Genomic DNA, 56,707 nt, shown 5'->3' on the forward strand with positions numbered 1-56,707 from the left:
TCGGTGCTTCCGCCGTCTGCGACGACGATGCGGGCGTTCAACTGATCAAGCGCCGGGCCAAGTTTTTCGATCAAGGGTTTGATGTGCCTTGCCTCGTTCAGGCAAGGAATGATGATAAGGCTGGCGACGCTGGAACAAGCATCAGTCTTCATTGCAGTCGACCCTTCTGGAACTGCGGTTGCGGGGTTAGAGTCATCGGCCGCTTGCGCTTCGGCGTCAAACGGTACAAGGCGGGACAGATTGTCGACCAGGGCGCGGCAATCGCTGCGGTCGGCGAGCCAGCTCTTCCGATCCTCGGCGGCGACTGCGGCAGCAAGTGTGGCGTAACGTTCACCGGCGAGGCCCTCGAAGAGGGCTTCGAGGCTTTCGACAGAGGCGTCGTGCAGCGTCAGGCCGATATCCTTGCGAGAGAGGAAACGCGCCGTCTCGGTGCCTGCAAGCGCAATGGGGACGCTGCCATGGAGGCAACCTTCATAGATCCGGTTGGGAAGCAGCCAGCTGGAATTGAGGCCCTCCTCGAAGAAGTCGATCGCCCAGGAGAAGTGAACGTCGCTGTAGATCGCCGGCAGGTCTTCCGGGTTCTTATATGGCCCCTCGAAGCTCAGGTAGGGTGCATTGGCGACGAAGGCGTCGAAATCCTCGAACTCGGAATAAGCCGGCCGGCCGCGCAGCACGATACGGACCCGACCGTTCATCCGGTTGGAGAAATCGGCAAGCAGTTGCAACGATTTGCGGCAGCGCAGCGCCCCGAACCAGCCAATCTTCCAGGGCTCGCCCTCGTTCGGCGGCAAGCGGAGCGGGGTTGCTTCCGGCATGCCGTTCAGCGCGAGCACCTTGTTCTCGACAAGCATGATAGGCGCCTTGAGAGCCGAGCGGGGAACGAAGTAGTTCGCGATGAAGGCGGGCGAACTCGTCAGGATCAGTTTCGCATCTCGCCCGAAATAGGCTTCGGCACGGCGCACTGCCCTGCCGGCTATGCCGTCATTCACGAGAAGGCGATGGATATCGAGGCATTCGTAGACGATCGGCACGCCTCCGAAGAGGTGGCTGGCTCGTTCGGCGACTGCCAGCGCTTCCAGATTGCGCCCGATGATCACGTCCGGCCGTTCGACACCATTCAGCAGGGCCCGCAGGCCGACGAGGGCCTTTGCGACAGCGCCCATGCGCTGGCCGAACTTGGCATCGACGGTCCGGCCAAGTTCGATCGGCGTGAGACCATTCACGGCGGCAAGCGCGTTCTCGCCGCGCCGGAATCCGGAAAGCGTCACCGAGGCGCCCCCTTCTGTCAACATCAGCACGCGGCGGCGCACGGCAGGATCGGCCAGATCATGCGCCAGATATAGGACTTTGAGCATCAATACTCCTTGCGCTTTCCCGGATGTCACCGGAGTCCGATTCGGGTGTGCTGTGTTTGCAATGTTTCGGCGGTTTCAGAACGTTCAATTGAGCGTGCAGGCGATCGAACCCTGGAACTGGCATTTGTCACCCGGCGCCGTGTAGGCCACCCGATCGATTTCCATCGTCGTGGGTTGGGTGTAGGCGAATTTACCCATCCAGTCCGAAAGTTTGTCCGTTCCCCAGAGACTGAAGAAGATCTTCTGCGGGTTCTGGGGAATCTTGGACGGGTCGGTGACGTCCTGGACAAGCTTGCCGTTCAGGTAATAGCGAAGCCTGCCCGCCTCCCAGACGAATGCATAGTCATTGAAGCCCTGATCCGCGCCTTGGCCGACGGGAACGAGCTTTTCGTTACCGCCCTTGGCCTTGATGTATTGGTTCACCTGGACAGTCGACGTGTCTTTGCCGAGCACCTCGAAGTCGATTTCGTCATGCTGCTGCTTATCGGCAGGCCCGATATAGGTGAAGAAGGCGGAGTTCAGGCCCTTGCCGGTTGCAGACTTGATCCGCGCTTCATAGGTGCCGTAGCTGAAGCGTTTTTTCGTCTGGATCTCGCCGCAGAGATAGTTGCGGTCCTTGGATTTACCCTCGGCGAAGGTCAGCTGCAGCATGCCGCCCTCAGCCTTCACCTGGTTCTTGGACCACGTGCAGTTCTGGTGGGCGCCGTTGTTCCAGCCGTCGGAAACGTACCAGACGCTGCGGTCGATCTTGTCGAAATCATCCACGAAGGATTTGCCCGTTGCCTGCTGGGCATGGGCGGGGAGGGCGCCAAGGATAAGGGTGCCGATCGTCAAACTCTGGCAAAGCAGTCGCGCATGGGCGATTTTGGCCGTCATGTCTCACCTTTGCTGTGTAACAAATTCTGCCGGGACATCCCGGCGGGAAGCGGATTGAGAGCTCTTTTTCGTCCGGCCGCCGGTCAAAACGGCGTAGAGGCGCGGCGCGTTGTTGCGGACGAAGCTGTTTGAAACCGCAAGCACTGGAAAGAGCACCAGAAGCGAGCCGCAGAAGAAGAGCGGGTAGAAGCCGATGCCCGTCTTTCCCCAAATCATGAAGAATAGGACGAGCAGCGGATAATGGGCGCAGAAGATCCAGAAGCTCAAGCTTCCGGTCTTTGCAAGACGCTGGCCGAGAGGGGTCTTGATCAGCGGCGCCGAGAGCATCCAGAAGCCGGCAGCCCCGCCGATTGCCAGCGCATTGCGGCCTAGTTCCACCCAGTCCGGCATCGATGGGCCGGTCATGTAGATCGCGGTTGCAAGCAGCGCCGAAGCGGCAAGCAGCAGACCCACGCCAAGTGGTGCAAAGCGGTCGAGCGCCTTGATGTCGATCCTGTAGAGGCTCGCATAGATGCCGAAAGCGAAGCTGAAGAGGATCGAGCGCTTGATCACGATATAGAGCGACATTTCAGGAATGAGCGCGAGCAGCAACAATGTCGACAATGTCAGCAGGGGGATGCGCCGGATGAGCCAGGCGAGCAGCGGCGAAAGCAGGATACAGACGAAGAGGTCGCGCAGGAAGTAAAGCGGGATGTTGGTGGGAAATTCCTCCGCCGCAAAGAGCTGACTGAGAAGGCCACGCACCGATGCGGTCCACGGGCTTACCACATAGCCGTCACCGATGCCCACGCTCAGCATCGCAAGCGCGGCGATGAAGAATGCCGTATTCCAAATGAGAAATGGTAGGAAAACGGTCTGCGCTTTCGTGCGCACCGTTTTCACATAGTTGAAGCCCTCCGTCCCGCCGCGAAACAGCAGGTAGCCGGAAATCGCGCTGAGGCAGGGAACCCCGACACGGAAGAGCGCTTCGCTCAGGAAGACCCGCAGCCAGTCGAAGAAACCATAGGTTCCGTTGAACGGCGTATTGGCAGGGTCAAACGGTATATGGACGAACACGATGCCCGAAATGAGCACGATTCGCATCAGGTTGATCCGCGAGGATACGTTGGCGTCAACGTTCACGTTATCAGTCACCCCTATTGGGTCGCACCCCCCTTGCGACCGTTTCAACGAGAGCAGACTCGAGCCCGCAGACCAAAAGCTAGAGCGTTTTTACGGAAGAAAATATGGCACTGCAGCAAAAATGATCGGCCATCCCGTTTCGGGACAGCTGATTCGAACGGCTCAGCGACGGCTCTTATCGTGCTTGGCTTTAAGAGAAGGAACTGAAACGCCCGATGGGGCAATGTATATCGGAAAGTCATCATAAATTCAAACTGAGGGGCGATGAAAGCCGTCGCGGCGGAAAAGTTTTGTCGTTTGGTGAAGGAGACCATCCGTTTTCACGCGAAGCCGGGTGCCTGAATGTGGCTGAAATGTGGCCATCGCTCCCCAAATGGGTTTATTCGGCACATGGCTCTTTGACAACGCGATGGTAGGCTTTGACAAATTTCGGCCGGAATGACCTACATCATTTCGCAGTGCAGCAACTTGCTCGGGTGCAGTCTCGACCCTATGTGCCCATCACCGGACTCTTCAGGAGAAAGAATGGCGACCTTCACGATCATCATCCCTTTTTATCAGCGCGAGGACGGCATTTTGCGCCGCGCGCTGGCATCGGTCTTTGCCCAAAGCTTCCAGGACTTCGATGTGATCGTCGTCGATGACCAGTCGCCTTATCCCGCCGAAGACGAGCTGAAGCCGCTTGCCGAAGGCCAGCGATCGCGGATTGCGGTTGTCAAACAGGCGAATGCGGGACCGGGTGGGGCGCGTAATACAGGCCTCGACAATGTTCCGGCGGCAACGCGCTTCGCAGCCTTCCTCGATTCAGATGACCTGTGGACGCCCGAACACCTGCAAAATGCCCATGATGCGCTGCAGACGTTCGATGCCGACTGCTATTGGGCGTCGATCCACGGAGGTGAGGAATTCGATTATCATTTCAGCATCGCCGACCTGGAGGCCAGCGAAAAGGCGGTGCGCCTTTCCGAGCACCCGCTGTTGCTCGAGATTCCTGACATTGCCTGCGTGATGCTCAAGAACTGGGCCTTTCTCCACATGTCGTGCATGGTCATCGGCCGGCCGCTGATCGAGAAGGTCCGCTTCGACGCTGCGCTGCGGCTGGCGGCGGAGGACGTGCTGTTCTTTTGCGATTGCATGCTTGCGGCGCGGCGCGTGCTTCTTTGCGTGGAGGCAGGCGCCTTGCGCGGAGAGGGCATCAATATCTTCCATGGCGTGGACAACGATTCACCGCAGTTTCTCAAGCAGCAGTTCATCACCTGGATGGCGCTCGACCGGCTCGAAAGCCGTTTTTCGAAGCGTCCGCAGGAGATCGAGACCATCAAGGCCTACAAGAACCGCGCGCGGAAGCAGGCGCTCTGGAGCCAGGTGCGGCTGGTGCGCCGGCGACGCCTGCCGGACTTCCAAATGCTGGCGCGCTGGGCGTGGCGTGACCCGGCCCTGTTTGCGAGTGCTCTTCAGATCGCCGGCGGCAAGCTTTCGAAGTAGTGCTTGCTATTCGGCTGACGACGGCAGCAGATATCTGAGGCCGCCAGCACCTTTTGTGGCGATCTCGACGCCGCCGGGCCTGCGGAAACGTTCCGTCTTGTCCATGAAGATGCCACCGGCAATCGCCGGAACGGCAAAGGGGTGGGTGAGGGCGTAGCGCAAGGCTGCACCAGCGCCCGACTGCTTCTTGATATCAAGGAAATGGCGAAGTTCGTATTTGCCGCGAGCATGGCTCTCGTGGCGGCGCACGGCGGCGGCGGCTTCCGGCGTCAGGCTGCAGTTCGCCAGGATCGCCTGGTCGGCTTCGTAGAGCTTGCGGAGGTCCTCCGTCCGGTGGCTGCCGCTCAACGAATTGCCACGCACGACAGCACCGTAGCCGCAGCTATGGATTACCTTGTAGCGCGCGCCGTTGGCCAAGGCCCGGACGTAGAGGTCGTAGTCCTCCCCAAGACGCATCTCCTCACGATAGCGCAGTCTGTGAGCATCGAGAAACGCGCGCCGCATCACCGGCTTCAGGAAGCCGATTTCGCCGCGACGGACGCCGCGCTTCGAAATATTGCCGTCGACGAAGGCCACCAGGTCGAGAAATAGCGGACGGTCCAGGAAATGATCGAGTTGCTGGGGCGCACGCGTCACTGTCTCCGCCTCGACAAAAGCGATGTTGTCGGCGACGAAATCCCAGTCGTCGTCCGCAAGCATCCGGCTGAACCGGCCTTCGAAGAAGAAGTCGTCGGCATCGAGTATGCTGATCAGTGGGGCGGTGGAGATTTCGATCGCGTGATTGCGGGCGGCCGATGGCCCCCTGTTCTTTTCGAAGGAAACGACATTCAGGCGATTGCTGCCGTCATCGGCAGCTCGGGCAGCGCCGGCGGTTCCGTCGCCCGATCCGTCGTCGATGACAACGACTTCAGCCACCTCTTTTTCCCGTAAAGCCGAAGCGACAGCCATTCCGATCGTATCGGCCGCGTTCTTGGCGGCGATGATCACGCAAACGCTTGCCTTAGCCATTTCAACCACGTCGTACCCTCCGTTGTCTCGCGCAAGAGTTAGGACGTCGCCGCGTCTGCGGCAATGCAAAAGGCCTTCAAAAGATATTACGGGGTCGGCTGTCGGCGATCGGGTGCCCGCCTAACAAGCTTTGCTTTCAACGGTTGAAAGGCTCAGAACCATTGAAGGGCGAGACAGGAATCTTCTCCTTGTCGTCGCTGCGGGCCGGCGTATGGGATGCCGCCATCGTGCCCTGGCCGCTGCGCGCCTTTGCTTCCTTCCACACGAGGAATAGGACGCCGCCGAAATAGCCCAACTGCAGAAGAACGGCACAGATCACCGTGTCTATCAGTGTCGTTGTTAGTGAGCCGTTCAGCCAATAAGTCGCAACCGCAAAAACGGCCAAAGCGCCGATCATGCTAACGAAAACGCGAGGTGCATACATAACCGTGCCTCCCTTGGGGAGGTTCGTTCAATGAACAGTCATTGAATTCGGGCTTCCTCCCTAAGGACCCTTTACTTTGTATATTTTAGAAGGCCCTTTGTTTCAACCGAACGAGAGCATTCTTTTTCATCCGTCGTCTCTTTATCTACAGTATTCGGTTTAAGGTTTCCTTCCGGCTTTGGGTAAAATCGACGAACCCTCGTTAAGGAATGCCTGTGACGGGGATTCGGGGGCAAATGTGTCTATTTTACTTCAGGTTGTTCAAAATATGACATTGCACGCACTCCTTTACGTCACATTTGCCTCTCGAACCAACGCATGAGAGCCAAATGCGTTCAACTTTTATTACAAAGTTTTCATCTAAACCGATTTGAGTGTGCGGCGCAAAATCGATGGTGCGATGCAATAAATTTGACGATAAGACAATATAGTTGACCTACTCTCGGCAGTGCCCGCATGGCTTAGTCAAATGTCACCCGAAAGGCGTAGAAAGATTTATTCTTCAATCTTTTTGCGGCGCGAAGCAAACAGCAAGACCTTTAGTGCGTCGCACAGAGTCTATTCAAAAACATTGCATGCTTTGCATATGTAATTTAGATAACCCTTAAAAAAAGAAATGTGATAAAGACACGCCAGAAACGGGCCGTTACACAATCGCCATGAAATTGTGGCTTAAAAAAACAAATTCCGCCCATACACTCCTCATTCGTCAGCGCTAGCTTAGCGGCCTGGGCTTACCGACCAAACGGCAAACATAAGTGGAGTTAACTCTATGAAGTCTGCGACGAGATCGGACAGTACGCCATTTTTTGGCGTGGTTCATGCGAATGTGTTTCCGCCGACTGGCGGGATCATGAAGCGGGCATTCGATATCACGGCTGCCTCGCTCGGGCTCCTTTTCCTGAGCCCGATTTTTCTGATGGTGATGCTGCTTGTAAAGCTCTCCGACAAGGGGCCGGCTTTCTATGGGCATCGCCGTATCGGCCATAATGGCCAGGAGTTCCGTTGCCTGAAGTTCCGGACCATGGTCGTCAACGGCGACAAGGTCTTGCAGGAGCATCTGCGCAGCAATCCGAAGGCGATGGAAGAGTGGCGTGCTACGCGAAAACTGCAGGACGATCCGCGGGTCACCACGGTCGGAAGCGTGCTTCGCAAGCTCAGCCTTGATGAACTGCCACAGCTCATCAACATCCTTCGCGGCGAAATGAGTGTTGTCGGGCCGCGGCCCGTCGTTCTTGATGAACTGGAACTCTACGAGTCTTCGGCCGTCTACTATCTACAGGCGCGCCCGGGTCTTACCGGACTTTGGCAGATCAGCGGGCGCAACGATGTGTCCTATGCTGCCCGCGTGGCTTTCGACACCCACTACGTCGAAAACTGGTCGCTCATCCGCGATGTGAAGATCATTGCACAGACGATTCCCGCCGTCTGCATGCAGCGCGGCAGCTACTGAGAAGCCGCTTCCATATACGCCAAGTAACGTACGGTACTGCTTTTGGCTTGCCGTGCCGATTTACGAGGAAGACTGAATGAGAGAAATCCTGTTGCGCCGCAACCTGCTTGGAAATTCCTTTATGCACGGCCTCGCTTTCGTTGCGGGGCTTAGCATATTGATCGGGTCCTCCGGCTTTGCCCGGGCTGCCGACTACCAGCTCGGCACCATGGACAAGCTGCGCATCCGCGTTGCCGAATGGCAAACGGCGGAAGGCGCGATCCGCGACTGGTCAGTGGTGAGCGGCGATTACACGATCGGCCCCTCAGGCAGTCTTTCATTGCCCTTCGTCGGCGACCTCCCGGCCTCCGGAAAGACGACGGATGCAATCGCGCAGGAAATCGGGGTCGCGCTGCAGAAGCAGTTCGGCCTCAAGGACCGGCCGTCGGCGTCCGTCGAACTTGCCCAGTTCCGGCCGGTCTTTTTGACCGGCGATGTGGAAAACCCCGGCGAGTATCCATTCGCACCCAATCTGACAGTCGTGAAGGCCGTTAGCATTGCCGGCGGCCTGCGGCGGGCCGATGCCGGCCAACGCTTTGCCCGCGATTTCATAAACGCCAAGGGCGACGCCGTCGTCTATACGACGGAGCGCAACCGGCTCATTGCTCGCAAGGCGCGGCTGCAGGCGGAAACCTCCAAGAGCGACACGATCGAAATGCCAAAGGAGCTCAAGGATCTGCCCGAGGCAAAGTCCCTCCTTGCCAGCGAAATGGCATTGATGAACACACGCAAGAAGCGGCTCACGCTGCAGCTTCAGGCGCTGGACGACCTGAAATCGCTGCTACAGGCCGAAATCGAATCTCTCGGCAAGAAGACCGAGACGCAGACGCGCCAGCTCGAGCTTGCGAAGGAGGACCGCGACAAGGTCGAAAACCTGGCCGAGAAGGGCCTTGCGCTCAGCGCCAGAAAGATGGCCGCCGAACAGCGTGCCGCCGATACCGAGGCTACCCTTCTCGATATCGATACCAACATCTTGAAGGCCAAGCAGGACATCAGCCAGGCCAATCAGGACGAGATCACCCTGCGCAACGACTGGGACGCCAAGCTGTCGCAGGAACTGCAGGACACCGAATCCGAACTCGATACGCTCAACCTGAAGATTGCCACCAGCGATGCGCTGATGTCGGAAGCATTGGCGCAATCGAACGACGCCGCTCGTTTCGACCCTCAAAATGCCGCCAGCATCAGCTACTCCATCGTGCGGGAGATTGACGGCCAGTCGAAGGAAATTCCTGTCACGGAAAATAGCACATTGCAGCCGGGCGACCTGATCAGGGTCACGGCCGGGGTTGCGATGAGATAGCGGAGACCCGCATGCGGATCGCCAAATCGGTGCTGATAAAGCCAGGTGAGAACGAGCTATACGCCATTCCGGCGGTTGCGCTTTCTCTCTTCTGCTTCGCTTACTCGATCCGCTTCGGGCAGTTGGCGATCCTGTTTTACTATGCCTTGTGGCTGCCGCTCGTCGCCGTCAATTATCGCAAGGTGCTCGGTAGCTACAGCCGGTTCATCTGGCTCTTCGCCTTCGCCGGTTTCGCCTTCCTCTCCGTCTTCTGGTCCGCCGTGCCCAGCGTGTCGCTGAGGGCGAGCATCCAGTATCTGACGCAAGTGGTCTGCGCGCTGATTGCCGTGCGCGTGCTTGATGTGCGGACGCTGACGCTCGGGGTCGTGGCAGGCGCGGCGGTCGTCCTGCTTTATTCAATCCTCTTCGGCTACTACGAATATGACATGCTGGACGGGACCTATAGTTTCGTTGGCGCCTTCGCATCGAAGAACCAGCTCGGCTTTTATGCGTCGCTGGGCATCGTCTTCGCCTTTGCCGCCGTCTTCATTTACGGCGAGCGCCGTTTGTGGATGATGGCATCGGGCATGGTCGGCCTTATGGCCGCCTATTGCCTGCTTGCCTCGCAATCTGCCACCTCGGTCATCACGACGGCGGCGGTCGTTGCCCTACTGATAGGGTTTCGCGTCGTGCTCATGCTGTCGCCGCAACAGCGCAAGCTTTTGGTGGTCGGCGGCGGCGTCGCGGCCGTCATCCTGGTGGTCGCGGGCGTCTATCTAGGCGCTGTCGACGCGGTCTTGGGCATCTTCGGCAAGGATTCGACTCTGACGGGCCGCACTTATCTCTGGCAACAGGGTATTGCGGCTGCGGCGCAAAACCCCGCCATCGGCATCGGCTATCAGGCCTATTGGGTTCAGGGCTTCGCAGAGCCTGAGCGGCTATGGAAGGAATTCTTCATCGCCTCGCGAGCCGGTTTCCATTTTCATAATACCTACATCGAGACCGCCGTGGAACTCGGCCTGATCGGCGTGCTCATCCTTGCTGTCACGATCATCGCGACCATTTGGGGGCATCTGCGCCGGCTGATCGAGGATGTGCGCAATGATGAATCCTATTTCCTTTTCGGCGTCACCGTGCTGCTTCTGATCCGTTCTTTCGTGGAGATCGACGTTTTGACGCCCTATAATGTCGGTACCTTTCTTCTTTATTTTTCCGCAGGAAAGCTTGTCGGCGCGCGCCAGCGCTCGGCGATGGCCAGCCTGCAGCGTTACCAATCCGCTAGGCCTGTTCGTTCCTGATTTTTTATCTACGCCGCCGAAAGCGACGTAACGAGGGATATGCATGAAGACCCTGTACGGGATCCAATATTTGCGTGCCTTTGCGGCACTGGCCGTCGTCGTTTTCCATGCGGCAGAAAGAAGTGGCGGGCACTTCACGATCGGGGCTGCCGGCGTCGACGTCTTCTTCGTCATCAGCGGCTTCATCATGTGGGTGATTAGCGACCGCAAGCCACTGACGCCGCATCGCTTCCTTGTTGACCGCATCCGCCGCATCGCACCCTCATATTGGCTGGTGACGGCCATCATGATTGGCGGAGCGATGGCAGGATTGTTTCCGAACCTGCAGCTCGACGCAGGCCACGTCCTGGGCTCGCTCTTCTTTGTTCCTGTGCGCTCGCCGAGCACCGGCGAGATTTGGCCGATCCTGGTTCAGGGCTGGACGCTCAATTTCGAGATGTTCTTCTATGTCCTTTTTGCCGGTGCCTTGTTCTTGCCGCGCCAGTGGCGGCTGCCTTTCCTCTCCGTTGCGTTCGGCTTCTTCGTCGTGGTCGGTCTGATGTGGAAGCCGTCTTCGCCGATGCTCGCCACCTATACGCGGCCGATCATCCTGGAGTTCCTCGGCGGTGTCTTCATTGCCGAACTGTGGTTGCGGCGCTGGACCGCCGGCAATAGCCTCGGGCTTGGCTGCGTCGGCGCCGCGCTCTGCGGTTTTGCGGCGATTCACCTGATGGGTGCCGGGTTCGACGAATTCGTATGCGGACCGTTGGCGATGGCGCTGGTGTTCGGCATGGTCTCGCTGGAGGCAGACGGCAGCATCGGTCGCGTGCCGCTGCTCACCTATCTCGGTGATGCGTCCTATTCCATCTATCTGTGGCATACACTTGCGGTATCGGTTGCCATCAAGGTTGCAGGAATTCTCGGAATTCCGGGCGGCCTTGCCGTCGTTGCGGCCGTCTGTGGTGGAACGGTGCTCGGGATTGCGGCCTATGAGACGGTCGAGAAGCCCTTGCGCAAGCTCCTGTCCAACGAAGCACCCAAGCGCCGCCCGCTTGAGCAGCGCCCTTCGTAAATCAGGCTGCTTCTTCGACCGGTTTCCGCTCCGGCGCGGCCCTGCGCCGGAGGCTGCGCAGCACGACATAGAAGGCCGGCGTCAGGAACAAGCCGAAGATCGTGACGCCGAGCATTCCCGAGAAGACGGCAGTACCGAGCGATTGGCGCATTTCCGCGCCTGGCCCCGTCGCGATCATCAGCGGCACGACGCCGAAGATGAAGGCGAATGCCGTCATCAGGATTGGGCGCAGCCGCAGATGGCTGGCCTCGATCGCCGCTTCCACCGGCGTCTTGCCGTCCTCTTCCGCCTGCCTTGCGAATTCAACGATCAGGATCGCGTTCTTTGCCGCAAGGCCTATCAGCACGATGAGGCCGATCTGCGTCAGGATGTTGTTGTCCATCGCGCGAAGATGCACGCCCAGCAGCGCCGCAAGGATCGCGAGCGGCACGATAAGGATGATCGCAAGCGGCAGCACCCAGCTTTCATATTGCGCCGACAGGGCCAGAAAGACGAATATCACCGAAAGCGCGAAGATAAAGATCGCTGTGTTGCCGGTGCCGCGCTCCTGAAAGGCGAGTTCGGTCCAGTTGAAGGTCGTTCCGGGGGGCAGTAGCGAACCCGCGATCTTCTCCATGCTGTCGAGGGCGGTGCCGGTCGACACACCCGGCGCCGGATTGCCCTGCAGCGGTACCGAGACATACATATTGTAATGCTGGACGAGCGCCGGACCGCTCCTGTCCTGGACGTCGATGAGGGTTCCCAACGGCACGAGCGCGCCCGTCGCCGACCGGACCTTCAGGGCAAGGATGTCGTCCCGCTCGAGGCGGAATTCCTGGTCGGCCTGCGCCCGCACCTGATAGACCCTGCCGAAAGCATTGAAGTCGTTGACATAGGATGTGCCCAGATTGATCGACAGCGTATCGAATATGTTCGAGATCGGGACGTTCAGCATGCGTGCCTTGTCGCGATCGATATTAAGGAAGAATTGCGGGCTCGATTCGGAGAAAGTCGTGAAGACGCCGGTCAGCCCGGGCGTTTGATTGGCAGTACCCATCATCTGGTTGGCAAGGGCCAGAACCCGCCGCATGTCGCCGCTTTCGAGGTCCATCAGCTGCATCTTGAAGCCGCCGGAATTGCCGATACCCCTGACCGACGGCGGCGGGATTGCAATGATGAAGGCTTCCTGGATGCTCTGCAGGTTTTGGTAGAGCTGACCGATGATCCGGCCGGCGCTCAGCCCCTGCTCAAGCCTGTGTTCGAAGGTGTCGAAGGGTGCAAAGACAACGCCCTGATTGGAGGCGTTGGTGAAGGTGGCGCCGCTGAAGCCTGCAAAGGCCACCGCGTGAGAGACGCCAGGCGTGTTGCGGATGACTTCCGCCGCCTGCTGCACGACGGCATCGGTCCGGTTGAGCGAGGCGCCCTCGGGCAATTGGACGACGACGATTGCATAGCCCTGGTCCATATTGGGGATGAAGCCACTCGGGACGATTCGGCCCATGTAGTAGGTCGATGCCAGCAGTCCCGCAAATACCAGCAGCGCACAGAACAGGGCGGTCTTTGTCGCAACGGTGCGGCGAACAATCCATGAGTAGCCGTGGCTCATTCGGTCGAAGCCGCGATTGAAGCCGTTGGCGAGGCCGCGGCCCAGTCGCGTGAACGGATTTCGTGTCTCCTTCGCATGTTCTTCGTGCGGCCGCAGCACGAGCGCAGCGATGGCTGGCGACAATGTCAGCGAGTTGACCGCCGAGATTGCCGTTGCGACCGAGATCGTCACAGCAAACTGCCGGTAGAACTGGCCGGTAATGCCTGGGATGAAGGTTGTTGGGACGAACACGGCGATGAGTACCAGGGAGATCGCGATGACCGCCGTTCCGACCTCGTCCATGGTAACATGCGCCGCTTCCCTCGGCGTCATGCCCTTGGCCAGATTTCGCTCGACGTTCTCGACGACGACGATGGCATCATCTACCACGATGCCGATAGCGAGCACGAGCCCGAAGAGTGTCAGCATGTTGAGAGAGAAGCCGAAGGCGAGCAGGAAAGCGAAAGTGCCGATCAGCGACACCGGGATCGCGACGATGGGGATGATGGCCGTGCGCCAGGATTGCAGAAAGACCAGCACCACAATTGCGACCAGCACGGCCGCTTCGAAAATGGTCTTGTAGACCTCTGATATCGACTCGGAAATGAACTCGGTCGGATTGTAGACGATGTCGTAAGCCAGCCCTGGGGGAAAGTCTTTGGCGAGCTGTTCCATGTTTGCCTTGATTTCGGCGGCGGTAGCGAGCGCGTTTGTGCCCGGACGCGAGAAGATGCCGAGCGCCACCGCCGGCTTGCCGTCGAGGTAGCTGTTGGTCACGTATTCCTTGGCGCCGAGCTCGATGCGTGCAATGTCCTGCAACTGTACGAGGCGGCCGTCCTCTGTCGCTTTCACGATGACGTAGCGGAACTGCCGCGCATCGGAGAACCTGCCCTGCGTCGTCACGGTGTATTGGAATGCGTTTATTCCCGCCGCCGGCGGCCCGCCGATCGAGCCACCCGAGACCTGCACGTTCTGTTCGCGCAAGGCATCCACCACATCGTTCGGGGTCATGCTATAGGCGGCCAGCCTTTGCGGGTCGAGCCAGATGCGAAGGGCATATTCGCGCTCGCCGAAGATGGTGAGGTCTCCGACGCCGTCGAGACGCACCAGCACATCGCGGATGCGGCTGCGGGCGTAGTTTGAAACGTAAAGCTGATCGTAGCGGCTGTTCGGAGACAGGATATGCACGACCATCATCAGGTCGGGTGAACTCTTCGCGGTGGTGACGCCGGTGCGGCGAACCTCATCGGGCAGGCGCGGTTCGGCGATCGCTACCCGGTTTTGGACGAGAACCTGCGCCGTATCCAGATCGGTACCGAGCTTGAAGGTGATTGTCAGCGACATCGACCCGTCGTCAGTCGAATAGGAGGACATGTAGAGCATGTTCTCGACGCCGTTGATTTCCTGTTCGAGCGGCGTTGCGACCGTGTCGGCGACGGTCTGTGCGTCGGCGCCGGGATAGTTGGTGCGCACGACGATGGTGGGCGGTGCTATTTCGGGAAACTGCGCCACCGGCAACTGGAAATAGGCGAGGCCGCCGAGAATGAGCAGAACTATGGAGAGGACGGACGCGAATATCGGTCGGTCCACGAAGAAGTGCGCAAACCTCATTGGGCAAGCTCCATGCTTGCAGCTTCCGGCGGGATATCCTCGCGGCTCTGCGGCAGTTCAGTCGTCTGCGGCGTGACCTTCGCGCCCGGGCGAACGCGCATCAGGCCGTTGACGACGATAGTCTCATTGCCTTCCATGCCTTCGCGGATGACGCGGTAGCCGTAAAGCCGCGGGCCGGGCCGCACGGGCTTGGTCGAAACCGTGCCATCGTTGCCGACGACATAGACGACCCGCTGGTTCTGGTCGGAGCCGATTGCCTCGTCCGGCACGAGAATGGCCTTATAAACGTTGGACGCCTCCACCTGCACGCGGCCGAAAAGCCCAGGCTGAAGCACGAAGTTCGGATTGTCGAAGCGAGCGCGGACCCGCATCGTGCCGGTCTGGCTGTCGACCCGGTTCTCGGCGAAATCGAGCTTGCCCGTGAACGGCTTCTCGTTGGCATCCGTGATGCTGACCTGCACCTGAAGACCGCCGCCGCCCTGCTGAAGGTCGCTGCCGCGCGCACGCGCCGTCTGCGCGAAATTCAGCAGCCGGCGCTCGTCGACGTCGAAATAAAAGTCGATCGGATCGAGCGAAACGATCGTCGTCAGCACCGACTGGTCGGCCTGGACGAGGTTGCCGGCGGAGATCAGCCGCCGGTCGATGCGGCCGCTGATCGGGGCGGTAATCTTCGTATATTCGAGATCGAGCGTGGCCCGATCTGCCGTGGCCTGGGCGCCGCGGACATTGGCCTGAGCAGAAACCCATTCGCGGCGCCGGTCATCGAGCGTCGAAACCGACTGGCTGCCGCTAGTGGCGAGTGATTCTGCGCGTTTGAACTGCGCTTCGGCGTAAATCAGTGTCGATTTCGCGACTTCAAGTGCAGCGGTTGCTTCATTGAACGCAGTGACAAAGGGGCGCTGATCGATGACGAAGAGCAAGTCGCCTTTCTTGACCATCGCGCCATCGGTGAAATGTACTTCCTGCAGGTAGCCGCCGACGCGTGATCGCACGGTGACCTCGTCGACTGCCGCGAAGCGGCCGATAAACTCGTCGCTGTCCACGACGTCGCGAACGACGGGCTTTGCAACCGTGACGGGCGGAGCAGGCGGAGCGTCCTGGGCAATGACGGCCGCGGGAAAAAGGACAATGTAAGTAAGAGCAAGGGCTTTACGAAGAGAGTCAGGCATAGCGATCCCCCATTCTGGGCGGCCGGTATGCCGCCAAACTTATGCGGTAACGATGCGATTCATATCTGCTGTGTCGAAACCCGGCTTTCCGGCCTTCGCCTTGCTGCTCTTGTCACGCACCGGCCGTACGGCGGGGGTGCCAGCTTGCAAAAAAGGCCGAAGGTCTGCTCCGGTAACTCTATGAAAACGGACTATAAACGTCAGGAGGCAGAAATTGCAAACGCCAATCGCCGGTCGTTTGAGAATCTGGCCTGGATCAAGACCTTCGACGATCAGCTCTGGCCACGCGTCCTTCCAACTCGAAAATCCCTGGTTTGAAAGCCGGGCGCAACCGTGTCCTGCGGCATTTTGGCCGCACCTGCGGAATCTGCGGCCAATGATCTTGTGCATTGCACATGCTCACTATATCTACCAACATTATAAGCACACTTATAAATAGCTGGCATAGCTTTAATGAGCGCCCATCCGACCCTCGGTTTTGTCCTACACGACGTCGCCCGTCTGCTTCGCAAGCGGTTCGAGCAGCGCGCCAAATGCCTTGGGCTGACCCGCTCGCAATGGCAAACGCTTGCCTATCTCGCCAACAACGAGGGTATCCACCAGGGTGGGCTCGCCGAAATCCTTGAAATCGAGCCGATCACGCTGGTGCGAATTCTCGATAGGCTTGCCGAACGCGGACTTGTCGAACGGCGGCAGCATCCGGCTGACCGGCGCGTCTGGCTTCTTTACATGCGTGACGAGGCCTTGCCGCTGCTTGCGCAAATGCGGGTGATCGGAGAAGCCACGCGCGGCGAAGCCCTCGACGGCGTCTGCGCCGAGCAGCGTGAACAGCTCTTTCAAATCCTATCGCTGATGAAAACAAATCTAGTGCAGGCGTGCCGTACACCGGCCGCCGGGAATGAGCAGAACCATGGCTGAAAAATCCTCCCTCCGCGTCGTTGACGACGCCAACGCCAAGAAACCGACCGAAGTCAAGAATCCGATCGAAGACAAGGAAATCTCCGAAACCCAGGAAACGGTAGCCGAAGCGCCTTCATCCAATTCAGCGCCGGCCGCCGCAGTGGCTGCGTCCGACGGCATCAGGGTCCGCCGTCGGCGCAGCCTCACCCGCCCCGTGCTGTTTGCGCTGCTGCCTGTTGCCCTTGTTGCCGGCGGCTATTTCTACGTGAATGGCGGGCAGGTCATGTCGACCGACAATGCCTATATCCAGGCGGATATGGTCGGCTTGACGACGGATGTTTCCGGCATCGTCGACCAGATCAACGTTCACGAGAACGAAACGGTCAAGGCCGGGCAGGTGCTCTTTAGCCTGAAATCCGACAGCTTCAGGATCGCGCTCGACGGCGCAAAGGCCCAGCTTGGCGTCCAGCGCAACCAGATCGAAAACCTGAAGGCCAGCTATCGGCAGTCGCTTGCGGAAATCACGCAGGCTAAGGCCGACATCCCGTATTTCCAGGCGCAGTTCGATCGTCAGCAGAGCCTCGTCAACAGTTCGGCCGCGACACGTGCCGCCTATGATGAAGCCAAGCACGATCTCGATGCTGCGCTTCAGAAGGTTGCCGTCGCCAAGGCGCAGGCTGCGACCACGCTTGCAGAACTCGGCGACGATGCCAGCCAGCCGGTCGAGCAGAACCCTCTCTACCTGCAGGCTAAATCAAATGTCGACAATGCCCAGCGCGAGCTCGACCACAGCGTCGTCAGGGCGCCGTTCGACGGCGTCGTGACGAATGTCAACGCGCTGCAGGTGGGCTCCTACCTGCAGGCCTCGCAACAGGCCTTCTCGCTGGTTGCGACCAACCGGCTTTGGATCGCTGCAAGCCCGAAGGAAACCGAGCTTACCTACGTGAAGCCCGGCCAAGAGGCGAGCATCTATGTCGACACCTATCCGGGCGTCGAATGGAAAGGCAAGGTCGAAAGCATCAGCCCGGCCTCCGGCTCCAGCTTCTCGTTGCTTCCCGCGCAAAACACCACTGGCAACTGGGTAAAGGTCGTGCAGCGCATTCCGATCCATGTCAGCATCGACGATGCCGACGGCAAGCCGCCGCTTCGCGTCGGCATGAGTACGATCGTCGATGTCGATACCGGCCATGCTCGTGGCCTGCCGGATTTCGTCAACAGGCTGTTGGGCCGCGAAGCCGGCAAGGGCCATGAGTAGCGCTGCTTCCGCCGCCCCGGTTGCCAATCGTGGTGCGATCACGGCCTGCGTCATTCTCGCCGTCATCATGCAGGCGCTGGACACCACCATCGCCAACGTCGCGCTGCCCTATATCCAGGGAAGCGTTTCGGCTTCCGCCGATCAGATCAACTGGGTCCTGACTTCCTATATCGTCGCGGCCGCCATCATGACGCCGCCGTCGGGCTTCCTCGCTGCCAAGTTCGGCCGCAAGAACGTCCTCCTGACGGCAATTGCCGGCTTCGTCGTGGCATCGGTGCTATGCGGGGTAGCACAATCATTGCCGCAGATCGTCGCCTTCCGCCTTCTGCAGGGCCTCTTCGGCGCTGCTCTCGTGCCGCTCTCACAGGGCATCCTCCTCGACATCTATACGGTCGAGGAGCGCGGCTCGGCCATGGCCTTATTCGGCGTCTCGGTCATGGTCGGGCCCGTCCTGGGGCCTGTCATCGGCGGCTGGCTGACCGACAACATCAGCTGGCGCTGGGTGTTCTATATCAACGTGCCGATCGGTGCGCTCGCCTTTGCCGGCATCGTCATCTTCGTCAGTGAAACGAAGCGGGATGCGCTCGCGAAGCTCGACTGGTTCGGGTTTGGCATGATGAGCCTCTTCATCGCAGTGCTGCAGCTGTTCCTAGACCGCGGTGAGCAGCTGGACTGGTTCTCGTCCGGCGAGATCATGGTCGAAGCGATCGTCTGCGCGGCAGCCTTCTACCTGCTGCTGGTTCATACGCTGACGGCCGAAAAGTCCTTCGTGAATCCACGATTGTTTCTCGACCGGAACTTCGCGATCAGCATGGTGTTCATCTTCGTGGTCGGCGTCACCTATCTCGCCTCGCTGGCGCTGATGACGCCTTATCTGCAGACGCTGATGGGCTATCCGGTCATCACGGCCGGGATCGTCATGGGGCCACGTGGCATCGGCACCATGCTTTGCATGTTCATCGTCGGGCGACTGATCGGCAAGGTCGATACCCGCTGGCTCCTGGTGTTCGGCCTCGGCCTTACGGCCTGGGCAATGTACGACATGACGGGTTGGACGCCGGACGTCTCGCAGTGGACGATCATGTCGGTCGGTTTCATCCAGGGTGCCGGTCTCGGCTTCCTGTTCGTGCCGCTGACGACGATCGCCTTCTCGACGCTGCCGGCGCATATGCGCGGCGACGGTACGGGCCTCTACAATCTTTCCCGCAACATCGGCTCGAGCGTTGGCATTTCGATCGTCTCGGCACTGATCGTCGAGAATACGCAGACCAATCACGCTTCGATCGCGGCCTATGTCACGCCGTTCAACCGGGCCTTTGATGCCGCCGCCGCGCAATCGCTCAGCCCGCTCACCGCGGCAGGCCGGGCTTCGCTCAACGAGCTCATCACGCTGCAATCGACGATCATCGCTTACATGGACGACTTCAAGCTCCTGATGCTGATGTCGCTTGCGGTGATGCCGCTGGCGCTCACCTTGCGCAAGCCCAAGGCGACGCCCGCATCAACGGATCACAGCGCCGTCATGGAGTGATCAGCGGAACGGCTTGCTCAGATATCGCGAGCCCTGAATGCCGAAGCGCCATGGAACTTCGGCATTCTTCGTTATGCCGATCCGCGTGCCCGAGGTGATCGGAACCGGCGCCGATGGAAAGATTGCAAAAGGCGGGCGGTCGAGCAGCCGGTTGTTAATCTTGATATCGATATCGAGCGCCTGGCAGAGCTTGCCGGGACCGCTGCAGAGCTGGGTGAGCACATCGGTACCGCGGCGCTCGATCATTCCATCGATACCGCTTTGCGGCTCCAGCGCGCGGACGAGGACGGCCGAGCCCGGCGTGCAGACGAAGTTCAGGCACCAGTACATGCCGTAGATGCGGTAGATATAGACGTTGCCCGGCGGGCCGAACATCGCGCCGTTGCGCTTGGTCGGTCCGCGGAAACTGTGCGAGGCTTCGTCGTGCGGGAAATAGGCCTCCGTCTCGGTGATGCGCCCGCCCGTACCGTTGACGAAAAGGTGGCAGCCGATGAGATCGCGCGCGACGGCAATCGCGTCGCGCTCGAAGAAGCCTCGAAGGTCACTACCGGTCAAGGGAGCGTTTCCAATGGCACCTGTATTCGTCATTCAAGTTACCCGTCGTTTGATTCCGGCCGGTATCATCGCCCATCAAGTGCGACTACCCGAAACTTGCCCGCTGCTGCGCAAAGAGTTTCACCAGCCAGTCTATGAAGACGCGAACGCGCGGGGAAAGCTGACGATTGCGCGGATAAAGGAGCGAAACCGGCGTCTCGGTCGGCGGGAAGCCTTTCAGGATCTCAATCAGCTCACCTGAGGCGATGTAGCGTTCGGCGTGGTAGCGCGGGACCTGTATGATGCCCAGTCCGCAGCGCGCTGCTGCATGGAGGCTCTCGGCTGCATTGACCGAGACGATGGCTGGGATCGACATGTTGCGGACCTGCCCGTCGACGATGAATTCGAGCGGCAGCAGCCCGCCCGTCGCGCTGGACCGGAATCCGACCATTCGGTGGCCATCGAGCTTGTCGGGATGTTCCGGTATGCCATGGAGTTTAAGATAGGCGGGTGAGGCGAGGGTGATCTCTTCCAGCGTGGCCACGCGGCGGGCGATCATGTCGCTATCCTGCGGCACGCCGACGCGCAACACGCAGTCGATGCCCTCACGGACGAGATCGACCAGACGATCGCCTTCGCTCATGTAGAATTCGATATCCGGATATGTCTCCAGAAAGGATGGCAGGCTCGGCAGCACGAAATGCCGAGCAAGCGTACCGTGCACATCGACCCGCAACATGCCCTTCGGTTTGGCGCCGACAAACGCGCCTTCGGCCTCCTCGATGTCGGCGAGGATCAAAAGGCAGCGCTGGTAATAGGCCTCGCCATCGAGTGTCGAACTGACATGGCGGGTGGTGCGCTGGAGCAGTTGCACGCCCAGGCGGGCTTCCAACTGCTTGACGGCATCGGTCACCGTCGAGCGGGGCAGGCCAGTATCCTCGGCTGCGAGCGTGAAGCTGCGGCGTTCCACGACGCGGCAAAAGACCCGCATGGCATCAAATCGGTCCATAGTATTTGTTCGCATTCCTCGGATAGTGATGCCGAAGAATGCATGATTATCCGCACAATGGAAAGTATCATCTTTTCCGCGTCGAAACGCGCTGCGGCGCAAGGAACTGAAGGAGAAAGAAAATGGCCAGCAACGACAACAAGGTCGCGCTTGTCACAGGTGCATCCCGCAGCATCGGTGCCGCCATTGCCGAACGTCTTGCCAAGGATGGCTTTACCGTCGTTATCAACTATTCCGGCAATGCCGCTCCTGCCGAAGAACTGGCTCAGAAAATCGAGCAGGCCGGCGCCAGGGCGCTAACGGCGAAGGCCGATGTCAGCGATCCCGAAGCAGTGCGCCGGATGTTCGATGCTGCGCAAGCAGCCTTCGGCGGTATCGACGTTCTCGTCAACAATGCCGGCATCATGATGCTGTCTTCAATCGCCGATGCCGACGATGCCAACTTCGACCGCCAGGTCAGCGTCAACCTGAAGGGCACGTTCAACACGCTTCGGGAAGCCGGAAAGCGCCTGCGCAACGGTGGCCGGATCATCAACCTCTCGACCAGCGTCGTCGGCGTGAAGCTCGAAACCTACGGCGTCTATGCCGCCACCAAGGCGGCTGTAGAAGTGCTAACGGCGATCATGTCGAAGGAAATGCGCGGCCGGAACATCACCGTCAACGCGGTCGCTCCCGGCCCGACCGCGACCGATCTCTTCCTCAACGGCAAATCAGACGAGCTCGTCGCCCGCATGGCGAAGATGAACCCGCTCGAACGCCTCGGCAGGCCCGAAGACATCGCCGCTGCCGTCTCCTTCCTCGCTGGTCCGGACGGCTCCTGGATCAACGGACAGGTCCTGCGCGCCAATGGCGGCATGGTCTAGTTCCATGAGATTGTTCGCGGCTCGGTGGCGGCATTGTTCCGTTTTTGTGAACGGTGATGTGCAAAGTTGCGCCTTAAAATCCGTCCGGTCGCAAATTATACTCCTTGGCAAGGAGCGAACGGAAATCCCTTATTCCGGCGCCAAACCTCCAAAAGCCCGCCGCGTCATTTTCCCTGGTGATGCGGCGGGTTCGAAGTTCGAAGTTGATCCGATCGCGGCCCGTCGAAGGTTTTGTGCCTTCCGGGCCGCTTCCGCTTTCAAGCATCGTTGAGCTTGGCGTCGGCAAGCAGCTTTACCATCCAGTCCACAAAGACGCGTACCTTGTTGCTTAAGTGCCGGTTCGGCGGGTAGACGACGTAGAGCGGCAGAGGATCGCGCTTCCATTCCGGCAGAACCTGGACGAGTTCGCCTTGTTTCATGGCGGTGCGCGCCATGAAACGGAGCGTCTGGCCGACGCCGAGGCCGGTGGTGAGGGCGCTCATGAAGGTTCTGCCGTCATTCACCGAGACGATATATCTCGGGTTTACCTCGATCGCTTCGTTGCCATTCTTGAATTCGAAGGGGATGGTGCGGCCGGTCTGTGCGCGGAAATAGCTGATGCCGTAATGGCTGCTTTCGAGCTCTTGCGGGTGCGCGGGCATGCCGAATTTCTCGATGTAGCGGGGGGATGCGCAGGTGACCATTTCGATTTCGGATACACGTCTTGCGATCAATGATTGATCGGCGAGGGTGCCGGCGCGAAGAGCGCAGTCGACGTTCTCTGCAAGGTAGTCCACGGTGCGGTCGCTGACACCGAGATCAATGCGAATATCGGGATATTTCAGGTAGAAATCGCAAAGTGCCGGCACGACGATGGTGTCGGCAAAAGCGCCTGCCATTTCAACGCGTAAGCGGCCGCTTGGAAGGCTTTGGGAGTTGGAAAGGCTGCCGTCGAGCTCTTCCAGTTCGGAAACGATCTGCGAGGCGCGTTCGTAATATAGTGCGCCGTCCGTCGTCACCATGACGCGTCGCGTCGTACGGTTAAGCAGCTTGGTGCGCAGATGCGCTTCCAAGCCCTGGATGAGATTGGTGATTGTCGCTTTGGGCATTGCGAGCGTGTCGGCCGCCCGTGTAAAGTTGCCCGTCTCAACGACGCGTATGAAGGCGCGCATTGCCGAGAGCTGGTCCATCGGAGATCTCCACAGTTTGCACTGCGATATTATTCGAAAATCGGAACAGTGTAATCATAATACAGCTTCTTATTCCGCGATGTGAATAACAATATGTTTTTTACCAGAATGGCAAGCTGAAGCCGCTTACCATGCGTTATCTTCGATAGAGCGAAAGCCGGACCGATGACGGTGCAGGTGAAAGACATGGTGCTGGAGAAGGTGGGCATCGGCCCCGTTTCCGCGCGCGTCTATCAAGGCGCCGAGTTCGGTAAGGGGGCGCCGATCGTTCTGTTCTTTCACGGCGGGGCCTTCTTGGAATCCGGCATCCAGGCCGGCGTCAAGGAAAGTGCGATTGCTGAGAGCATGGCGAAAGCCGGTGCGATCGTTGCGATCCCTGACTACAACGCGCCGCTCGGCAACGTCTTTCCGAAGCCGCTCGAAGTCGGCTATTCCCTGTTTTCCTATCTGGCCAACAAGCGCGCCTCCGGCATTGGTGATCGCAACTCGCTGCTTCTGATCGCTGGCGAAGAGGCTGGCGGCAATATTGCGGCGGGTGTAGCGCTGAAGGCACGCGATCACTATGCCGACGCGCTCGACGGCCAGATCCTGATTTCGCCGCTCCTCGATCCGTTCATGGGCACCTCCTCCATCCGCAAGGCTGACGGTATCGGCATGCGTCAGCGCTGGACGGAAGGGTGGAGCCATTATCTTAGCGGCGGCGGCTGTCACCCCTATGCGGCGCCCTGTCTCTGTTCGCGCATTGCCGGCGTTGCGCCGGCGCTGATTTTCACGGCGGATGACGATCCTCTGCGCGATGAGACCGTCGGCTATGCCGCCCGCCTCAAAGCGGCAGGCGTCGAGGTCCGCCAGCATATCCTCCCCGCCGGGGCAGGCTGGCCATCTATCTACGGCGGGAAAACGGACGGTGCCTCGAACTGGCAGGAGAACGTCAGCCGCGAGTTCAAAAGTTTCGTTCAGGAGTTAAGCGTTCAACGCCAATTGCATTGAAAACGAACTGATTATCGTCGGCCGTATAGGGCCGCAAGGAGAGTACCAATGACGTCCAGAAAGAATCGCTGGGCCCTGGTGGGCGCTGGCATAGGGCTTGTTGCGTCTGTTTCAGCAGCGGCCATCTTTTTTGAATTGCCGATGGGCACGGCGGCTACGGCCGCTTCCGCGCCTGCACAAGCTCCCGCTGTGCCGGTGACGGTTTCCGTCGTCGCAAGCCGTGATGTGACCACCTGGGAAGAGTTCTCGGGCCGTCTCGAAGCGGTCGACCGAGTTCAGCTACGCTCGCGCGTTGCGGGCGCCATTCAGTCGGTCCACTTCCGCGAAGGTGCACTGGTCAAGGCCGGCGACCTGCTCTTCACAATCGATCCGGCCCCTTACCAAGCGGCGGTTTCTCAAGCCGAAGGGCAGGTTGCCTCCGCCGAGGCCAAGGTCAGCCTGGCGCAGATCGAGCTTGAGCGTGGCCGCCGGCTTTCGGATAGCCGCACGATCTCGCAGAGCGATATGGACCAGCGCCAAAGCGCCTTTACCGAGGCGCAGGCAGGGCTGCGTACCGCGCAGGCGGCGCTGCAATCGGCTGAGCTCGATCTCGGTTACACCGAGGTCCGGGCTCCGGTTTCCGGCCGAGTGGGCAAGCTGGAGATCACCGCCGGTAACCTTGTTGCTGCGGGTTCCGCTTCCCCAGCGCTCACAACGCTCGTCTCGATCGATCCGATCTATGCGAGCTTCAACGCCAGCGAAGAGATGGTGACGAAGGCGCTGTCGCAGCTTCCGGCCAATGACAGTGCAGTGCGCGCCCTCGAGCAGATCCCGGTCGAGGTCGGCACCCTCGCTGATGAAGGCACGCCGATCAAGGGCAAGCTCCAGCTCGTCGACAACCAGGTCGATGCTGCAAGCGGCACAATTGGAGTCCGCGCCGTGTTCGACAATCCGGGCGGCAAGCTGATCCCCGGCCAGTTCGTTCGCGTCCGAATGGGTCAGCCGAAAGCCGAGAATAAGATTCTCGTCAGCGAGCGGGCGATTGGCACCGACCAGGACAAGAAGTTCGTCTTCGTCGTCGACGGCGAGAATAAGGTCAGCTATCGGCCGGTCCAGCTCGGCAGGGTAAGTGACGGCCTCCGCGTCGTTGAAAGCGGTCTGAACCCGGGCGAGAAGATCGTCGTCAATGGCTTGCAGCGCATCCGTCCAGGTGCTGTGGTCGAGCCTCAGATGGAAGAGAAAGTGGCGGCCAAGTAGGCGCGCCACAGCAATTCCCTTCTCCCCGACGGGGAGAAGGCGTCCGCAGGACAGATGAGGGGTGAGCGGCGAAGGAGCGAACGTCTGAGCCAAAAGCGAAGACGGCAGCTGCAGAGCCTCCCCGTCGTCCGGCCCTTCGGGCAACCAACGAAATGATTGACCCGCCGGCGGTACCCCAACCGCCGGACAGGGCTTTTGCATCCAAGTTCATCCCGGAGAGGGCTTTGAAATGAACATCTCCAGATTTTTTGTGGACCGCCCGGTGTTTGCCGGCGTGCTTTCGGTCCTCATTCTCGTAGCCGGTCTGATCGGCCTCAGGGCACTGCCGATTTCCGAATATCCGGAGGTCGTGCCGCCGTCGATCGTCGTGCGTGCAACTTATCCGGGCGCCAATCCGGAAGTCATCGCGCAGACGGTTGCAACACCGCTCGAAGAGCAGATCAATGGTGTCGAGGACATGCTCTACATGTCCAGCCAGGCGACCTCCGATGGCGTCATGACGCTGACGGTAACCTTCAAGCTTGGCACCGACCCGGATAAGGCGCAGCAGCTGGTTCAGAACCGGGTTTCGCAGGCCGAACCCCGCCTGCCGGATGAGGTCAAGAGCATCGGCATCACGACCGTCAAGAGCTCTCCCGACCTGATGATGGTCGTCAACCTGATCTCGCCGGACAACCGCTACGACATCACCTATCTGCGCAATTACGGCGTCCTGAACATCAAGGACCGCCTGGCGCGCATCGATGGCGTGGGCCAGGTGCAGGTCTTCGGTTCGGGCGACTATTCGATGCGCGTCTGGATCGATCCGCAAAAGGCCGCCGAGCACAATCTCGCTGCCAGCGATATCACCAATGCGATCCGCGAGCAGAACGTTCAGGCCGCTGCCGGCACGATCGGCGCTTCGCCGAGCCTGCCAGGCACTGAGCTGCAGCTGAACGTCAACGCCCAAGGGCGCCTGCAGACGCCGGAGCAATTCGGCAACATCATCGTCAAGACGGGCGCCAACGGTGAAATCACCCGCCTGCGCGACGTTGCACGCATCGAACTCGGCGCTGCCGACTATTCGCTGCGCTCGATCCTCGACGGTAAGCCGGCGGTCGCCATCCCGGTCTTCCAGTCTCCGGGCTCAAACGCCATCACCATCTCCGACGAAGTCCAGAAGACGATGGAAGAGCTGAAGATCGCAATGCCGGACGGGGTCAGCTACGAGATCGTCTATGACACGACGAAATTCGTCCGTTCGTCGATCGAGAAGGTCGTCGATACGCTGCTCGAAGCCATCGCTCTTGTCGTTCTCGTCGTGATCCTGTTCCTGCAGACGTGGCGTGCCTCGATCATCCCCCTAATTGCCGTTCCGGTATCGATCATCGGTACTTTCGCGGTGATGTACGTCTTCGGCTTTTCGATCAATGCACTCAGCCTCTTCGGCCTGGTGCTGGCAATCGGTATCGTGGTGGATGATGCGATCGTCGTCGTCGAAAACGTCGAGCGCAACATCGAGAATGGGCTCAGCCCGCGCGATGCGACCTACAAGGCCATGAAGGAAGTTTCCGGCCCGATCATCGCAATCGCACTGGTGCTCGTCGCCGTCTTCGTGCCGCTCGCCTTCATCAGCGGCCTGTCGGGCCAGTTCTATCGCCAGTTCGCGCTGACGATCGCGATCTCGACGGTTATCTCGGCCTTCAACTCGCTGACCCTGTCTCCGGCGCTGGCAGCCCTCCTGCTGCAGGGTCACCACGCCAAGCGTGACTGGCTGACGCGCGGCATGGACTTCATCTTCGGCTGGTTCTTCCGCGGCTTCAACCGCGTTTTTGGTGCAGGTTCGAAAGCCTATGGCAAGGGCGTTGGCGGCCTGCTGTCGCGCAAGAGCATCGTCATGGTCATCTACCTGGCGCTGGCTGGTGCGACCTACGGCTTCTTCAATGCCGTTCCGGGCGGTTTCGTGCCGGCACAGGACAAGCAGTATCTGATCGGTTTTGCCCAGTTGCCGGATGCCGCAAGCCTTGACCGGACCGAAGACGTCATCAAGCGGATGAGTGATATCGCCATGGCCGAGCCCGGCGTTGCCCACGCAATCGCCTTTCCCGGCCTGTCGATCAACGGCTTCACCAACTCCTCAAATGCCGGCATCGTCTTTGTCACGCTGAAGGATTTTGAGGAGCGCGAGTCGCCGGCGCTTTCCGGCGGTGCGATTGCCATGTCCTTGAACCAGAAGTTCGGCGCGATCCAGGATGCCTTCATCGCCATGTTCCCGCCGCCGCCGGTCAATGGCCTCGGCACGACGGGCGGCTTCAAGATGCAGCTCGAAGACCGCGCCGGTCTCGGCTACCAGGCGCTCGACGAGGCCAACAAGGCAATGATCGCCAAGGCCCACCAGGCCCCTGAGCTGACCGGCATCTTCTCTGCTTACCAGATCAACGTTCCGCAGCTCTTTGCTGACCTCGATCGCGCGAAAGCTGAACAGCTCGGTGTCTCGGTGACCGATGTCTTCGAAACGCTGCAGATCTATCTGGGTTCGCTCTATGTCAACGACTTCAATGCTTTCGGCCGCACCTACAGCGTCCGAGTGCAGGCCGATGCGAAGTTCCGCGCCCAGGCAGACGACATCGGCCAGTTGAAGGTTCGTTCGGCATCGGGCCAGATGATCCCGCTGTCGGCGTTGCTGAAGGTCAGCGCGACGACCGGGCCGGAGCGGACCAACCGTTATAACGGTTTCCTCTCCGCCGATATCAACGGCGGTCCTGCTCCGGGCTTCTCCTCCGGCCAAGCTCAAGCCGCGATCGAGAAAATTGCCAACGAGACGCTGCCGAAGGGCATCAGCTTCGAGTGGACGGATCTGACCTATCAGCAGATCCTGGCAGGCAATTCCGGAGTGATCGTCTTCCCGCTGGCGCTGCTCCTCGTCTTCCTCGTGCTAGCTGCCCAGTATGAAAGCCTGACCCTACCACTTGCGATCATCATGATCGTGCCGATGGGCGTGCTGGCCGCCTTGACGGGCGTCTGGCTGACAGGCGGAGATAACAACATCTTCACGCAGATTGGCCTCGTGGTCCTTGTCGGCCTCTCGGCGAAGAACGCGATCCTGATCGTCGAATTCGCCCGTGAACTGGAGTTCGAAGGCCGTACGCCGGTTCAGGCGGCGATCGAGGCAAGCCGTCTGCGTCTTCGCCCGATCCTGATGACCTCCTTGGCCTTCATCATGGGTGTCGTGCCGCTGGTCGTCTCCACCGGTGCCGGTGCGGAAATGCGCGCCGCCATGGGTGTCGCGGTTTTTGCCGGCATGATCGGCGTGACCTTCTTCGGCATCTTCATGACGCCGGTCTTCTATGTGCTGCTCCGCAAGCTGACGGGCAACCGTCCGCTCGTGCAGCACAACGATAATCGCCCGCCGTCGGACGAGGCCGCCATCCGGGTCGCAGCGGAGTAAGCGAAAACATCATCAAATCAGCAGGCGGGACATCCAGTCCCGCCTTTTTTATTTGCATGGAGGCGTCGCAGGTTTATGTCTTGATGAACGTACATCGGATGGACGGAGCCATTCGCAAAGATATGCCGACTGCCCGTTCTGGAGGAAAGAATGAACGACTACAAGCCGCCGAAGCGCCGCCTGCGTTCGCAGGACTGGTTCGATAATCCTGACCATATCGACATGACGGCGCTCTATCTGGAGCGCTTCATGAACTACGGCATCACACCGGAAGAGTTGCGCTGCGGCAAGCCGATCATCGGGATCGCCCAGAGCGGCAGCGATCTCACGCCCTGCAACAGGGTGCATGTCGAACTTGCCAAGCGGGTGCGCGACGGTATCCGCGATGCCGGCGGCATTCCGATAGAATTCCCGACGCATCCGATCTTCGAAAACTGCAAGCGTCCAACGGCCGCACTCGACCGCAATCTCGCCTATCTCGGGCTCGTCGAAATTCTCTACGGCTATCCGCTCGATGGGGTCGTGCTGACCACCGGCTGCGACAAGACCACGCCTTCGGCGATCATGGCGGCTTCCACCGTCGATATTCCCGCCATTGTGCTTTCAGGTGGGCCGATGCTTGATGGTTGGCACGAGGGCGAACTGGCGGGATCGGGAACTGTGATCTGGCGCATGCGGCGCAAATTCGGTGCCGGCGAAATCGACCGGGAAGAGTTCCTTCAGGCGGCGCTCGATTCCGCACCGTCGGTCGGCCACTGCAATACGATGGGCACCGCTTCGACGATGAACGCTCTTGCCGAGGCACTCGGCCTGTCGCTGACGGGTTGTGGCGCCATTCCGGCGGCTTATCGCGAGCGCGGCCAGATGGCCTACCGCACCGGGCGCCGTGCCGTCGAGATCGTGTTCGAAGACCTGAAGCCGTCGGATATCCTGACGCGCGAGGCTTTCCTCAACGCCATCCGCACCAATTCGGCGATCGGCGGTTCGACCAATGCGCAGCCGCACCTGGCGGCCATGGCCAAACATGCAGGTGTCGAGCTTCATCCCGACGACTGGCAGGTCCATGGCTTCGATATCCCGCTGCTTGCCAACGTCCAGCCGGCAGGCGCCTATCTCGGCGAGCGCTATCACAGGGCAGGCGGCACGCCTGCGGTCATGTGGGAGCTGCTGCATGCCTCTAAGCTTGACGGCAACTGTCGGACCGTCACCGGCAAGACGGTGGCCGAAAACCTGGAAGGCCGGCAGGCAAGCGACCGTGAGGTCATCCGGCCGTTTGCGGATCCTCTCAAGGAGCGGGCCGGCTTCCTCGTACTCAAGGGCAATCTCTTCGATTTCGCTATCATGAAGATGAGCGTGGTCTCGGATGATTTCCGCCGACGCTACCTGCAGGAGCCTGGGCGTGAAGGCATATTCGAGGGCAAGGCAACCGTCTTCGACGGTTCCGAGGACTATCACAAGCGCATTAATGAGCCGTCGCTCAATATCGACGAGAATACCATCCTCGTCATCCGCGGGGCAGGGCCGATCGGTTGGCCGGGTTCAGCAGAAGTCGTCAATATGCAGCCGCCGGACCACCTCTTGAAACGCGGTATCAGCAGTCTGCCGACGATCGGCGATGGCCGCCAATCCGGTACGGCGGACAGTCCTTCGATCCTCAATGCCTCGCCGGAAAGCGCCGCCGGCGGCGGTCTCGCCTGGCTTCGCACCGGCGACATCATCCGCATCGATTTCAATCTGGGCCGCTGCGACATGCTGGTCGACGACGCCGAGATCGAGTGCCGGAAAGGGGAAGGTGTCCCGCCCGTGCCGCCGGACGCGACGCCATGGCAGCGCATCTACCGCCGATCGGTCAGTCAGCTTTCGGAAGGGGCTGTGCTGGAAGGGGCGGCAGAGTTCCGACAGATTGCAAGGGTTCCGCCGCGCCACAATCATTAGGCGAGTAGTTTCTATGGGAGTAAGGAAGAGTACTCCCAATAGCCAGCTCGGCAATCCATAAAAGGGTTCGTTAATGTGGGTTTGAGACGGTATCATAGTTTCTCGCATCTGCTTAAGACTGAGACAGTCAATTGCCGAAAAGGACACCGACGCGGTCGGAACAGGAATTCCAGGATCTGTTAAGGCGCCTCGAGCTTGCGCTCGATGCGTCGCAGATCGGCGTTTGGGAGCACGATGTGCGCACCAACCAGATCCTTTGGGATGCGCAAATGCACCGGCTCTATCAAACGGGCAAGACAATGCGCGTCCTTCCGACATCGTTTTGGTTTGACGCGGTTCATCAGGATGACCGCCAACGCGCATTGCAGGAATTCGACGAGGCGATCGCCCGGCGCGGCGCCTATAATTCCGAATTCCGTATCATCCTGCCGAACGGCGAAGTCCGGCATTTACGTTCGCGGGCGCATTTCTACGTCAGCGACGACGGTGCTCCCTCATTCATAGGCGCCGAGTGGGACGTCACGGCCGATGTCATGCTGAATGCGGAGCTGAAACGTCAGCGGCAGGTCGCCGAAGCGCGGGCAAGGGCGCTTGAGGAAAGCAACGCACGGATCGAGTATGCTGCCGAACATGACTATCTGACCGGGCTGCCCAACCGCCGCCTGTTCGACAGGCGGTTTGTCGAACTGCATGCCGACAAGTCGATCTCGACGCTTGCGATCCTTCACCTTGGTCTCGACCAGTTCAAGCAGATCAACGATAGCTATGGCCACGCCGCAGGTGACGCCGTTCTGCGCGCGGCAGCGCTGCGTATGACGGCGGCCGTTCCAGGAAACAGCCTGGTCGCGCGCGTCGGCGGCGATGAATTCGTCATTCTGCTGTGGAATTTCGCAGGTGTCGAAGACCTCACGCGCATTGCCGCGGATGTCCAGCAGCGGCTGCGAAAGAAGATCCGGTTCGGCCAGGAATTGCTGCAATCCGGTACCTCGATCGGGATATCATGGAGTGCCGGCCGGCGGTCGCGCAATCTGTTCACCGAATCCGATCTTGCGCTCTATCAGGCGAAGAAGCTTGGGTTAAACCGCGTCGAATTCTTTACCCGGCAGTTGCGGGACGACCTGCTCGGCAAACGGCGTCTCGCCGACGAGCTGAAGCGCGGGCTGGAGCGCGGAGAGATTGTTCCTTATTACCAAGTGCAGTTCGACGCCAAGACACGGGCGATTTCGGGCCTCGAAGCGCTCGCCCGCTGGATTCATCCGGAAAGGGGCGTGCTGTCGCCAGCCGTCTTCTTGAAGGCCGCGGATGAGAATGGGCTGTCGGCGGATATCGACGCGGTGATCCTGAAAACGGCGCTGGAGGATCGTCGGCATTGGCAGGATCGGGGTGCCACCCTGCCGCGCATAGCGGTCAATATTTCGAGCGCGCGGCTGTTCGATCCGGCGCTGCTCGATAGCCTGCGGGCGATGGAGGTTCCTCCAGGCGAATTCTCTTTCGAACTGGTGGAGACGATCTTTCTCGACGATCCCGATGACAAGCTCTTGAGCAACATCGATCAGATCAAACAGATGGGCATCGATATCGAGATCGATGATTTTGGTTCGGGGCACGCCTCGTTGATCGGGTTGGCAAGGCTGCGTCCAAAACGCCTGAAGCTCGACCGGCAACTGGTGACTGAGATCGTCGAATCAGAGGAGCAGCGCTGTGTCATCAGCTCCATCATCGACATCGCCAAGGCGCTCAATGTCGGCGTGATCGCTGAAGGCGTTGAAACAGAGGGCCATGCCGAAACGTTGACGCAGCTCGGCTGCGACATGCTGCAGGGGTACGCGCTCGGGTATCCGATGGCGGCTGCGGAGATCGGCAAGCTCATTTCGCCGGCCCGCCGGACCCCGGCCAAGTCAGGCGCCGGCAGCCGGATGCTGGCGGTTACGGCTCCAGCTCCCGGCGGGCTTCCAGATACCATTCGACAAAGGCCCTGACGCCGGTTTCGAGCTTCGTATCGGGCTTGTAACCCGTCAAGGCGACAAGCAGGTCCGCGCTCGCGAAGGTGCGCGGCACATCGCCCTTCTGCATCGGCAGCATTTTGCGCTGCGCCGGCTGGCCGAGCGCCTTTTCCACGGTCTCCACGAAGTCCATCAGGCTGACCGGCTGACCGCCGCCGATATTGACGACACGAAACGGCGCCTGGCGCGACAGCGTCTCGACCTTGTCGTCGGCGATGCGGTTTTCTTCCGAAGGCATAATCGCAGAAAGCCGCACGATCGACTCGACGAGATCGTCGATATAGGTGAAATCGCGGCTCATCTTGCCTTCGCCGTATATTTCGATCGGCTGGTTTTCCAGCATGCTCTTTACGAATTTGAAGAGCGCCATGTCCGGGCGGCCCCACGGACCATAGACGGTAAAGAAGCGGAAGGCGGTGGTCGGCAATTTGTAGAGATGTGCATGGCTGTGCGCCATCAGCTCCATCGACTTCTTGGTCGCGGCATAGACCGTCAGGGGCTCGTCGGCCCTGTCGGTCTCATGGAAGGGAACGCAGGGGCTCGCGCCATAGATCGAAGAGGTCGAGGCCAGCATCAGATGCTGCACATTGTGACGCTCGGCAGTTTCCAGAATGTTCCACGAGCCTTCGACGTTCGAGCTCAGATAGGCGCGCGGGTTTTCAAGACTGTAGCGGACGCCGGCCTGGGCCGCGAGGTGGATGAGGATGTCCGGCTTTGCCTGACCGACCGCATCTTCGAGCGCCTTTTGATCCTCAAGCATGGCGACCACCGGCTTGAAGGCCGGGAACTGCGCCAGAGCCGCATGTCGCATATGCTTGAGCTTGACGTTGTAATATGGCGTCAGGCCGTCGAAACCGGTAACCCGATGCCCATCCTGCAACAAGCGCCGCGCGAGATGAAAGCCGATGAAGCCTGCGGTGCCTGTTATGAAGTAATGCATTTTATCTACTCGGTCTTCTTGCCGACGGCAAAGTGGCTGAAGCCGTGGCGCGTGATTTCGGCGACGGGATAGATATTGCGCAGGTCCACGACGACAGGGTTCTTCATCGTGGTCTTCAGGCGCTTGAAGTCGAGCGCGCGGAATTCATCCCATTCGGTCACCAGCACGATGGCATCGGCGCCCTCGGCAATCTCGTAAGGGTCATTGCCGTAGGTCACTGGCCCGAGCATTTCCTTGGCCGCTTGCATGCCTTCCGGGTCATAGACGTGAACCGCGGCGCCGCCGTCGAGCAAGGCCTGGATGATGGTGATCGACGGCGCATCGCGCATGTCGTCGGTGTTCGGCTTGAAGGTCAGGCCGAGGACGGCGATCTTCTTGCCGCGCACGCTGCCGTCGCAGGCGGCGATCACCTTACGACCCATGGCGCGCTTGCGGTTGTCGTTGATTGCGACCGTCGTTTCGATGAGGCGCATCGGGCTGTCATAGTCCTGCGCGGTCTTGACGAGCGCCAGCGTGTCCTTCGGAAAGCACGAGCCGCCATAGCCGGGGCCGGCATGCAGGAACTTGTCGCCGATGCGCTTGTCCATGCCGATGCCCTTGGCAACCTTTTGCACATCCGCACCGATCTGTTCGCAAAGGTCGGCGATCTCGTTGATGAAGGTAATCTTCATGGCGAGGAAGGCGTTTGCTGCGTACTTGATCAGCTCCGACGTGCGGCGCTCGCAGAAATAAAGCGGTGCCTCGTTGAGGTAGAGCGGCCGGTAGACTTCGCGCATGACTTCCGTGGCGCGCGGGTCTTCGGTGCCGATGACGATGCGGTCGGGGCGCTTGAAGTCGGTGATGGCAGCACCTTCGCGCAGGAATTCCGGGTTCGAGACGACGGCGATGTCCTTGCCGGGGAACTCTTCGCGGAAGATGCGCTCGATCTCGTCGCCGGTGCCGACGGGAACGGTGGACTTCGTGACGACGACCGTGAAGCCGCTGACGGCTGCGGCAATCTCGCGCGCGGCGGCATAGACATAGCTGAGATCGGCATGGCCGTCGCCGCGGCGCGACGGCGTGCCGACCGCTATAAAGACGACATCGGCGTCTGCGACCGGTGCAGCGAGATCCTTGGAGAAATCAAGGCGTCCGGCGCTGCGGTTGTGCTCGATGATGGCATCGAGGCCCGGTTCGAAGATCGGCACTTCGCCGCGTTCAAGTGCGTCGATCTTCGCTTCGGATTTATCGACGCAGGTGATGTGGTGGCCGAAATCCGCAAGGCAGGCGCCGGAGACGAGACCGACATAGCCCGAACCAATCATAACAATGCGCATGGGATAACCTTCATCAAAAACGATCGCGGCCTGCCGGCGGCAAAACGCGATCGTGTTACAGGCGCACCGTTATAAATTCAAGACAGCCCACTTCTCAGCTGCGCCCAAACTCATCGACGATGCGGATGATATCGTCCTCGCCGAGGTAAGAGCCGGTCTGGACTTCGATCAGTTCGAGCAAGATCTTGCCCGGGTTTGCGAGGCGATGCACCTCGCCGAGCGGGATATAGACGGACTCGTTTTCCCGCAGCATCTGCACATTCTCGCCGATCGTCACCTCGGCCGTGCCCTTGACGACGATCCAATGTTCCGAGCGGTGGTGATGCTTCTGCAGCGAAAGCTTCTTTCCCGGTGTGACGAAGATGCGCTTTACCTGGAAACGGTCGCCGTTGAAGATCGAGGTATAGCCGCCCCACGGCCGATACGAGGTCGGATGGGTTTCCGTCAGTTTCGACGTCGCGGGCAGGGCGGCGAGCGTCTTGACGAGGTCGCCGACGCTCTGGCTGTCCTGCAGCTTGCCGACATAGACGGCATCTTCACTGGCGATCACCGCGACATCTTCCATCCCCTGCACGGCTAGATGCACGCCGTGGCTCATCACCAGCGAGTTGCGGCTGTTGACAAGCGTCGTATTGGCGGTCGCGACATTGCCGTTCGGGTCGCGCGTCCCGGTTTTCCAGACAGAATCCCAGCTGCCGAGATCCGACCACTTGAAGGGCGAGGGCACCACAGCGGCATTGGCCGTCTTTTCCATGATCGCATAGTCAATCGAGATGCTGGGGGCCTTCGCAAAGGACTGGGCGTCGAGACGGGTGAAGTCGAGATCGCGCGTGGCCTTCGCAACAGCCTCGCTCGCCGCGGCGACGACTTCCGGCGCATAGTTGCGCATTTCCGCAAGCAGCGCTCCCACCTGGAACATGAACATGCCGGAATTCCAGTAGAAGCCGCCGGCAGCCACCATCTCCTTTGCCTTGTCCAGGGGCGGCTTTTCGATGAAGCGCTTCACGGTCTGTGCGCCTGCCGAAAGGTGCTCGCCGCCTTCGATGTACCCGTAGCCGGTTGCCGGTTCGGTCGGCTCGATGCCGAAGGTCACGAGCTTGCCGCTGGCGGCCGTTTCGCGTGCGGCGCGGACGCTGTCGAAATAGCTTTGATCGGCGACGATCTCATAGTCCGAGCCAAGGACGTGCATGATCACGTCCTTGCCGAAAAGGTCGGCGACGAGGGCGGCAGCGGCGGCAACGGCGGGTGCGGTGTTGCGGGCAACCGGCTCCAGCAGGATCGCCTTCAGCGCGAGATCGAGTTCGCGGGCCTGTTCGGCCACGAGGAAGCGGAATTCCTCATTGGTCAGCACGATCGGTGCTTCGTAGAGGGCCGGATCGGAAACGCGGGCGAGCGTTTCCTGAAACAGCGTCTTGTCGCCGATGAACTGAATGAACTGCTTGGGGGCTGCAGCGCGCGACAGTGGCCACAGGCGTGTGCCCTTGCCTCCTGCCATGATCACGGGAACGATCTTTTGTGTCATCGGGTGCGTTTCCTCAAAGTCTCTGTCTTCAAATCAGTTCTGTCCGGCCCACTGCCTGATCCGGCTCAGTCCGGCTTCAAGCAACAGGCTTGCGGCGTGTTCGGTTTGCGCTTCGACGTAGCAGCGCATCTCCGGCGCATTGCCCGACGGGCGAAAGTGGATGATGCGCCTGTCGGCCAGCGTGACGCGCAGGCCGTCGATATCGCTCGCCGTGGAGGGGCTTCCAATGGGCTTCAGGAAATCCACCAGGTTTTCCGGTAAGGCGCGCAGGTAAGCCATCAATTTTGCGCTCGTCTCGACGGGGAAGTTCTCCAGCCGATCGGCCGCCGCAATCGGAAGATTGTAGGAAGCGGCAATGGCCGACAGCGGCTTCTTTTGCGCGGCGGCCAGCGAAAGGACTGCCAGTATCGGCAAGAAGCAGTCGCGTGTCGGCAGTGCCTCAAGCGTCCTGCCATTGACGCTGAAACCCGAACCGGTCAGCAGGCCGCCATTGGCCTCGAAGCCCATCACGCGGTCCTTGCCTGCGACGATCGCCTCCTGCATGCCGGCAATGACGAAGGGTGAGCCGACGCGCGTGCGGGTGACGGCAAAGGCGCCGGCCGCCTCGATGCCGGAGTTGGAGGTGACGGGCGTGACCACGGTCCCGGCATCCAGGAAATTCGCAGTGATCAGCCCCAGCAAGTCGCCGCGCAGGGGCGTGCCGTTCTCATCCGTCACCAGTGGCCGGTCGCCGTCGCCATCAGCCGAAACGAGCGCATCAAGTGTGAGGGACCGCGCCCAATCCTTGAGAAGCGCAACGGTCTTTGCCGAAACGGCTTCGGTATCGACTGGGATGAAGGTCTCCGATCGTCCAAGCGCGATGGCTTCGGCGCCGTAATGCGACAGCAGCCGCACCATCATGTCGCGGGCAACGGTGCTGTGCTGATAGACGCCGATCCTTTGGCCGGAAAGGGCATTTTTGGAGAGAATGCCGGCATTGCGCGCCATGAAGGCTCTAGCGCATTCGCCGGACCGGTCCTCGACCTTTGCTTTTCCCGCCATTGCCTCATCAGGCAGGGAGCGGTCGAGCTTGGCGGCAAGATCGGAAATCGCGGATTCGTCGGCCTTGTCGATCTCGCCATCCGGTCGGTAGAATTTGATGCCGTTGCGGTCCGCCGGGATGTGCGAGCCGGTGATCATCAGGCTCGCGGCGCTGTTGCGGGATCCATAAAATGCCAGCGCTGGAGTAGGGACGGTGCCGCAATCGGCGACCCTGAAGCCAAGCGCGGTCAGCGCGAAAGCGCATGTCGCAGCGATGGCAGGGCTGGAATCGCGGAAGTCGCGGCCGAGCATGACGAGGTCGCCTTTTTGCGCGCGCCCGCTCTCAAGAAGATATTGCCCGAACGCCGTCGCGTAGACCACCGACGCCCTGCCTTCCAGATCGACGGAAAGGCCGCGCAGGCCGCTTGTTCCAAATTTCATGCGTGTTAAGCCTTTGCTGACGCTTGCTTTCCTGCGCGATTATCACCAGTCTAACGATACTTCGTAAATTTTGGCCGCGATAGGTGACTAAAATATTGCGCGCCTCCCTTTTCAAGGCAACTCTATAACTCCTTCGGTGGAACGAGGACTATCGATGAGCGAACAGACCATCGCGCTCGAAGAGAGCTGGAAGGCGGCACTCGCGCCCGAATTTTCCAGTCCCTACATGCAACAGCTCAAGGATTTCCTGCTGGTGCAGAAGCAAAGCGGCAAGCGTATCTTCCCGAAAGGGTCGGAGTATTTTCGCGCACTTGATCTCACGCCACTTGCAAAGGTGAAGGTCATCATTCTAGGGCAAGATCCCTATCACGGCCTCGGACAGGCGCATGGGCTCTGCTTCAGCGTTCGCCCAGGCGTGCGTATCCCGCCGTCGCTGGTCAATATCTACAAGGAGATGGAAACCGATCTCGGCATCAAGCCGCCGCGGCATGGCTTCCTGGAGCATTGGGCCCGCCAGGGCGTGCTGTTGCTCAACAGTGTTCTGACTGTCGAGGAGGCGCAGGCCGCGTCACATCAGGGCAAGGGCTGGGAGCGTTTCACCGATGCGGTGATCCGCAAGGTCAACGAGGAATGCGAGTCCGTCGTCTTCATGCTCTGGGGTTCCTACGCGCAGCGGAAGGCGGCCTTTGTCGATACCAACCGTCATCTCGTCCTCAAGGCGCCGCATCCGTCGCCGCTTTCGGCGCATAACGGCTTTTTCGGATGCAGGCATTTTTCGAAGGCGAACGCTTTCCTGCAGTCTCACGGCCGCGCGCCCGTCGACTGGGAGTTGCCCGCCAATCCGCAGGATGCCTAAAGTTTTCTGAACACCTGCGGATCGGTGTTCAATAAAAAGAGACAATGCGTTTTGGTCTCTGGGACTATTCCAAATCGCTCCAAGCAATCATTTATGACCCATGAAGGCTCGCCGTTGCGGGCAAGAAAGGGGTCTCGACATGCTCAACCAGATCAAGGGCCTGCACCACGTCACATCGATGGCGGAGGACGCCCGTACAAATAACCAGTTCTTCACAAACGCGCTCGGCCTGCGCCGCGTCAAGAAGACCGTGAACTTCGATGCGCCTGACGTCTATCATCTCTATTATGGCGACGAGACCGGTTCGCCGGGTTCGATCATGACCTATTTTCCGTTTCCCAAGATGGCGCAGGGCCGTCCGGGCACCGGCGAAGTCGGTACGACCGTTTTTTCCGTTCCCGAAGGCTCGCTCGGCTTTTGGAGCGACCGTCTCACCAAGCTCGGCGTCAGCGGTCTCAAGACGGACGAGAGCTTCGGCCAAAAGCGACTGCACTTTGCGGGTCCTGATGGCGACGGTTTCGCACTTGTTGAAGTCAGGGACGACGGCCGCCAGCCCTGGACGCATGGCGGCATCGGCGAGGATCACGCCATCCGTGGCTTCCACTCCGTCGCCATGCGGCTTCGCGATGAGGGCGCGACGTCCGAACTGTTGAAATTCATGGGCTATGAGGTTCAGGAGGAGAAAGACGGCGTAAAGCGGCTGGTCATGCCAGGCGGCAACGGCGCGCATCTGGTCGATCTCGAAACGATGCCAAATATCTCCCGTGCTCTGCCGGGCGCCGGTTCCGTGCACCATGTCGCCTTTGCTGTCGACAACCGCGAAAAGCAGCTCGAGGTGCGCAAGGCACTGATGGATACAGGCTACCAGGTGACGCCGGTCATCGACCGGGATTATTTCTGGGCGATCTATTTTCGCACGCCTGGCGGCATTCTCTTCGAGGTCGCCACCAATGAACCCGGCTTCGACCGGGACGAAGATACGGCTCATCTCGGCGAAGCGCTGAAGCTGCCGCAGCAGCACGCGCATCTGCGGCAGCTGATCGAGCAACACCTGCAGCCGCTCGAAGCCTAAGGAGCAGATCGATGAACGACCACAGCTATGTGCACCGGCTCCATGCCGGTGCACCGGGAAAACCCATCCTCTTTGTACTGCACGGCACCGGAGGGGATGAAAACCAGTTCTTTGAATTCGGACGGCGGCTTCTGCCCGATGCAACGCTCGTCTCTCCCCGCGGGGATGTTTTAGAGCACGGCGCGGCACGCTTTTTCAAGCGCACAGGCGAGGGCGTCTACGACATGGACGATCTTGCCAGGGCCACGCAGAAGTTGGCGTCTTTCGTGAAAGACATGACGGTCGATCACGGCGCGTCGCACATCCTTGGCCTCGGCTTTTCAAACGGTGCGAACATCTTGGCGAATGTCTTGATCGAAAACGGGCTGTTCGATGCGTCGGTGCTCATGCATCCTCTCATTCCGTTTCGGCCGAAGGCGAATCGGGAACTCCAGGGCCGCAAGGTGCTGATTACGGCGGGCGAACGTGATCCGATCTCTCCGGTCGAGCTGACCCAAGCGCTCGCCGGCTATTTCACCGGGCAGGGGGCTGCGACCGAGACCGAGTGGCACCCGGGCGGACATGACATCCGTCCGAACGAGATCGACGCCGTGCGGCGCTTCTTCGAGCCCTATTTCTAACTACCGGAAGTTTGGCGGCAGTGCTTCCGAGACCTCTTTGTCCGGCGCGGGCATCCAGCGTCCGGTCGAAAAATAAGCCCGCGTCCGCATCTGCGGACCGGGTGCCGCCTTGATCGTCATAATAAAATTGAAGCTGTTCTCGCTGCTGAATTCGCGGGAGAAGACGACGCTCGCGCCAAAACCTTCCTCTCTGACATCCTTCAGTTCTCGGATCGCGCTCAAGGCATCGTGAAAATCCAGCCAGTGCGACTGTGCGAGCACCGTTTCGAAAACGCGCATGAAAGACGGATCGAGCCGGCCCGCGCTATCCGTTGTCGGCCCGACGATCTTGGCGCGTATGTTGGAAATCGTGCCTTTGCGATCTCCGCGAATGATCAGAAACACAGAACTCAGCGGGCGCTCCCCATCTTCCTTGTAGACCTCTTGAAAAGAGCATTCATACGCGCTGCTGCCCATGGCGGAGGCACGCCATTGGGTCATCTCTATGCCGGCCTTGCGCAACGTTTCGCACATGTCCGGTCCGGACTTCCGCCACGTCCGCAGGAAATTTCCGGCGAGCTCTGGCTGGGGAATCTCGATCAGCCCCGGCGGGATCTTGACCGGCAACTGCGGAGGAGGCTTTGCAACCTCTACCAGCTGTAGCGGCGGTGGTTCTGGTCGCTGGACCTGCGGGTTGAGATGGTAGCCCGACAAAGCTGCCAGGGTGCGCAGATGGCGCATGTCGTTGGATAGCAGGACGGTGCCGGCAACGAGCGAGATCGAAAGCGTGAGCATCAGCCACAATACTGCGCGGCGCTTGCGGCGCGGCGGCGGCGTTTTCATATGCAGGCCGGACGGTTGCGTGGCCAAGGCTTTCACTCATTGCAGATGCGCTACTGTAGACAGCATGCTTCAGGTTTCTCTTGCAACCAAATTGAGCGCGGAAAGTGCTATATTAGCAAAGAATTCACCTCCGTTGCGCTAGGAGGACCGATAGCGGCCACGCGAACCAATCTGCAGTACCAGCAAAGCGGCGCTGTCATTTACGCTTTGCTGCTTCTGCGAAGTAATTCTCTTGAGATTTCAACGGCGTTGCTTCATGATAATTGGGATGCGAAGATTTTCGTGTCGTGCCTTATGACGATCGATGCAGGTCGTTTCAGCAATGAGCATGTTTCTTCGCGCCCGGCAGCGATGCCGCGGGTCAGACTTTAACGCTTTATTCTGCCCTGCAAACTTGAGGCAGGGTTTGCTTGGGAAGGTTGCATGAGTTCGGAGTTTGCGGTTCGCGCGATGCGACCGGGTGAGTTGGAGCTTGTGCTCGAATGGGCAAGGCAGGAGGGGTGGAATCCAGGACTCGACGATTCGCTCGCTTTCCAGGAAGCCGACCCGTCCGGTTTTTTCATCGGCGCGGTTGGTGAAGTTCCGGTCGGTTCCATTTCGGTGGTCAAATACGGCGAACACTTGGCGTTCCTTGGCCTCTACATCGTCCATCCGGATTTCCGTGGCAAAGGCTACGGCAAGGCGCTCTGGAATGCCGGCATGGCGTCTGCGGCAGACCGCACGATCGGTCTCGACGGCGTCGTCGCTCAGCAGGAAAATTATCGCAAGGCAGGCTTTGAACCTGCCTATACGACGATCCGGTATGGCGGCATTCCGGCGGTGTTGCCGCAGTCCTCGCTCTTAGCGCATCCGGTGTCGGACAAGCTCGACGGGCTGTTCCGTTACGATGCCGCGATTTTCACCGAGCCACGCAACGCATTCGTTGCCGCATGGTGCAAGCGGCGCCGCGGGCGCAAGACGGCGATCGCGCGCAAGAGTGGCAAGATCCGCGGCTACGCCACGATCCGCCGCTGTTACGAAGGCTACAAGATCGGGCCGCTTTTTGGCGCCGATACCGATACCGCAGCCGCGCTGCTTGCTGAATTGCTGCCGGAGGCTGGCGGCGAGCCGGTGTTCATCGATGTCCCAGCCGAAAACAGGGAAGCGATCGCGCTTACCGAAAGCATGGGGCTCGAACCGGTATTCGAGACGGCGCGCATGTATCGTGGCCCGGCGCCCGCTATTCCGCTGAGGAACGTCTACGGGGTCACGACGCTGGAGCTCGGCTGATCTTAGTCCATAGGCGAGGCGGGGGCGGTCGAAGCCGAAAGCTTTGGACGTCCCTTCTCAGCGATCGCAATGCCGCCCAGCGTCAGCACCAGCGAGACGATATGGAAGAGCTGCAATGCTTCGCCAAGGAGAAGCACAGATAAGAGCGTGCCGAAAACCGGAACGAGATTGATGAAGAGGCCGGCCCGGTTAGCGCCGATCCACTCCACGCCTTTGATATAGAGGATCTGCGCAACCAGCGAGGCGAAGATCGCCGTGTAGAACGTGATGATCCAGCCTTTGGCGTCCGGCATCTGAACATTGCCCGCCGCATTTTCCCAAAGCAGCAATGGCAGCGACGTCAGCGCCGCCGCAAGGGCGGGAAAGGCCATGAGCGTGCGCCAGTCGACCGGCGGCTTCCAGCGCAGAAAGATTGTGTAGATCGAATAGGCGGCGACCGCCACCAGCATCAAGGCGTCGCCGCGGTTGAGGCCCAACCTGAGCAGCGCCGCGATATCGCCATGGGAGGCGGTCAAGGCCACGCCGACGAGCGTCATGGCGAAGCCGGCGACCTGCGCGGGCGAAACGCCAGTGCGGAAGAAAATCAGATTGAGCAGGAAGATCAGCATCGGGATGCCTGCCTGCTCGATCGCGACATTGATGGCGGTGGTGTATTTCACCGCCGAGTAAAGCATGGCGTTGAAGAGCGTATAGCCGACCATGCCGTAGAAAAGCAGCAGTGGCAGCTTCTTGCGAACGACCGGCCAATCCTTCTTGATCTGCGGAAGCGACACCGCGGCGATGAGAGCGGTCGCAATTGTCCAGCGCAGGAAAGTCAGCGTCATGGGGCTCACGTGGCCGAGCGCCAGCTTTCCGGCGACAGTGTTTCCACCCCAGCACAACGTCGCAATGGCGAGACAAATATAGGCCGTGATATGCAAGGATGATTCTTTCCGTCGTCCGAAAAGTTAGTTCGGATGGCTGCCAATGGACCGGCAATAGCCCGGGACTGGCTGATTTGTCACGTAAAAAGCCCATTTCGCCCTGATAACAGGGTCGCTTTCCAAAAAACAAAGCTTTATAGATGCGCGGGTTTGAGCAGAGCGCGGATAATCCGCCGGTAACAGGAAGAGTTGGATGACGAACGTAGTCGTGGTCGGTTCGCAATGGGGTGACGAAGGCAAGGGCAAGATTGTCGATTGGCTTTCGGAACGTGCGGATATCGTTGTGCGCTATCAGGGCGGACACAATGCCGGCCATACGCTCGTCATCGACGGCACGAGCTACAAGCTGTCGCTGTTGCCTTCCGGCGTCGTGCGCCCGGGCAAGATGGCGGTGATCGGAAACGGCGTCGTCGTCGATCCACACGCACTGATTGCCGAGATCGAGAAGCTTGAAAAACAGGGCGTCAAGATTTCTCCCGACAACCTGCGCATCGCCGACAACGCTACGCTGATTCTTTCGCTGCACCGCGAGCTCGATGCCTATCGCGAAGATGCCGCCTCCAACAGCGGCACGAAGATCGGCACGACGCGCCGCGGCATCGGCCCGGCCTATGAAGACAAGGTCGGCCGTCGCGCGATCCGCGTCATGGATCTCGCCGATCTGGAGGCGCTCCCCGGCAAAGTCGATCGTATCCTCACGCATCACAACGCGCTTCGCCGCGGCCTGGGCGTTGACGAGGTGAGCCACGAGGCGATCATGACGGAGCTGACGTCGATCGCTGATCGCGTGCTTCCCTTCCGCGAAACGGTCTGGCTGCTCCTCGACAAGGAGCGCCGCAAGGGCGCGCGCATTCTTTTCGAAGGCGCGCAAGGAAGCTTGCTCGATATCGACCATGGCACCTATCCCTTCGTGACCTCGTCGAATACGGTCGCCGGCCAGGCTGCAGCCGGTTCCGGCATGGGACCTGGCTCGCTCGGCTATATCCTAGGCATTACCAAGGCCTACACGACGCGTGTCGGCGAAGGTCCGTTCCCGACGGAACTCAACGATTCGGTCGGCCAGTTCCTCGGTGAGAAGGGCCATGAATTCGGTACTGTGACGGGCCGCAAGCGCCGTTGCGGCTGGTTCGATGCGGCGCTTGTACGCCAGTCGGTCGCGACTAACGGCATCACCGGCATTGCGCTGACGAAGCTCGATGTGCTTGACGGTCTCGAGGAGCTGAAGATCTGTGTCGGCTACATGCTCGACGGCGAGCAGATCGACCATCTGCCGGCAAGCCAGGCCGCGCAGGCCCGCGTGGAGCCGGTCTACATCGCGCTGGAAGGCTGGAAGGAGTCGACCGTCGGCGCCCGCAGCTGGGCCGATCTGCCCGCGCAGGCGATCAAATATGTCCGCCAGGTCGAGGAGCTGATCGGTGCGCCTGTCGCGCTTCTGTCCACAAGCCCTGAGCGCGATGACACCATACTTGTGACTGATCCGTTTGAGGATTAATGTCGCGGGTCATTATGGCATCTGGCCCAGCCGCGAATCGGGCCTCTCGAGAAAAGTAACTAATGGCTGATTTTATTGCAGTTATCCGGCGGGCGGTTGACGGCCTGGCTGAAAACACTCCCGAGATGCGGGCGAAGGTTTACGAGCGTGCCCGCGGCGCGGTGCAGCGGCAGCTCGAAAACATGAAGCCGCGCCCGCCGGAAGCGATGCTGCAGCGCCAGCTCGATAAGCTCGATGCTGCTATCCGCGAGGTGGAGGCCGAGCACTCCGAGGCATTGCCGGACGATGAGGCAGCCATTGCTGCAGCAGAAGCGCCTGTCCATGAAGAGCCTGTTTCCGAGCCTCCAGTAGAGTATGCTGCCGCGCCGGAGCCCGCCGAAGAACCGGTTGCTGACGAACCGGTTGCCACAGAGCTGGTTGCCGCAGAACCGGTCGCAGAAGAGCATCTCGCCGATGCGGATGAACCAGCGCAATACCGTCACGAAGAGCCCCAGCCTGAACCGCAGGAAGAGGCGGTCCCTTACGAGGAGCCCACGCCGGTAGCGGCGGTGCCGGAAGAACAAGAAGAAGAACGATGGGACCGCCCCGTCGAGGAAGTTACTGCTGCGGCTGAGGCAGAAGCAGCACCTCCCGAGGAATGGGCTGCGTCGCATCGCGATGAAGCGCCGGCCGAGGAATACGCAGTCCCGCCGGAGGAGTATCTCGAGGAGGCGCCTGCCGTCGAGGCCGAACCGGCCGTCGAACCGGAATTCCTTCGTCCTGCCGGCGAATACAATCCGTCGAACCGGCTCGTTGAGCCGTTCGTCTCTTTTGAGAAACCGGAGGAGTTCGTCGAGCACAGCCGCGAAGAGCCGCTGCAGGCCGAAACGGTTGCGCATTTCGATCCCGTCTGGGCCGAACCGGCTGCCGAAACCCCGGCCGAGCCACCGAAAGACGCAGAAGTTGCATGGGCCACGGAGGAGGTCAGGAACTTCTCAGAAAGCGTTCCTCACGCAGAGTCGGCCAACGACCACGCGCGTGCCTTCGAGGAGGCCATTGGCGGTCTTCAAAACCCGCCGCCGGCCACGAAGATGCCGGCCGCGAACGAGGGCTTTTCCTGGGAAGCCGCCGCCTTTGACGATCTGCCGCCGATCGAGGCAGGCACCAACAACAAGAAGGCCCCTGTCGCAGCGCACTTCGACGATTCGGACCTATTCGCCGAGATCCACGGCAAGCCTGCGGCGCCCGCTGCCGACGTACCGGGCGAAGAGTGGCAGGAAGCCAAGGCCCTTCGGGGCTACGGTCGTCGCGGCGTCGTGGCGGAAGACGACGATTCCGCGCCGACTGCCGATATCGACCAGATCGTTGCCGCCAAACTGCAGAACAAGAATTTCCGCATGGAACCGAAGCGTCGCCGGTTCGGTATCGGGACCATCATTGCCGTTGTCGGCGTGCTGGCAGTGCTGGGCGGCGGTGCCTATGCCGCCTGGATGAACCGTGCCCAGCTGATCGCGATGGTTGACAATCTGGTGAGCGCCGCTCCGCCCAAGACGGCCGAGAGCGAGCCCGCTGCTGTGCAGAACCAGACGCCGGCAACCCCTTCGACAAACAACACCGAAGCGGCCAAGCCTGCCGAAACTGACCGGCAGGTTGCTGCGCTCGATGACGGCTCTTCGGTCAACAACAAATTCAACCAGCGTCTCATGGCAGACGGTACGGAAGTCGACAGCGGCCCAGCTGCCATGCCCGGTACGCCGACCGCCGAAGGCAAGTCGGTCGCCGAGCAGAATGTTGCATCCACCGCGCCGGCTCCGCCCGCACAGGCAGGTGCCGCGTCCGCCGAGACGCTGCCGCCGAACGGCCCGGCCGCTGCCCCGCAACAGGTGCCGGCCGGCGCGAGCGAGAAGATGTTCCTCTATGAGGAGCGGATCGGCCAGAGCTCGCCAACGGCGATCCAGGGGGGCGTCGCCTGGAGCGTCCAGCATGAAGCGGGCCAGGGCGGTAAGCAAGAATCGACGGTGCAGGCCAATGTGACCGTGCCGGAGCGCAATCTTTCGGCTCTCGTCACCTTCAAGCGCAACTCCGATCCGTCGCTTCCGGCGAGCCATCTAGTCGAGATCGTCTTCTCGCTGCCGCCGAATTTCGAAGGCGGCAGCATCGATAGCGTCCAACGCATTTCGATGAAGCGCACGGAGCAGGATCGCGGCGACCCGCTGATCGCAGTTCCTGCCAAAATCACCGATGACTTCCACATGATCGCGCTGAACGATTATCCGGATGCCCGCAAGGCGAACCTCGATCTGCTTTCGACACGTGAGTGGATCGATATTCCGATCACCTATCGCAACGGCCGCCGCGCGCTGATCACGATGCAGAAGGGTCCGACCGGCATAGCAGCCTTCAATACGGCAATCAAACAATGGACGGCGCTCGGCGACGTGAGCACGAGCCAGTAGCGCGCTGGTCGCCTGGAAAGGTGGCAGCGGGACAACCCGCTGCCGGGCTTATTTCGTTGGCTTTGTGTATTGCATGCTTGGACACTCGGCGATGCGTTGCCACCAGGCGCTGAGGCCGGTGTGCTGCTCAAGCAGTTCCCGCCCTTCGGGAACCAGGAAGTAATCCATCATTGGTGCGACATGGAGATCCGCCAATGTCAGCGCGTCTCCCGCGAGCCAAGGCTCGTCATTCATCAAATCCGCAAGAGCCTCTAGGCAAACAGGCGCCTTGGATCGAGCAATGGCCACTCGCGCCTCATCGCTTGGCTCTCCGCGCAGCGGCTTCGACACCAGTTCCACATACATTCCCCAGACAAGGTTGGAGTAGATGTATCCATCCGCGATGCTGATGATCTGGTTCATCCGGGCGCACTCCTTTGGAGCTGCCGGTTGCAAGCTTGGACCGTTGAATGCCGCATCAATGTAGCGCGTTATCGCTCCAGTCTCATAAAGATTGAAGCCGTCATGCTCCAAGGCTGGGATTCGACCGAACGGCTGCCGGGCGAGATAAGATGACGGCGGCCCCGCAGCTGCGAAGACATCGACGGGCATCATGCAAGGTGAGGCGCGCGGCCCGAAGGTGCCCCTTGCAAGCTTAAAATGAAGGAAAGCCGCCTGCCGCAATCTGCAGCAGGCGGCTTTCCGATCTCATATCGAGGCGCGATCTCGTTATGCCGTGGCTTCGACGACGCGGACGGCGTTTGCCCTTTCCAGCGCTTCTTTGCGCACCGCGTCCTGCACCTTTTCGAAGGCGCGGACTTCGATCTGGCGCACCCGTTCGCGGCTGATGTCGAACTCGGTCGACAGGTCTTCCAGCGTGACCGGATCGTCGGCAAGGCGGCGTGCTTCGAAGATGCGGCGTTCGCGGTCGTTCAGCACGCCCATCGCCTTCGAGAGCATGCGGCGACGCGTTTCGAGCTCGTCTTGCTCGATCAGCACGTCCTCCTGGCTGTCGTGGTCGTCCACGAGCCAATCCTGCCACTGGCCACTGTCGCCTTCGGAGGCCTTGATCGGCGCGTTCAGCGAAGCGTCGCCGGAAAGGCGACGGTTCATCGAAACGACTTCCTCCTCGGAGACGTTCAGCTTCGTGGCGATCTCCGCGACGTGCTCCGGCTTCAGGTCGCCTTCGTCTATTGCCTGGATCCGACCTTTGAGGCGGCGCAGGTTGAAGAACAGGCGCTTCTGGTTGGCAGTCGTGCCCATCTTCACCAACGACCACGAGCGCAGGATATATTCCTGGATCGAGGCCTTGATCCACCACATCGCGTAGGTGGCGAGACGGAAACCGCGTTCCGGATCAAACTTCTTGACGGCTTGCATGAGGCCGACATTGCCTTCGGAAACGACTTCGCCGATCGGCAGGCCGTAGCCACGGTAGCCCATCGCGATCTTGGCGACGAGACGCAGGTGGCTGGTGACGAGTTTATGCGCAGCTTCGCGGTCACCGTGCTCGGAATAACGCTTTGCCAGCATATATTCCTGCTGCGGCTCCAGCATCGGAAACTTGCGGATTTCGTCAAGATAACGATTGAGACCGGCTTCGCCGGCGGTAATGGACGGCAAGGTATTGCGGGCCATGATTGCACCCTCCTATGTAGATTCCGGTTCCCGATGGAACGCGTCCCCGCGTCGGAACTGGCGAACCGGGACGTGCGGCTCAAATCCAAGCCCGCACTAAGTCAACATACAGATAAGTATGGCGGAACAGCGGTTCAAGCCCATCAAAAGCCTTCACGAAGACGTTATACCGTTAACGGCGGAGCGCTTCTGCGAGTTCCACCATATCTACGGGGAGCGGCACTTCGAAGTGCATGAGTTCACCCGTGCGGGGATGCTCGAACTGCAGCATATAGGCATGGAGCGCCTGACGGCCGAAGCTGTTGACGACTCCACGTGCTTCATCGGGCAGTAGATTGGCCTTGGTTCTAAAATGCGCCCCATAGACCGTATCGCCAAGCAGCGGATGACCGATATGGGCCATATGGACGCGAATCTGATGGGTGCGGCCGGTCTCCAGATGGCATTCGACGAGGGCGGCAAGCGCTGTTGCATCCGGGTTTTCGTGGAAGCGTTCCAGCACTGCGTAATGCGTGATGGCCTCGTCGGCATCCTGGCTGTCAGGACGCTTGACGGAGCGGCGCGTGCGGTCGCCGGTGGAGCGGCCGAGCGGCACATCGATCGTGCCTGAGAGCGAGCGCGGCCGGCCCCAGACAATCGCCTGATAGGCGCGCTTTAGCGGCATGGTGCGGCCGTGATCTGCAAACTGTAGCGACAGGTGGCGATGTGCAATATCGTTCTTGGCGACGACCATGACGCCGGTCGTATCCTTGTCGAGCCGATGCACGATGCCTGGCCGCCGGACGCCGCCAATACCAGAGAGGCTGTCGCCGCAGTGGTGGATCAGCGCATTGACGAGCGTTCCCGTCCAGTTTCCGGCAGCGGGATGGACGACCATGCCGGCCGGTTTCGAGATGACGATGAGGTCGTCGTCTTCGTAAAGGATGTCGAGCGGGATATCTTCACCCTTCGGCGTCGGGTCTTCGGGCTCGGGCAACAGGAGTTCGAAATTGTCGCCGGAGCGCACCTTCTTTTGCGGATCGAGGACGACGGCGCCGTTCACCAGCAACTGGCCATCCTTGATCAAAACCTTGACGCGGCTGCGGGAAAATTCCTCGCCGAGCTGGGCCGTCAGCCAGGCGTCGAGGCGGCCTTCGGCATTCTCATCGGCAGTCAGGACTTTCCTAATGCCGGATGCTTGTTTAAAGGGGTCGCTCAAGACGCTTCTTCTCCGAAGTATTTCATAGGACACCACGATGACGAAAATCGAGCTGGACGATCAGGAAGAACAGCCCCTTGATCCGGCAATGGAAAATGTCCGGCGCAAGATGGTCCGCCTGCAGATCGTCTCCGGCGCCATCATGTTCGTGAGCCTTATGGCGGTCTTCGGCGCCGTTGTCTACAAGACGATGAAAGCCGAACCGGAAGAAACGGCAGCCGTCTCGGGCTCCGGCGTTCCTTCGGATTCGCCTGTCAGATCCACGGTTTCCCTGCCGCTCGGGTTCGCCGTGCAGTCCACGTCGTTCTCCGGACGCCAGATCCTTTTCTTCGGCCAATCAGTTGACGGCAAGCGCAAGGCGCTGGTCTTCGACATCGAGGCGGGTCGGCTCGTCGCCGACATCACCGTCGCCGGCAACTGAGGCCGATGGCTGCCGCGCTGATCACGATCGAAAGCGCCGACGATCCGCGCATTGCGGAATTCCGCGCGATCCGCGAACGCGACCTGACGGGCAGGCAGAACCGCTTCATTGCCGAAGGCACCGTCGTGCTGCGCATGCTGGCCGAAGCCCACGCTACGAGACGCGGCTTCGAGGCCGAGAAAATCCTGTTGCTGCGAAACCGCGCCGAAAGCGTCGCAGACATTCTTGCGGACGTGCCGGACGATGTCCCAGTCTATGTCGCTGAGGCGGATGTGCTCGACGGCATCGTCGGCTTCCATCTGCACCGCGGCGTGCTGGCGCTTGGCCGACGCATCGCGGGCAGCGAGAACCTGCTCGACAGTCTGCCGGAGCGCGCGCTGGTGCTCGTTGGCTGCGGCATTTCTAATCACGACAATGCCGGTTCGATGTTCCGCAATGCGGCCGCCTTCAACGCGGACGCCATCTTCCTCGATGAGACGTCCTGCGACCCGCTTTACCGGAAAGCGATGCGTGTCTCGGTGGGTTCCGTGCTGAGCGTTCCCTATCAGCGGAGCGGTACTGCTCTCGGTATACTCATCGCACTAGCAGAACGCGGTTTCGATATCTGGACGCTATCGCCGCGAGGCAAGACTGACATCCGTGCAATAGCACCTTCCGATCGCATGGCTTTGGTAGTCGGTACCGAGGGAGATGGGCTGCCGGAAGCAGTCCTGGCGCGCTTCAGGAGTGCGCGCATTCCGCAATCTGCCCGCCTCGACAGTCTCAATGTCGCGACGGCGACCGGCATCGCTTTGTTCGCGATGGCATCTGCGGCCGATCGCCTCTGAATCAGCCCGGTTGCGACAGGATCGTTGCGACGCGCTGGGCGAGGCTCACGCGTTCGCCCTCTTCGGCCCCCGCATCCTCCGGCAGAAGGTCGCGGATCGGCGAGGAAGGCCCCTCGTTAAGCGCCGTCAGTGCCACCATGCCGGCCGCGATCGAGGCGATCTCTTCGCGCATGGCGCTGTCGGTGCCCGTCGTCGTCTTCGCCTTGGAAATGCTATCGGAAACGGCTGCACTGCGTGCGCGAACTTCTTCGGCAAGGCGGGCGGCGACCGCTGCTGAATCAAGTTCGGAAGCTGGAGATTCTTCCTGCATCAGTTCCTCCCCTTTGGTTTCGACCGTTGCTAGACCCGCATCGCGAAGCGCGCGGTTTGCCTTGCGCAGGCCGGCATTGAGCGACTTCAATTGCTCCTTGAGCTTGGCGATTTCCTGCTGGCGGCGGCCGAGGAGCGTTTCCTTGTCGGAAGCGGCAGCGGTCTCACGCGCGGATTTGTCTTCCAGGCGGATCACCAAATGCTCCTGCTGCGTCAGCTTCTGCTCGGCATCCTTGGCCCGGTTCTGCAGAAGATTGACGTCCTGGCGCAACGTGTCGCGTTCGTCGCGCAGCGCGTTGGCACGGGATTTTAGACTTTCCATCTCAGTTTCGCGCGCCGCCATGTCGATTTTGAGGTTGTCCGCCTGCTCGGCGAGCTTGTTGAGGCGCCTGCGCAGCGTCTCGATCTCGCTTTCCTTTGCAGAAGTCGCCTGTTCGGCAATGTGCAGGCTCGTCTTCAACTGGCTGATATAGTTTTCGTCCTTGCGCAGGCGGGAGCGCATTTCGGCAGCCTCGACGTTCAGATCGGCGATCTGTGCCTGCAATGCGCCGAGTTCGGACGACAAGCGGCCAGCATCGAGCGCAAGGGAATCATGGCGAAGCTGCAGGGACAGGGATTTTTCGCGCTCGCGTATCAGGTCCTGTGCCGTTCTGGCATTCTCCGCAGCGTAGAGCGCTCGTACCATGTCCTTCTGCGCCCGTACCTCCTGCGGGGTGAGGGGCATTGTCGCCTTCATGCGGTTTTCCGTATACCAGACGATGCGGCGATGGATCGCAGGAGAGATCAGGAAGACGAGGAACGCCGCCGTCAGGAAACCCAGTCCGAACAGAAGAGCATATTCGATCACGGCGCGGCCACTGCTTAGAGGTTTGATTTGCGTCAGCGCCACTGATTAAAGCACGCGCTGCGCCTAGAGCAAGTGGCGGATAGGTGACGGCGGGCAAGAATCCCGCCGCCGGATCGTGAGCTTAAAAGGGGTTCCAGGTCGGACCGGGCGTGATTTTCAGATAGCCGACGTTGATGCCGAGGCGGGCGCCGACGCCGGTGCGGATCGGAACGACAAGAACATTGTTGTTCTTGAGCAGCGTCATGCCAAAGCCGGCAATGACGAAGGCCTGGCCGCTGACACCGCCGAAGCGGGCATAAATGCTGTCGATCGAAGGCAGGTCGTAGACCAGCATCATGACGCGCGTACCCTGGCCGCCGTAGTCGATGCCGAGGGACGGTCCCTGCCAGTAGAGCGAATGTGCGCCGGCGTTCTTGGTGTTGAGCTGGCCTTCTCCGTAGGTCAGGCCGGCGATGAAAGCGCCGGACCCTTCCTGTCCCAAAACGTAACCGTTGGGCAGACCGTATTTTTGAAAGGCTGCTTCAACTACCTTTGCCAGACCCCCGCTGGTCGATCCGAAAAAGGAATGGCCAGCGTCGACGATCTCCTGCATGGTGTACTGGTTGCTGTTGGCCTGCTGTGCTGCCGCCTGCTGCGGGGAGAGCACAAATGCTGCAATGGTCAGCGCGACGAAGAGTCGGCAAAAGCCCATAAATCTTCCGGGGGATTGAAGGCGCATGGTGTCATCCGTTCATCATGGTCGGTTCGATGAGCCGTTTCCGGCAGTGGATGCATTTTGCGCGGATCGTCTTAACAATCGGTTTACCAAATATGGTGTCATTATGGCGACGAGTACGGCGCAAACTTCGTGCAATTTTGATCAGGCATGATAGGCGGGATGAAATTTTGCCGCCTTTAGGAGACGATGATGTCCAAGAACCCCAATCTTACATTGACCGGCCCGGATCTGGCCGCGCTACTTTGCAGCCGTGTTTGCCATGACGTCATCTCGCCCGTCGGCGCGATCAACAACGGTCTCGAGCTGCTGGACGAAGGCGGCGCCGATTCGGACGCCATGGACCTCATCCGCACGAGTGCGCTCAATGCCTCGGTTCGCCTGAAATTTGCACGTCTCGCATTTGGCGCCTCCGGTTCGGTCGGCGCTTCGATCGATACCGGTGAGGCAGAGCGCGCAGCCAAGGATTTCGCAGCTGCCGAAAAGAAGACTGAGGTTACCTGGAACGGGCCGCGCGCCATCGTCGCGAAAAACCGGGTCAAGCTGCTGCTCAATCTCTTCCTGGTTGCCTATTCCTCGATCCCGCGCGGCGGCTCGCTGGAAGTGACGCTTGAGAATCCGGAGTTCGACGCGAAGTTCAAGATCGTCGCCAAGGGCAAGCTGATGCGCCTGCCGGCGAAGTTCGTGGAAATCACATCCGGCCAAGTCGAGGAGGCGATCGATGCGCATTCGATCCAACCTTACTACACAGTCCTGCTTGCCGAAGAGTGCGGCATGGAGCTCGGCCACAGCGCGACGGGCGAAGAAATTATCTTCACCGCGGAGTCGGTTATTGTCTAGCGTCATGGTTGCATCGTTGCGGCCTGGCACGTCCCAGGTAACACTTCCTTAGCCTAATGGACCTATTCTCAAGGACTGAGGAAGCGCCACTGGAGTAAAAGTGGAGCGAAGGAGTAGGCATGCAGCGGTTCATGATCACTGATAGTTCGGATGTCGTCCGCAAAGTCGGAAAGCGTATCCTTTCCGAACTCGATTTCCTTGTCAGTGAGGCGTCCAATGCAAGCGAAGCGCTTTCGCGCTGCCAGGCCGAGCTTCCGGAATATATGATCGTCGATTCCGGCATGGACGGAGCGCTCGAACTGATTTCGGCCATCCGGGCGATGGAAGGCGGCAAGGACGTCAAGATCTATTACTGCGTCATCGAGGCCGATCTCAAGAAGCTGATGATGGGCAAGCGGGCAGGGGCCACCGACTTCCTGCTGAAACCCTTCGACCGTAAGATCCTGACGGCCGTCTTCGGCAACCGCGCCATCGCCGCCTGATTTCTTATATTCGTCAGGACCTGAGCCGCCTCCGGGCGGCTTTGTTTTTTTCTGCGCCATGCATCGAAACGAAAAACCCCGCCGGAAAGGCGGGATATCTCATAATCGAAAGGGGAAATTCGGTGTCTCAGGCGGTTTCGGCGTATTCGGCGCCATCCGGCTCGCGCAGAACGTAGCCGCGGCCCCAGACGGTTTCGATGTAGTTTGCGCCGCCGGCAGCATTTGCGAGCTTCTTGCGCAGCTTGCAGATGAAGACGTCGATGATCTTCAGTTCCGGCTCGTCCATACCGCCGTAAAGGTGGTTGAGGAACATTTCCTTGGTCAGCGTCGTGCCCTTGCGGAGCGAAAGCAGCTCCAGCATCTGGTATTCCTTGCCCGTCAGGTGAACACGCTGGCCGCCGACTTCAACAGTCTTGGCGTCGAGGTTCACGATCAACTCGCCGGTCATGATGACCGACTGGGCGTGACCCTTGGAACGGCGGACGATCGCGTGGATGCGAGCGACCAATTCGTCCTTGTGGAACGGCTTGGTCATGTAGTCGTCAGCGCCGAAGCCAAGGCCGCGGACCTTGTCTTCAATGCCTGCCATACCGGAGAGGATCAGGATTGGTGTCTTGACCTTGGACAGGCGGAGAGTGCGCAGCACTTCATATCCGGACATGTCTGGAAGGTTCAGATCGAGAAGGATGATGTCGTAATCATACAGTTTGCCGAGATCGACGCCTTCTTCACCGAGATCGGTGGTGTAGACGTTGAAGCTTTCGGATTTCAGCATCAGTTCGATGCTCTGCGCTGTCGCGCTGTCGTCTTCGATAAGTAGTACCCGCATTATTATCCCCTTTACCGCCGCCGAAAGGTGGTCTGGCCCCCTACGCGATACCGAATACTTCACTGCGTGATTTGGAAGCTGCCACGAAATGGTTAACAAATTCTGATTCACTCTGGCAAGAGGTAACGAATTTATTAAGCAATTTGTCCATTTCGCTGTTTTCCAATGAGAATCCGCAACGCCGATTCCTTAACTTTTACATTAAGAATGGCCGGTAAGCGATTCATTCGACTCACCAATGAACAGGATCCGGAAATCGCGTAGTGATGTTTACCGACCCTTAAATCATCGGCACTATCATTAACGATGCCCGTAAACGAAAGGTTACCAGCGGTAGGTTTTTGTTAATACCGATGGAAATTTTTTTGGCAGACCGTTTCAAACCGGTGCGCAAGGGCATTTTTGTAGAGCCGGGATCTCGCATCACTGGAGTAATGCGTATGAAGTCGCGTGAGAGCCTAGTTCGCCTGAAGGAGTTTCAGGTGAACGAAAAACGACGTCAGCTGCAGCAGTTGCAGATGATGATGTCGGAATTCGAACGAATGACGAAGGATCTGGAAAGTCAGATCGTCATCGAAGAGAAGAAGTCCGGCATTTCCGACCCGAATCACTTCGCCTACCCGACCTTCGCAAAGGCGGCGCGCCAGCGCGCCGACAATCTTCAGGTTTCCATCAAGGAATTGAAGATGCAGGAAGAGTCACTGGAGCAGGCGCTCGAGGAGATGCAGGCGGAATATGCCCGCGCTACCGCGCTCGAAGAGCGGGATAGCGCCATTCGGGCCCGCGCCTGATCGATTGGCAGCGGACGCCGGCTGCGGCGTCCCCGGGGATCGCCTGAAGAAGCCATGTATGACGGGCCGTAAGTCCGTCATACATGGCTTTTGGTGTTCCTAATTCACCACGTCGCGCCATTCCTCGTGGCGCTGTGATTGCGCCTTGAAGAACGGGCAGAGCGCAAAGATCTTCCAGCCGCCCTTTCTCGCCTCTTCGACGGCGTGAAGCGCAAGCGCCTGGCCGACGCCTTTGCCGCGCAGGGCATCCGGCACCCCGGTGTGATCGATGATGACAAGCTTCGGCGACGTGCGGGAATAGCTCATCTCGGCTTCGTGTCCGTCGACCTTGGCTACATACCGCCCGCCCGACGCATTATCTTCGTTGCGAATATCCATTGTATTTTCTCCGAAAGCCGATGTTGTTCAGGCAGACCGTGACATGGCGGCCATGCCATGCCAAGCCGGTGCAGGTGACGACACAGTGTTCAACCAAGGGGTATTCGATGAGAAAACTGGTGGGAATCCGGCCGGT

The 56,707-nt window shown here is 60.0% G+C and carries 49 protein-coding genes and 2 pseudogenes (2 of these 51 running past the window's edge); 26 read left to right on the forward strand and 25 right to left on the reverse strand.

What is annotated here, in order from left to right:
• The 4 genes and pseudogenes from BLP23_RS34070 to BLP23_RS18690 form a co-directional block, all read right to left on the reverse strand.
• Positions 1 to 152: the start of a glycosyltransferase family 2 protein gene (locus BLP23_RS34070; protein WP_208603175.1), read on the reverse strand. Its footprint begins 844 nt before the window's first position; only the first 152 of its 996 coding nucleotides appear in the window; the start codon lies at positions 150 to 152; its stop codon lies off the left edge, out of view.
• Between the two features lie 75 nt (positions 153 to 227).
• Positions 228 to 1,355: pseudogene (locus BLP23_RS34075) on the reverse strand (glycosyltransferase); the annotation flags it as partial.
• 84 nt (positions 1,356 to 1,439) lie between these two features.
• A complete protein-coding gene (gene exoK / locus BLP23_RS18685) occupies positions 1,440 to 2,231 on the reverse strand; it encodes an endo-1,3-1,4-beta-glycanase ExoK (RefSeq protein WP_092586352.1) in 792 nt (263 codons plus the stop codon).
• A 3-nt stretch (positions 2,232 to 2,234) separates the two neighbouring features.
• Positions 2,235 to 3,314, reverse strand: coding sequence for an acyltransferase family protein (locus BLP23_RS18690; protein WP_092586498.1), 1,080 nt, complete (start codon positions 3,312 to 3,314; stop codon positions 2,235 to 2,237).
• Positions 3,315 to 3,878: 564 nt separating this feature from the next.
• On the opposite strand from BLP23_RS18690, the gene BLP23_RS18695 reads away from it, so the two are divergent.
• Entirely contained in the window at positions 3,879 to 4,838 is a 960-nt protein-coding gene (locus BLP23_RS18695; protein WP_092586353.1) for a glycosyltransferase family 2 protein, read from the forward strand.
• Between the two features lie 6 nt (positions 4,839 to 4,844).
• Here BLP23_RS18695 and BLP23_RS18700 read toward each other — a convergent pair whose 3' ends face one another.
• Positions 4,845 to 5,846, reverse strand: coding sequence for a glycosyltransferase family 2 protein (locus BLP23_RS18700; RefSeq protein ID WP_092586354.1), 1,002 nt, complete (start codon positions 5,844 to 5,846; stop codon positions 4,845 to 4,847).
• 136 nt (positions 5,847 to 5,982) lie between these two features.
• Positions 5,983 to 6,270 (reverse strand): exopolysaccharide production repressor protein, encoded by a 288-nt coding sequence (locus BLP23_RS18705; RefSeq protein ID WP_092586355.1) that lies wholly within the window; start codon positions 6,268 to 6,270, stop codon positions 5,983 to 5,985.
• Positions 6,271 to 7,042: 772 nt separating this feature from the next.
• Between BLP23_RS18705 and BLP23_RS18710 the strand changes: the two genes are divergently transcribed.
• From BLP23_RS18710 to BLP23_RS18725, 4 genes are all read left to right on the forward strand, one after another.
• The gene (locus BLP23_RS18710) at positions 7,043 to 7,723 is read left to right on the forward strand and encodes a sugar transferase (RefSeq protein WP_092586356.1); all 681 of its coding nucleotides are present in this window, start codon (positions 7,043 to 7,045) and stop codon (positions 7,721 to 7,723) included.
• A 76-nt stretch (positions 7,724 to 7,799) separates the two neighbouring features.
• Positions 7,800 to 9,065, forward strand: a complete 1,266-nt coding sequence (locus BLP23_RS18715; RefSeq protein ID WP_092586357.1) for a polysaccharide biosynthesis/export family protein — start codon at positions 7,800 to 7,802, stop codon at positions 9,063 to 9,065.
• A gap of 11 nt (positions 9,066 to 9,076) precedes the next feature.
• On the forward strand, positions 9,077 to 10,342 hold the full coding sequence (locus tag BLP23_RS18720; RefSeq protein ID WP_092586358.1) for an O-antigen ligase family protein: 1,266 nt from the start codon (positions 9,077 to 9,079) through the stop codon (positions 10,340 to 10,342).
• Between the two features lie 43 nt (positions 10,343 to 10,385).
• Complete coding sequence (locus BLP23_RS18725; RefSeq protein WP_092586359.1) at positions 10,386 to 11,393, forward strand: acyltransferase family protein; 1,008 nt, start codon at positions 10,386 to 10,388, stop codon at positions 11,391 to 11,393.
• Position 11,394: 1 nt separating this feature from the next.
• On the opposite strand, the gene BLP23_RS18730 is transcribed toward BLP23_RS18725, so the two are convergent.
• Both BLP23_RS18730 and BLP23_RS18735 read right to left on the reverse strand, forming a co-directional pair.
• Entirely contained in the window at positions 11,395 to 14,568 is a 3,174-nt protein-coding gene (locus tag BLP23_RS18730) for an efflux RND transporter permease subunit (protein ID WP_092586360.1), read from the reverse strand.
• Positions 14,565 to 15,737 (reverse strand): efflux RND transporter periplasmic adaptor subunit, encoded by a 1,173-nt coding sequence (locus tag BLP23_RS18735; protein ID WP_092586361.1) that lies wholly within the window; start codon positions 15,735 to 15,737, stop codon positions 14,565 to 14,567. The genes BLP23_RS18730 and BLP23_RS18735 overlap by 4 nt, the downstream gene beginning before the upstream one ends.
• 453 nt (positions 15,738 to 16,190) lie before the next feature.
• On the opposite strand from BLP23_RS18735, the gene BLP23_RS18745 reads away from it, so the two are divergent.
• From BLP23_RS18745 to BLP23_RS18755, 3 genes are read left to right on the forward strand one after another with little or no spacing between them, the layout of a single operon-like run.
• A complete protein-coding gene (locus tag BLP23_RS18745; protein ID WP_092586363.1) occupies positions 16,191 to 16,655 on the forward strand; it encodes a MarR family winged helix-turn-helix transcriptional regulator in 465 nt (154 codons plus the stop codon).
• On the forward strand, positions 16,648 to 17,892 hold the full coding sequence (locus BLP23_RS18750; protein ID WP_092586364.1) for an HlyD family secretion protein: 1,245 nt from the start codon (positions 16,648 to 16,650) through the stop codon (positions 17,890 to 17,892). The genes BLP23_RS18745 and BLP23_RS18750 overlap by 8 nt, the downstream gene beginning before the upstream one ends.
• Positions 17,885 to 19,423, forward strand: coding sequence for a DHA2 family efflux MFS transporter permease subunit (locus BLP23_RS18755; protein WP_092586365.1), 1,539 nt, complete (start codon positions 17,885 to 17,887; stop codon positions 19,421 to 19,423). The genes BLP23_RS18750 and BLP23_RS18755 overlap by 8 nt, the downstream gene beginning before the upstream one ends.
• Here the strand turns inward: BLP23_RS18755 and BLP23_RS18760 are convergent, their stop codons facing one another.
• A complete protein-coding gene (locus BLP23_RS18760) occupies positions 19,424 to 20,011 on the reverse strand; it encodes a DNA-3-methyladenine glycosylase (RefSeq protein ID WP_092586366.1) in 588 nt (195 codons plus the stop codon). It abuts the gene before it with no gap.
• 52 nt (positions 20,012 to 20,063) lie between these two features.
• Positions 20,064 to 20,966, reverse strand: a complete 903-nt coding sequence (locus tag BLP23_RS18765) for a LysR family transcriptional regulator (RefSeq protein ID WP_092586367.1) — start codon at positions 20,964 to 20,966, stop codon at positions 20,064 to 20,066.
• 122 nt (positions 20,967 to 21,088) lie between these two features.
• Between BLP23_RS18765 and BLP23_RS18770 the strand changes: the two genes are divergently transcribed.
• A complete protein-coding gene (locus BLP23_RS18770) occupies positions 21,089 to 21,829 on the forward strand; it encodes an SDR family oxidoreductase (RefSeq protein ID WP_092586368.1) in 741 nt (246 codons plus the stop codon).
• Between the two features lie 257 nt (positions 21,830 to 22,086).
• On the opposite strand, the gene BLP23_RS18780 is transcribed toward BLP23_RS18770, so the two are convergent.
• Positions 22,087 to 22,998 (reverse strand): LysR family transcriptional regulator, encoded by a 912-nt coding sequence (locus BLP23_RS18780; protein WP_092586370.1) that lies wholly within the window; start codon positions 22,996 to 22,998, stop codon positions 22,087 to 22,089.
• Positions 22,999 to 23,163: 165 nt separating this feature from the next.
• Between BLP23_RS18780 and BLP23_RS18785 the strand changes: the two genes are divergently transcribed.
• From BLP23_RS18785 to BLP23_RS18805, 5 genes are all read left to right on the forward strand, one after another.
• The gene (locus tag BLP23_RS18785) at positions 23,164 to 23,988 is read left to right on the forward strand and encodes an alpha/beta hydrolase fold domain-containing protein (RefSeq protein WP_167363937.1); all 825 of its coding nucleotides are present in this window, start codon (positions 23,164 to 23,166) and stop codon (positions 23,986 to 23,988) included.
• Positions 23,989 to 24,036: 48 nt separating this feature from the next.
• Positions 24,037 to 25,224 (forward strand): efflux RND transporter periplasmic adaptor subunit, encoded by a 1,188-nt coding sequence (locus tag BLP23_RS18790; protein WP_092586371.1) that lies wholly within the window; start codon positions 24,037 to 24,039, stop codon positions 25,222 to 25,224.
• Between the two features lie 229 nt (positions 25,225 to 25,453).
• Entirely contained in the window at positions 25,454 to 28,651 is a 3,198-nt protein-coding gene (locus BLP23_RS18795; RefSeq protein ID WP_092586372.1) for an efflux RND transporter permease subunit, read from the forward strand.
• Between the two features lie 150 nt (positions 28,652 to 28,801).
• Positions 28,802 to 30,586 (forward strand): IlvD/Edd family dehydratase, encoded by a 1,785-nt coding sequence (locus tag BLP23_RS18800; protein ID WP_092586373.1) that lies wholly within the window; start codon positions 28,802 to 28,804, stop codon positions 30,584 to 30,586.
• 131 nt (positions 30,587 to 30,717) lie between these two features.
• Positions 30,718 to 32,565 carry a putative bifunctional diguanylate cyclase/phosphodiesterase gene (locus BLP23_RS18805; RefSeq protein ID WP_092586374.1) on the forward strand — a complete coding sequence of 616 codons (1,848 nt, stop codon included), beginning with the start codon at positions 30,718 to 30,720 and terminating at the stop codon, positions 32,563 to 32,565.
• On the opposite strand, the gene BLP23_RS18810 is transcribed toward BLP23_RS18805, so the two are convergent.
• From BLP23_RS18810 to BLP23_RS34085, 4 genes are all read right to left on the reverse strand, one after another.
• Entirely contained in the window at positions 32,513 to 33,529 is a 1,017-nt protein-coding gene (locus tag BLP23_RS18810; protein WP_092586375.1) for an NAD-dependent epimerase/dehydratase family protein, read from the reverse strand. The two genes, BLP23_RS18805 and BLP23_RS18810, sit on opposite strands and share 53 nt — an antisense overlap.
• A 5-nt stretch (positions 33,530 to 33,534) precedes the next feature.
• The gene (locus BLP23_RS18815) at positions 33,535 to 34,845 is read right to left on the reverse strand and encodes a UDP-glucose dehydrogenase family protein (RefSeq protein ID WP_092586376.1); all 1,311 of its coding nucleotides are present in this window, start codon (positions 34,843 to 34,845) and stop codon (positions 33,535 to 33,537) included.
• Between the two features lie 94 nt (positions 34,846 to 34,939).
• A complete protein-coding gene (locus BLP23_RS34080; protein ID WP_208603170.1) occupies positions 34,940 to 36,367 on the reverse strand; it encodes a mannose-1-phosphate guanylyltransferase/mannose-6-phosphate isomerase in 1,428 nt (475 codons plus the stop codon).
• A gap of 33 nt (positions 36,368 to 36,400) precedes the next feature.
• Entirely contained in the window at positions 36,401 to 37,828 is a 1,428-nt protein-coding gene (locus tag BLP23_RS34085) for a phosphomannomutase (RefSeq protein WP_208603171.1), read from the reverse strand.
• Positions 37,829 to 37,982: 154 nt separating this feature from the next.
• Between BLP23_RS34085 and ung the strand changes: the two genes are divergently transcribed.
• From ung to BLP23_RS18835, 3 genes are all read left to right on the forward strand, one after another.
• Complete coding sequence (gene ung / locus BLP23_RS18825; RefSeq protein ID WP_092586377.1) at positions 37,983 to 38,684, forward strand: uracil-DNA glycosylase; 702 nt, start codon at positions 37,983 to 37,985, stop codon at positions 38,682 to 38,684.
• 139 nt (positions 38,685 to 38,823) lie between these two features.
• Positions 38,824 to 39,756 (forward strand): VOC family protein, encoded by a 933-nt coding sequence (locus tag BLP23_RS18830; protein ID WP_092586378.1) that lies wholly within the window; start codon positions 38,824 to 38,826, stop codon positions 39,754 to 39,756.
• Positions 39,757 to 39,767: 11 nt separating this feature from the next.
• Positions 39,768 to 40,376, forward strand: coding sequence for an alpha/beta hydrolase (locus BLP23_RS18835; protein WP_092586379.1), 609 nt, complete (start codon positions 39,768 to 39,770; stop codon positions 40,374 to 40,376).
• On the opposite strand, the gene BLP23_RS18840 is transcribed toward BLP23_RS18835, so the two are convergent.
• A complete protein-coding gene (locus BLP23_RS18840; RefSeq protein WP_233426764.1) occupies positions 40,377 to 41,225 on the reverse strand; it encodes a DUF6030 family protein in 849 nt (282 codons plus the stop codon). It abuts the gene before it with no gap.
• A 396-nt stretch (positions 41,226 to 41,621) separates the two neighbouring features.
• On the opposite strand from BLP23_RS18840, the gene BLP23_RS18845 reads away from it, so the two are divergent.
• A complete protein-coding gene (locus tag BLP23_RS18845) occupies positions 41,622 to 42,467 on the forward strand; it encodes a GNAT family N-acetyltransferase (RefSeq protein WP_092586381.1) in 846 nt (281 codons plus the stop codon).
• A 2-nt stretch (positions 42,468 to 42,469) separates the two neighbouring features.
• Here BLP23_RS18845 and BLP23_RS18850 read toward each other — a convergent pair whose 3' ends face one another.
• Positions 42,470 to 43,387 (reverse strand): DMT family transporter, encoded by a 918-nt coding sequence (locus tag BLP23_RS18850; RefSeq protein ID WP_092586382.1) that lies wholly within the window; start codon positions 43,385 to 43,387, stop codon positions 42,470 to 42,472.
• A 196-nt stretch (positions 43,388 to 43,583) separates the two neighbouring features.
• Here BLP23_RS18850 and BLP23_RS18855 point away from each other — a divergent pair, with 196 nt between their 5' ends.
• A complete protein-coding gene (locus tag BLP23_RS18855) occupies positions 43,584 to 44,882 on the forward strand; it encodes an adenylosuccinate synthase (protein WP_022716939.1) in 1,299 nt (432 codons plus the stop codon).
• Between the two features lie 62 nt (positions 44,883 to 44,944).
• Positions 44,945 to 47,317 (forward strand): hypothetical protein, encoded by a 2,373-nt coding sequence (locus BLP23_RS18860; RefSeq protein WP_092586383.1) that lies wholly within the window; start codon positions 44,945 to 44,947, stop codon positions 47,315 to 47,317.
• Positions 47,318 to 47,365: 48 nt separating this feature from the next.
• On the opposite strand, the gene BLP23_RS34625 is transcribed toward BLP23_RS18860, so the two are convergent.
• The 4 genes and pseudogenes from BLP23_RS34625 to BLP23_RS18875 all read right to left on the reverse strand — a co-directional run bounded on the left by BLP23_RS34625 (position 47,366) and on the right by BLP23_RS18875 (position 50,132).
• The gene (locus tag BLP23_RS34625) at positions 47,366 to 47,719 is read right to left on the reverse strand and encodes a glutathione binding-like protein (protein WP_233426770.1); all 354 of its coding nucleotides are present in this window, start codon (positions 47,717 to 47,719) and stop codon (positions 47,366 to 47,368) included.
• A gap of 48 nt (positions 47,720 to 47,767) precedes the next feature.
• Positions 47,768 to 47,911 (reverse strand): annotated as a pseudogene (locus tag BLP23_RS34630) (glutathione S-transferase N-terminal domain-containing protein); the annotation flags it as partial.
• Between the two features lie 114 nt (positions 47,912 to 48,025).
• On the reverse strand, positions 48,026 to 48,934 hold the full coding sequence (gene rpoH, locus BLP23_RS18870; protein WP_039845711.1) for an RNA polymerase sigma factor RpoH: 909 nt from the start codon (positions 48,932 to 48,934) through the stop codon (positions 48,026 to 48,028).
• A 172-nt stretch (positions 48,935 to 49,106) separates the two neighbouring features.
• Positions 49,107 to 50,132, reverse strand: coding sequence for an RluA family pseudouridine synthase (locus tag BLP23_RS18875; protein ID WP_092586384.1), 1,026 nt, complete (start codon positions 50,130 to 50,132; stop codon positions 49,107 to 49,109).
• A 37-nt stretch (positions 50,133 to 50,169) separates the two neighbouring features.
• Between BLP23_RS18875 and BLP23_RS18880 the strand changes: the two genes are divergently transcribed.
• Entirely contained in the window at positions 50,170 to 50,553 is a 384-nt protein-coding gene (locus BLP23_RS18880) for a hypothetical protein (RefSeq protein ID WP_092586385.1), read from the forward strand.
• 5 nt (positions 50,554 to 50,558) lie between these two features.
• The gene (locus BLP23_RS18885) at positions 50,559 to 51,380 is read left to right on the forward strand and encodes a TrmH family RNA methyltransferase (RefSeq protein ID WP_092586386.1); all 822 of its coding nucleotides are present in this window, start codon (positions 50,559 to 50,561) and stop codon (positions 51,378 to 51,380) included.
• Position 51,381: 1 nt separating this feature from the next.
• Here BLP23_RS18885 and BLP23_RS18890 read toward each other — a convergent pair whose 3' ends face one another.
• Together BLP23_RS18890 and BLP23_RS18895 are read right to left on the reverse strand one after the other, a co-directional pair.
• The gene (locus BLP23_RS18890; protein ID WP_092586500.1) at positions 51,382 to 52,536 is read right to left on the reverse strand and encodes a hypothetical protein; all 1,155 of its coding nucleotides are present in this window, start codon (positions 52,534 to 52,536) and stop codon (positions 51,382 to 51,384) included.
• Between the two features lie 121 nt (positions 52,537 to 52,657).
• A complete protein-coding gene (locus BLP23_RS18895) occupies positions 52,658 to 53,254 on the reverse strand; it encodes a DUF1134 domain-containing protein (protein ID WP_028739924.1) in 597 nt (198 codons plus the stop codon).
• Between the two features lie 186 nt (positions 53,255 to 53,440).
• Between BLP23_RS18895 and chpT the strand changes: the two genes are divergently transcribed.
• Complete coding sequence (gene chpT / locus BLP23_RS18900; protein ID WP_028739925.1) at positions 53,441 to 54,091, forward strand: histidine phosphotransferase ChpT; 651 nt, start codon at positions 53,441 to 53,443, stop codon at positions 54,089 to 54,091.
• Between the two features lie 119 nt (positions 54,092 to 54,210).
• Positions 54,211 to 54,573 (forward strand): response regulator, encoded by a 363-nt coding sequence (locus BLP23_RS18905; protein ID WP_022716949.1) that lies wholly within the window; start codon positions 54,211 to 54,213, stop codon positions 54,571 to 54,573.
• Between the two features lie 127 nt (positions 54,574 to 54,700).
• On the opposite strand, the gene ctrA is transcribed toward BLP23_RS18905, so the two are convergent.
• Positions 54,701 to 55,402, reverse strand: coding sequence for a response regulator transcription factor CtrA (gene ctrA, locus BLP23_RS18910; RefSeq protein WP_003542362.1), 702 nt, complete (start codon positions 55,400 to 55,402; stop codon positions 54,701 to 54,703).
• A 440-nt stretch (positions 55,403 to 55,842) separates the two neighbouring features.
• Here ctrA and BLP23_RS18915 point away from each other — a divergent pair, with 440 nt between their 5' ends.
• A complete protein-coding gene (locus BLP23_RS18915) occupies positions 55,843 to 56,193 on the forward strand; it encodes a flagellar export protein FliJ (protein ID WP_074062076.1) in 351 nt (116 codons plus the stop codon).
• A gap of 99 nt (positions 56,194 to 56,292) precedes the next feature.
• On the opposite strand, the gene BLP23_RS18920 is transcribed toward BLP23_RS18915, so the two are convergent.
• Entirely contained in the window at positions 56,293 to 56,571 is a 279-nt protein-coding gene (locus tag BLP23_RS18920) for a GNAT family N-acetyltransferase (protein WP_092586387.1), read from the reverse strand.
• Positions 56,572 to 56,678: 107 nt separating this feature from the next.
• Here BLP23_RS18920 and BLP23_RS18925 point away from each other — a divergent pair, with 107 nt between their 5' ends.
• Positions 56,679 to 56,707: the 5' end (the start) of a paraquat-inducible protein A gene (locus tag BLP23_RS18925; protein ID WP_092586501.1), read on the forward strand. The gene runs 439 nt beyond the window's last position; the window shows 29 of its 468 coding nt (coding positions 1-29); its start codon is at positions 56,679 to 56,681; its stop codon lies beyond the right edge, outside the window.

Source organism: Rhizobium mongolense subsp. loessense (assembly GCF_900099775.1).
Classification (GTDB): Bacteria; Pseudomonadota; Alphaproteobacteria; order Rhizobiales; family Rhizobiaceae; genus Rhizobium; species Rhizobium loessense.

Excerpts from the sequence above, each read along its gene's own strand:
- exoK (WP_092586352.1), bottom strand. The coding sequence starts at position 2,231 with ATGACGGCCAAAATCGCCCATGCGCGACTGCTTTGCCAGAGTTTGACG.
- BLP23_RS18690 (WP_092586498.1), bottom strand. The coding sequence starts at position 3,314 with ATGCGAATCGTGCTCATTTCGGGCATCGTGTTCGTCCATATACCGTTT.
- BLP23_RS18695 (WP_092586353.1), top strand. The coding sequence starts at position 3,879 with ATGGCGACCTTCACGATCATCATCCCTTTTTATCAGCGCGAGGACGGC.
- BLP23_RS18700 (WP_092586354.1), bottom strand. The coding sequence starts at position 5,846 with ATGGCTAAGGCAAGCGTTTGCGTGATCATCGCCGCCAAGAACGCGGCC.
- BLP23_RS18705 (WP_092586355.1), bottom strand. The coding sequence starts at position 6,270 with ATGTATGCACCTCGCGTTTTCGTTAGCATGATCGGCGCTTTGGCCGTT.
- BLP23_RS18710 (WP_092586356.1), top strand. The coding sequence starts at position 7,043 with ATGAAGTCTGCGACGAGATCGGACAGTACGCCATTTTTTGGCGTGGTT.
- BLP23_RS18715 (WP_092586357.1), top strand. The coding sequence starts at position 7,800 with ATGAGAGAAATCCTGTTGCGCCGCAACCTGCTTGGAAATTCCTTTATG.
- BLP23_RS18720 (WP_092586358.1), top strand. The coding sequence starts at position 9,077 with ATGCGGATCGCCAAATCGGTGCTGATAAAGCCAGGTGAGAACGAGCTA.
- BLP23_RS18725 (WP_092586359.1), top strand. The coding sequence starts at position 10,386 with ATGAAGACCCTGTACGGGATCCAATATTTGCGTGCCTTTGCGGCACTG.
- BLP23_RS18730 (WP_092586360.1), bottom strand. The coding sequence starts at position 14,568 with ATGAGGTTTGCGCACTTCTTCGTGGACCGACCGATATTCGCGTCCGTC.
- BLP23_RS18735 (WP_092586361.1), bottom strand. The coding sequence starts at position 15,737 with ATGCCTGACTCTCTTCGTAAAGCCCTTGCTCTTACTTACATTGTCCTT.
- BLP23_RS18745 (WP_092586363.1), top strand. The coding sequence starts at position 16,191 with ATGAGCGCCCATCCGACCCTCGGTTTTGTCCTACACGACGTCGCCCGT.
- BLP23_RS18750 (WP_092586364.1), top strand. The coding sequence starts at position 16,648 with ATGGCTGAAAAATCCTCCCTCCGCGTCGTTGACGACGCCAACGCCAAG.
- BLP23_RS18755 (WP_092586365.1), top strand. The coding sequence starts at position 17,885 with ATGAGTAGCGCTGCTTCCGCCGCCCCGGTTGCCAATCGTGGTGCGATC.
- BLP23_RS18760 (WP_092586366.1), bottom strand. The coding sequence starts at position 20,011 with ATGACGAATACAGGTGCCATTGGAAACGCTCCCTTGACCGGTAGTGAC.
- BLP23_RS18765 (WP_092586367.1), bottom strand. The coding sequence starts at position 20,966 with ATGGACCGATTTGATGCCATGCGGGTCTTTTGCCGCGTCGTGGAACGC.
- BLP23_RS18770 (WP_092586368.1), top strand. The coding sequence starts at position 21,089 with ATGGCCAGCAACGACAACAAGGTCGCGCTTGTCACAGGTGCATCCCGC.
- BLP23_RS18780 (WP_092586370.1), bottom strand. The coding sequence starts at position 22,998 with ATGGACCAGCTCTCGGCAATGCGCGCCTTCATACGCGTCGTTGAGACG.
- BLP23_RS18785 (WP_167363937.1), top strand. The coding sequence starts at position 23,164 with ATGACGGTGCAGGTGAAAGACATGGTGCTGGAGAAGGTGGGCATCGGC.
- BLP23_RS18790 (WP_092586371.1), top strand. The coding sequence starts at position 24,037 with ATGACGTCCAGAAAGAATCGCTGGGCCCTGGTGGGCGCTGGCATAGGG.
- BLP23_RS18795 (WP_092586372.1), top strand. The coding sequence starts at position 25,454 with ATGAACATCTCCAGATTTTTTGTGGACCGCCCGGTGTTTGCCGGCGTG.
- BLP23_RS18800 (WP_092586373.1), top strand. The coding sequence starts at position 28,802 with ATGAACGACTACAAGCCGCCGAAGCGCCGCCTGCGTTCGCAGGACTGG.
- BLP23_RS18810 (WP_092586375.1), bottom strand. The coding sequence starts at position 33,529 with ATGCATTACTTCATAACAGGCACCGCAGGCTTCATCGGCTTTCATCTC.
- BLP23_RS18815 (WP_092586376.1), bottom strand. The coding sequence starts at position 34,845 with ATGCGCATTGTTATGATTGGTTCGGGCTATGTCGGTCTCGTCTCCGGC.
- BLP23_RS34080 (WP_208603170.1), bottom strand. The coding sequence starts at position 36,367 with ATGACACAAAAGATCGTTCCCGTGATCATGGCAGGAGGCAAGGGCACA.
- BLP23_RS34085 (WP_208603171.1), bottom strand. The coding sequence starts at position 37,828 with ATGAAATTTGGAACAAGCGGCCTGCGCGGCCTTTCCGTCGATCTGGAA.
- ung (WP_092586377.1), top strand. The coding sequence starts at position 37,983 with ATGAGCGAACAGACCATCGCGCTCGAAGAGAGCTGGAAGGCGGCACTC.
- BLP23_RS18830 (WP_092586378.1), top strand. The coding sequence starts at position 38,824 with ATGCTCAACCAGATCAAGGGCCTGCACCACGTCACATCGATGGCGGAG.
- BLP23_RS18835 (WP_092586379.1), top strand. The coding sequence starts at position 39,768 with ATGAACGACCACAGCTATGTGCACCGGCTCCATGCCGGTGCACCGGGA.
- BLP23_RS18845 (WP_092586381.1), top strand. The coding sequence starts at position 41,622 with ATGAGTTCGGAGTTTGCGGTTCGCGCGATGCGACCGGGTGAGTTGGAG.
- BLP23_RS18855 (WP_022716939.1), top strand. The coding sequence starts at position 43,584 with ATGACGAACGTAGTCGTGGTCGGTTCGCAATGGGGTGACGAAGGCAAG.
- BLP23_RS18860 (WP_092586383.1), top strand. The coding sequence starts at position 44,945 with ATGGCTGATTTTATTGCAGTTATCCGGCGGGCGGTTGACGGCCTGGCT.
- BLP23_RS34625 (WP_233426770.1), bottom strand. The coding sequence starts at position 47,719 with ATGAACCAGATCATCAGCATCGCGGATGGATACATCTACTCCAACCTT.
- rpoH (WP_039845711.1), bottom strand. The coding sequence starts at position 48,934 with ATGGCCCGCAATACCTTGCCGTCCATTACCGCCGGCGAAGCCGGTCTC.
- BLP23_RS18880 (WP_092586385.1), top strand. The coding sequence starts at position 50,170 with ATGACGAAAATCGAGCTGGACGATCAGGAAGAACAGCCCCTTGATCCG.
- BLP23_RS18885 (WP_092586386.1), top strand. The coding sequence starts at position 50,559 with ATGGCTGCCGCGCTGATCACGATCGAAAGCGCCGACGATCCGCGCATT.
- BLP23_RS18895 (WP_028739924.1), bottom strand. The coding sequence starts at position 53,254 with ATGCGCCTTCAATCCCCCGGAAGATTTATGGGCTTTTGCCGACTCTTC.
- chpT (WP_028739925.1), top strand. The coding sequence starts at position 53,441 with ATGATGTCCAAGAACCCCAATCTTACATTGACCGGCCCGGATCTGGCC.
- BLP23_RS18905 (WP_022716949.1), top strand. The coding sequence starts at position 54,211 with ATGCAGCGGTTCATGATCACTGATAGTTCGGATGTCGTCCGCAAAGTC.
- ctrA (WP_003542362.1), bottom strand. The coding sequence starts at position 55,402 with ATGCGGGTACTACTTATCGAAGACGACAGCGCGACAGCGCAGAGCATC.
- BLP23_RS18915 (WP_074062076.1), top strand. The coding sequence starts at position 55,843 with ATGAAGTCGCGTGAGAGCCTAGTTCGCCTGAAGGAGTTTCAGGTGAAC.
- BLP23_RS18920 (WP_092586387.1), bottom strand. The coding sequence starts at position 56,571 with ATGGATATTCGCAACGAAGATAATGCGTCGGGCGGGCGGTATGTAGCC.